Source organism: Rhodoglobus sp. GW821-FHT12B09 (genome assembly GCF_058809925.1).
This window is the reverse complement of record NZ_JBXATB010000001.1, coordinates 531,208-586,784: the sequence shown is the minus strand read 5'-3', so window position 1 is coordinate 586,784 and position 55,577 is coordinate 531,208. Positions and strand designations below refer to the sequence as shown.

53 protein-coding genes, 1 tRNA gene and 1 other RNA gene (2 of these 55 only partly in view) are annotated in these 55,577 nt (G+C 69.5%); 26 read left to right on the top strand and 29 right to left on the bottom strand.

What is annotated here, in order from left to right:
* The 8 genes from map to AC1RTC_RS02895 all read left to right on the top strand — a co-directional run.
* On the top strand, window positions 1-311 hold the final stretch of the coding sequence (gene map / locus AC1RTC_RS02930; protein WP_493153956.1) for a type I methionyl aminopeptidase. The gene continues 574 nt to the left of window position 1, outside the view; 311 of the gene's 885 nt are visible here — the last part of the coding sequence; the start codon falls outside the window, past its left edge; the stop codon is at window positions 309-311.
* Window positions 312-332: 21 nt separating this feature from the next.
* A complete protein-coding gene (gene ppgK, locus AC1RTC_RS02925; protein WP_493153955.1) occupies window positions 333-1,121 on the top strand; it encodes a polyphosphate--glucose phosphotransferase in 789 nt (262 codons plus the stop codon).
* 344 nt (window positions 1,122-1,465) lie between these two features.
* The gene (locus tag AC1RTC_RS02920; protein WP_493153954.1) at window positions 1,466-1,555 is read left to right on the top strand and encodes a potassium-transporting ATPase subunit F; all 90 of its coding nucleotides are present in this window, start codon (window positions 1,466-1,468) and stop codon (window positions 1,553-1,555) included.
* Entirely contained in the window at window positions 1,555-3,198 is a 1,644-nt protein-coding gene (gene kdpA, locus AC1RTC_RS02915) for a potassium-transporting ATPase subunit KdpA (protein WP_493153953.1), read from the top strand. The genes AC1RTC_RS02920 and kdpA overlap by 1 nt, the downstream gene beginning before the upstream one ends.
* Window positions 3,199-3,200: 2 nt before the next feature.
* Entirely contained in the window at window positions 3,201-5,303 is a 2,103-nt protein-coding gene (gene kdpB, locus AC1RTC_RS02910; RefSeq protein WP_493153952.1) for a potassium-transporting ATPase subunit KdpB, read from the top strand.
* A gap of 42 nt (window positions 5,304-5,345) precedes the next feature.
* Window positions 5,346-5,933 carry a potassium-transporting ATPase subunit KdpC gene (kdpC, locus tag AC1RTC_RS02905; protein ID WP_493153951.1) on the top strand — a complete coding sequence of 196 codons (588 nt, stop codon included), beginning with the start codon at window positions 5,346-5,348 and terminating at the stop codon, window positions 5,931-5,933.
* A 3-nt stretch (window positions 5,934-5,936) separates the two neighbouring features.
* Window positions 5,937-8,411 carry a DUF4118 domain-containing protein gene (locus AC1RTC_RS02900; protein ID WP_493153950.1) on the top strand — a complete coding sequence of 825 codons (2,475 nt, stop codon included), beginning with the start codon at window positions 5,937-5,939 and terminating at the stop codon, window positions 8,409-8,411.
* Window positions 8,408-9,082, top strand: a complete 675-nt coding sequence (locus tag AC1RTC_RS02895) for a response regulator (RefSeq protein WP_493153949.1) — start codon at window positions 8,408-8,410, stop codon at window positions 9,080-9,082. The genes AC1RTC_RS02900 and AC1RTC_RS02895 overlap by 4 nt, the downstream gene beginning before the upstream one ends.
* On the opposite strand, the gene AC1RTC_RS02890 is transcribed toward AC1RTC_RS02895, so the two are convergent.
* The gene (locus tag AC1RTC_RS02890; RefSeq protein WP_493153948.1) at window positions 9,042-9,785 is read right to left on the bottom strand and encodes a putative protein N(5)-glutamine methyltransferase; all 744 of its coding nucleotides are present in this window, start codon (window positions 9,783-9,785) and stop codon (window positions 9,042-9,044) included. The two genes, AC1RTC_RS02895 and AC1RTC_RS02890, sit on opposite strands and share 41 nt — an antisense overlap.
* The gene (locus AC1RTC_RS02885) at window positions 9,778-10,125 is read right to left on the bottom strand and encodes a nuclear transport factor 2 family protein (RefSeq protein WP_493153947.1); all 348 of its coding nucleotides are present in this window, start codon (window positions 10,123-10,125) and stop codon (window positions 9,778-9,780) included. Before AC1RTC_RS02885 ends, AC1RTC_RS02890 begins: the two co-directional genes overlap by 8 nt.
* 72 nt (window positions 10,126-10,197) lie before the next feature.
* Here AC1RTC_RS02885 and AC1RTC_RS02880 point away from each other — a divergent pair, with 72 nt between their 5' ends.
* Window positions 10,198-10,590: an SRPBCC family protein gene (locus tag AC1RTC_RS02880; RefSeq protein ID WP_493153946.1), complete on the top strand. Its 393-nt coding sequence runs from the start codon at window positions 10,198-10,200 to the stop codon at window positions 10,588-10,590.
* Here the strand turns inward: AC1RTC_RS02880 and AC1RTC_RS02875 are convergent.
* The 6 genes from AC1RTC_RS02875 to AC1RTC_RS02850 all read right to left on the bottom strand — a co-directional run bounded on the left by AC1RTC_RS02875 (window position 10,587) and on the right by AC1RTC_RS02850 (window position 17,439).
* Window positions 10,587-11,063, bottom strand: coding sequence for a DUF2510 domain-containing protein (locus AC1RTC_RS02875; RefSeq protein ID WP_493153945.1), 477 nt, complete (start codon window positions 11,061-11,063; stop codon window positions 10,587-10,589). The genes AC1RTC_RS02880 and AC1RTC_RS02875 overlap by 4 nt on opposite strands.
* Window positions 11,064-11,081: 18 nt before the next feature.
* Window positions 11,082-11,449: RNase P RNA component class A (gene rnpB, locus AC1RTC_RS02870), an RNA gene on the bottom strand.
* 132 nt (window positions 11,450-11,581) lie between these two features.
* Window positions 11,582-12,322, bottom strand: a complete 741-nt coding sequence (locus AC1RTC_RS02865) for a zinc ribbon domain-containing protein (protein WP_493153944.1) — start codon at window positions 12,320-12,322, stop codon at window positions 11,582-11,584.
* A 13-nt stretch (window positions 12,323-12,335) separates the two neighbouring features.
* A complete protein-coding gene (locus AC1RTC_RS02860) occupies window positions 12,336-13,154 on the bottom strand; it encodes a Nif3-like dinuclear metal center hexameric protein (RefSeq protein WP_493153943.1) in 819 nt (272 codons plus the stop codon).
* Window positions 13,155-13,182: 28 nt separating this feature from the next.
* Complete coding sequence (locus tag AC1RTC_RS02855) at window positions 13,183-16,521, bottom strand: purine-cytosine permease family protein (protein ID WP_493153942.1); 3,339 nt, start codon at window positions 16,519-16,521, stop codon at window positions 13,183-13,185.
* A gap of 9 nt (window positions 16,522-16,530) precedes the next feature.
* Entirely contained in the window at window positions 16,531-17,439 is a 909-nt protein-coding gene (locus AC1RTC_RS02850; protein ID WP_493153941.1) for a DMT family transporter, read from the bottom strand.
* A 32-nt stretch (window positions 17,440-17,471) separates the two neighbouring features.
* Between AC1RTC_RS02850 and AC1RTC_RS02845 the strand changes: the two genes are divergently transcribed.
* The 3 genes from AC1RTC_RS02845 (at window position 17,472) to AC1RTC_RS02835 (ending at window position 20,574) form a co-directional block, all read left to right on the top strand.
* On the top strand, window positions 17,472-19,358 hold the full coding sequence (locus AC1RTC_RS02845; RefSeq protein ID WP_493153940.1) for a clostripain-related cysteine peptidase: 1,887 nt from the start codon (window positions 17,472-17,474) through the stop codon (window positions 19,356-19,358).
* A gap of 32 nt (window positions 19,359-19,390) precedes the next feature.
* The gene (locus AC1RTC_RS02840; RefSeq protein ID WP_493153939.1) at window positions 19,391-20,350 is read left to right on the top strand and encodes a hypothetical protein; all 960 of its coding nucleotides are present in this window, start codon (window positions 19,391-19,393) and stop codon (window positions 20,348-20,350) included.
* A gap of 68 nt (window positions 20,351-20,418) precedes the next feature.
* A complete protein-coding gene (locus AC1RTC_RS02835) occupies window positions 20,419-20,574 on the top strand; it encodes a hypothetical protein (protein WP_493153938.1) in 156 nt (51 codons plus the stop codon).
* Window positions 20,575-20,593: 19 nt separating this feature from the next.
* Here the strand turns inward: AC1RTC_RS02835 and AC1RTC_RS02830 are convergent, their stop codons facing one another.
* The 3 genes from AC1RTC_RS02830 to AC1RTC_RS02820 all read right to left on the bottom strand — a co-directional run bounded on the left by AC1RTC_RS02830 (window position 20,594) and on the right by AC1RTC_RS02820 (window position 22,655).
* Window positions 20,594-21,190 (bottom strand): hypothetical protein, encoded by a 597-nt coding sequence (locus AC1RTC_RS02830; protein ID WP_493153937.1) that lies wholly within the window; start codon window positions 21,188-21,190, stop codon window positions 20,594-20,596.
* Between the two features lie 364 nt (window positions 21,191-21,554).
* Window positions 21,555-22,223 (bottom strand): nucleotidyl transferase AbiEii/AbiGii toxin family protein, encoded by a 669-nt coding sequence (locus tag AC1RTC_RS02825; protein ID WP_493153936.1) that lies wholly within the window; start codon window positions 22,221-22,223, stop codon window positions 21,555-21,557.
* A gap of 359 nt (window positions 22,224-22,582) precedes the next feature.
* A tRNA-Val gene (locus AC1RTC_RS02820) sits at window positions 22,583-22,655 on the bottom strand.
* Window positions 22,656-22,717: 62 nt separating this feature from the next.
* On the opposite strand from AC1RTC_RS02820, the gene AC1RTC_RS02815 reads away from it, so the two are divergent.
* Both AC1RTC_RS02815 and AC1RTC_RS02810 read left to right on the top strand, forming a co-directional pair.
* A complete protein-coding gene (locus tag AC1RTC_RS02815; RefSeq protein WP_493153935.1) occupies window positions 22,718-23,368 on the top strand; it encodes a DUF1345 domain-containing protein in 651 nt (216 codons plus the stop codon).
* A gap of 26 nt (window positions 23,369-23,394) precedes the next feature.
* The gene (locus tag AC1RTC_RS02810) at window positions 23,395-24,084 is read left to right on the top strand and encodes a hypothetical protein (RefSeq protein ID WP_493153934.1); all 690 of its coding nucleotides are present in this window, start codon (window positions 23,395-23,397) and stop codon (window positions 24,082-24,084) included.
* Window positions 24,085-24,354: 270 nt separating this feature from the next.
* Here AC1RTC_RS02810 and AC1RTC_RS02805 read toward each other — a convergent pair whose 3' ends face one another.
* On the bottom strand, window positions 24,355-24,828 hold the full coding sequence (locus tag AC1RTC_RS02805; protein WP_493153933.1) for a peroxiredoxin: 474 nt from the start codon (window positions 24,826-24,828) through the stop codon (window positions 24,355-24,357).
* A 111-nt stretch (window positions 24,829-24,939) separates the two neighbouring features.
* On the opposite strand from AC1RTC_RS02805, the gene AC1RTC_RS02800 reads away from it, so the two are divergent.
* The 3 genes from AC1RTC_RS02800 (at window position 24,940) to AC1RTC_RS02790 (ending at window position 29,653) form a co-directional block, all read left to right on the top strand.
* The gene (locus AC1RTC_RS02800) at window positions 24,940-25,638 is read left to right on the top strand and encodes an alpha/beta fold hydrolase (RefSeq protein ID WP_493153932.1); all 699 of its coding nucleotides are present in this window, start codon (window positions 24,940-24,942) and stop codon (window positions 25,636-25,638) included.
* An 88-nt stretch (window positions 25,639-25,726) separates the two neighbouring features.
* Window positions 25,727-28,453 carry a pyruvate dehydrogenase (acetyl-transferring), homodimeric type gene (aceE, locus tag AC1RTC_RS02795; RefSeq protein ID WP_493153931.1) on the top strand — a complete coding sequence of 909 codons (2,727 nt, stop codon included), beginning with the start codon at window positions 25,727-25,729 and terminating at the stop codon, window positions 28,451-28,453.
* Between the two features lie 18 nt (window positions 28,454-28,471).
* The gene (locus tag AC1RTC_RS02790; protein ID WP_493153930.1) at window positions 28,472-29,653 is read left to right on the top strand and encodes a PucR family transcriptional regulator; all 1,182 of its coding nucleotides are present in this window, start codon (window positions 28,472-28,474) and stop codon (window positions 29,651-29,653) included.
* Here the strand turns inward: AC1RTC_RS02790 and AC1RTC_RS02785 are convergent.
* The 3 genes from AC1RTC_RS02785 to AC1RTC_RS02775 are packed head-to-tail and all read right to left on the bottom strand — an operon-like array spanning window position 29,650 to window position 32,680.
* A complete protein-coding gene (locus tag AC1RTC_RS02785) occupies window positions 29,650-30,819 on the bottom strand; it encodes a hypothetical protein (RefSeq protein ID WP_493153929.1) in 1,170 nt (389 codons plus the stop codon). The two genes, AC1RTC_RS02790 and AC1RTC_RS02785, sit on opposite strands and share 4 nt — an antisense overlap.
* Entirely contained in the window at window positions 30,816-31,223 is a 408-nt protein-coding gene (locus AC1RTC_RS02780; protein WP_493153928.1) for a GtrA family protein, read from the bottom strand. The genes AC1RTC_RS02785 and AC1RTC_RS02780 overlap by 4 nt, the downstream gene beginning before the upstream one ends.
* Window positions 31,223-32,680 carry a UbiA family prenyltransferase gene (locus AC1RTC_RS02775; protein WP_493153927.1) on the bottom strand — a complete coding sequence of 486 codons (1,458 nt, stop codon included), beginning with the start codon at window positions 32,678-32,680 and terminating at the stop codon, window positions 31,223-31,225. The genes AC1RTC_RS02780 and AC1RTC_RS02775 overlap by 1 nt, the downstream gene beginning before the upstream one ends.
* Window positions 32,681-32,856: 176 nt before the next feature.
* Here AC1RTC_RS02775 and AC1RTC_RS02770 point away from each other — a divergent pair, with 176 nt between their 5' ends.
* The 4 genes from AC1RTC_RS02770 (at window position 32,857) to AC1RTC_RS02755 (ending at window position 36,389) form a co-directional block, all read left to right on the top strand.
* Window positions 32,857-33,783, top strand: coding sequence for an ACP S-malonyltransferase (locus AC1RTC_RS02770; protein WP_493153926.1), 927 nt, complete (start codon window positions 32,857-32,859; stop codon window positions 33,781-33,783).
* 3 nt (window positions 33,784-33,786) lie between these two features.
* Window positions 33,787-34,785 (top strand): beta-ketoacyl-ACP synthase III, encoded by a 999-nt coding sequence (locus tag AC1RTC_RS02765; RefSeq protein WP_493153925.1) that lies wholly within the window; start codon window positions 33,787-33,789, stop codon window positions 34,783-34,785.
* Window positions 34,786-34,828: 43 nt separating this feature from the next.
* Complete coding sequence (locus AC1RTC_RS02760; RefSeq protein ID WP_309617721.1) at window positions 34,829-35,077, top strand: acyl carrier protein; 249 nt, start codon at window positions 34,829-34,831, stop codon at window positions 35,075-35,077.
* Between the two features lie 73 nt (window positions 35,078-35,150).
* Complete coding sequence (locus AC1RTC_RS02755) at window positions 35,151-36,389, top strand: beta-ketoacyl-[acyl-carrier-protein] synthase family protein (RefSeq protein WP_493153924.1); 1,239 nt, start codon at window positions 35,151-35,153, stop codon at window positions 36,387-36,389.
* Window positions 36,390-36,509: 120 nt separating this feature from the next.
* Here the strand turns inward: AC1RTC_RS02755 and AC1RTC_RS02750 are convergent, their stop codons facing one another.
* A complete protein-coding gene (locus AC1RTC_RS02750) occupies window positions 36,510-36,662 on the bottom strand; it encodes a hypothetical protein (protein WP_493153923.1) in 153 nt (50 codons plus the stop codon).
* Window positions 36,662-37,141: a DUF3145 domain-containing protein gene (locus AC1RTC_RS02745; RefSeq protein WP_493154274.1), complete on the bottom strand. Its 480-nt coding sequence runs from the start codon at window positions 37,139-37,141 to the stop codon at window positions 36,662-36,664. The genes AC1RTC_RS02750 and AC1RTC_RS02745 overlap by 1 nt, the downstream gene beginning before the upstream one ends.
* Window positions 37,142-37,375: 234 nt before the next feature.
* Between AC1RTC_RS02745 and AC1RTC_RS02740 the strand changes: the two genes are divergently transcribed.
* Window positions 37,376-38,584, top strand: coding sequence for a glycosyltransferase family 4 protein (locus tag AC1RTC_RS02740; protein WP_493153922.1), 1,209 nt, complete (start codon window positions 37,376-37,378; stop codon window positions 38,582-38,584).
* Here AC1RTC_RS02740 and AC1RTC_RS02735 read toward each other — a convergent pair.
* The 9 genes from AC1RTC_RS02735 to aceA form a co-directional block, all read right to left on the bottom strand.
* Window positions 38,524-39,078 (bottom strand): PadR family transcriptional regulator, encoded by a 555-nt coding sequence (locus AC1RTC_RS02735; protein ID WP_493153921.1) that lies wholly within the window; start codon window positions 39,076-39,078, stop codon window positions 38,524-38,526. The genes AC1RTC_RS02740 and AC1RTC_RS02735 overlap by 61 nt on opposite strands.
* Window positions 39,079-39,094: 16 nt before the next feature.
* The gene (locus AC1RTC_RS02730) at window positions 39,095-40,738 is read right to left on the bottom strand and encodes a bifunctional 3'-5' exonuclease/DNA polymerase (RefSeq protein WP_493153920.1); all 1,644 of its coding nucleotides are present in this window, start codon (window positions 40,736-40,738) and stop codon (window positions 39,095-39,097) included.
* A gap of 25 nt (window positions 40,739-40,763) precedes the next feature.
* Window positions 40,764-41,171 carry a DUF779 domain-containing protein gene (locus tag AC1RTC_RS02725; protein WP_493153919.1) on the bottom strand — a complete coding sequence of 136 codons (408 nt, stop codon included), beginning with the start codon at window positions 41,169-41,171 and terminating at the stop codon, window positions 40,764-40,766.
* Between the two features lie 176 nt (window positions 41,172-41,347).
* Window positions 41,348-42,871, bottom strand: coding sequence for an acetaldehyde dehydrogenase ExaC (exaC, locus tag AC1RTC_RS02720; RefSeq protein ID WP_493153918.1), 1,524 nt, complete (start codon window positions 42,869-42,871; stop codon window positions 41,348-41,350).
* Window positions 42,872-42,966: 95 nt separating this feature from the next.
* Window positions 42,967-44,244 carry an HNH endonuclease signature motif containing protein gene (locus tag AC1RTC_RS02715; RefSeq protein ID WP_493153917.1) on the bottom strand — a complete coding sequence of 426 codons (1,278 nt, stop codon included), beginning with the start codon at window positions 44,242-44,244 and terminating at the stop codon, window positions 42,967-42,969.
* A 54-nt stretch (window positions 44,245-44,298) separates the two neighbouring features.
* Window positions 44,299-45,579 carry a GAF domain-containing protein gene (locus AC1RTC_RS02710; RefSeq protein WP_493153916.1) on the bottom strand — a complete coding sequence of 427 codons (1,281 nt, stop codon included), beginning with the start codon at window positions 45,577-45,579 and terminating at the stop codon, window positions 44,299-44,301.
* A 37-nt stretch (window positions 45,580-45,616) separates the two neighbouring features.
* Window positions 45,617-47,557: an acyltransferase family protein gene (locus AC1RTC_RS02705; RefSeq protein WP_493153915.1), complete on the bottom strand. Its 1,941-nt coding sequence runs from the start codon at window positions 47,555-47,557 to the stop codon at window positions 45,617-45,619.
* 95 nt (window positions 47,558-47,652) lie between these two features.
* Window positions 47,653-49,254, bottom strand: coding sequence for a malate synthase A (gene aceB / locus AC1RTC_RS02700; protein WP_493153914.1), 1,602 nt, complete (start codon window positions 49,252-49,254; stop codon window positions 47,653-47,655).
* A 98-nt stretch (window positions 49,255-49,352) separates the two neighbouring features.
* Window positions 49,353-50,666, bottom strand: coding sequence for an isocitrate lyase (gene aceA / locus AC1RTC_RS02695; RefSeq protein ID WP_493153913.1), 1,314 nt, complete (start codon window positions 50,664-50,666; stop codon window positions 49,353-49,355).
* 158 nt (window positions 50,667-50,824) lie between these two features.
* On the opposite strand from aceA, the gene AC1RTC_RS02690 reads away from it, so the two are divergent.
* A complete protein-coding gene (locus tag AC1RTC_RS02690; RefSeq protein ID WP_493153912.1) occupies window positions 50,825-52,255 on the top strand; it encodes a helix-turn-helix domain-containing protein in 1,431 nt (476 codons plus the stop codon).
* A gap of 188 nt (window positions 52,256-52,443) precedes the next feature.
* Here the strand turns inward: AC1RTC_RS02690 and AC1RTC_RS02685 are convergent, their stop codons facing one another.
* Complete coding sequence (locus tag AC1RTC_RS02685) at window positions 52,444-53,271, bottom strand: DUF1684 domain-containing protein (protein ID WP_493153911.1); 828 nt, start codon at window positions 53,269-53,271, stop codon at window positions 52,444-52,446.
* 75 nt (window positions 53,272-53,346) lie between these two features.
* On the opposite strand from AC1RTC_RS02685, the gene AC1RTC_RS02680 reads away from it, so the two are divergent.
* Complete coding sequence (locus tag AC1RTC_RS02680; RefSeq protein ID WP_493153910.1) at window positions 53,347-53,547, top strand: PLDc N-terminal domain-containing protein; 201 nt, start codon at window positions 53,347-53,349, stop codon at window positions 53,545-53,547.
* Between the two features lie 27 nt (window positions 53,548-53,574).
* Here AC1RTC_RS02680 and AC1RTC_RS02675 read toward each other — a convergent pair whose 3' ends face one another.
* Window positions 53,575-54,357: a pentapeptide repeat-containing protein gene (locus tag AC1RTC_RS02675; RefSeq protein WP_493153909.1), complete on the bottom strand. Its 783-nt coding sequence runs from the start codon at window positions 54,355-54,357 to the stop codon at window positions 53,575-53,577.
* Between the two features lie 43 nt (window positions 54,358-54,400).
* On the opposite strand from AC1RTC_RS02675, the gene AC1RTC_RS02670 reads away from it, so the two are divergent.
* Both AC1RTC_RS02670 and AC1RTC_RS02665 read left to right on the top strand, forming a co-directional pair.
* Window positions 54,401-54,709 carry a DUF7882 family protein gene (locus AC1RTC_RS02670; protein WP_493153908.1) on the top strand — a complete coding sequence of 103 codons (309 nt, stop codon included), beginning with the start codon at window positions 54,401-54,403 and terminating at the stop codon, window positions 54,707-54,709.
* A gap of 217 nt (window positions 54,710-54,926) precedes the next feature.
* Window positions 54,927-55,349 (top strand): iron chaperone, encoded by a 423-nt coding sequence (locus AC1RTC_RS02665; RefSeq protein WP_493153907.1) that lies wholly within the window; start codon window positions 54,927-54,929, stop codon window positions 55,347-55,349.
* 43 nt (window positions 55,350-55,392) lie between these two features.
* Here AC1RTC_RS02665 and AC1RTC_RS02660 read toward each other — a convergent pair whose 3' ends face one another.
* On the bottom strand, window positions 55,393-55,577 hold the 3' portion of the coding sequence (locus AC1RTC_RS02660) for a hypothetical protein (protein WP_493153906.1). The gene runs 79 nt beyond the window's last position; the window shows 185 of its 264 coding nt (coding positions 80-264); its start codon lies off the right edge, out of view — the gene reads right to left on this strand; it ends in the stop codon at window positions 55,393-55,395.

The window sequence follows — 55,577 nt, the reverse complement described above, 5'->3', positions numbered from 1 at the left end:
ACGCCCGCCGCTTCGGCTACGGAGTCGTACGCGACTTCACGGGCCACGGCGTCGGTACCGCGTTCCACTCCGGCCTGGTCGTGCCGCACTACGACGCGGCCCCCGCCTTCGACACCGTCATGGAGGTCGGCATGGTCTTCACGATCGAGCCGATGCTCACCCTCGGCACGCCCGAAGAACCCGGCACAGTCGCGTGGGACCAGTGGGACGACGACTGGACCGTCACGACCCGTGACAAGTCGCTCACCGCCCAGTTCGAGCACACCCTCGTGGTGACCGAGCGCGGCGCCGACATCCTCACCCTCCCCTAGCTCTCTCGAGAAGGAACACACATGGCAAAGGCGCTCGGCATCGACATCGGCGGCACGGGCATCAAGGGCGCCCTCGTCGACACGGACACGGGCGAGCTGCTCACCGACCGCATCAAGCTCCCGACGCCCGAGGGCGGCGCGCCCGACGACATCGTGGCGACCGTGGTCAAGCTCATCGCCGAGCTCGGCGGCGTCGAGGACGACGTGCCGCTCGGGGTGTGCTTCCCCGCGATCGTGCGCAACGGCCGCACGATGTCAGCGGCGAACGTGTCGAAGAAGTGGATCGGCCTCGAGGCGGAGGCGCTCTTCGAGAAGGCGCTGGGCCGCGACATCCACTTCGTCAACGACGCGGATGCCGCCGGCTACGCCGAGGTGCGCTACGGGGCGGCGAAGGGCGTCAAGGGGCTCGTGATCCTGACCACGCTCGGTACCGGAATCGGCAGCGCGCTCATCTACGACGGAGTGCTCATCCCCAACTCGGAGTTCGGGCACCTCGAACTCGACGGCAAGGACGCGGAGAAGCGCGCCGCGTACTCCGCGAAGGAGCGCGAGAACCTCGACTGGGAGCACTGGGCCAAGCGGCTGCAGAAGTTCTACACGTACCTCGAGTCCCTGTTCTCGCCGGACCTCTTCATCGTCGGCGGCGGCGTGTCGAAGACCGCGGACGACTTCCTCCCGCTGCTGTCGCTGCAGACGCCCATCGTGGCAGCCGTGCACCGCAACAACGCGGGCATCCTGGGGGCCGCTGCTCTCGCCGCGCCCATCCCGGACGCGGAGCCCGCGCCCAAGTTCAGCACCGACGCAAAGTAGCCCGACTTCTCCCGCTCCGCTCCCGAGAGTGCAGTTTGACGGGGTGGGGGTGGACCTCGACCCCGTCAAACTGCACTCTCGGGGGGCGGACCGGGAGCGCGGGCGCGCGCGGCGCGCGGCGCGGCGCGGGCACGGCCGCGCACGTTGCGTGAGGAATCGCCGCGGCGGCGTTAGGGAACCGTGAGGACCCGTATCGGGCGCGCCTGACCGGAGTTGACTCATCCGTGCCCGGCAGAGTGCTGGGTTCTTTCGGATGGAGTTCTCGTGCTCGACGTCGTGTTCATCGCCGGCATCCTCGCCCTCGTGGCGGTTGTCGCCCTCGTCGCCAAGGGGGTCGAGCGGCTGTGATCGTGCTCGAACTCGTGGCGGCAGTGCTCGCCCTCGCAGCGATCGCCTATCTGGTGGTCGCCCTCGTGAAGCCCGAGAAGTTCTGATGGGCTGGCTCTTCCTCGCCCAGCTCGCGACGGTCGCCGTCGTGCTGGTGCTGCTCTACCGCCCGCTCGGCGACTACATGGCGGCGGTCTACACCTCTACGAAGGACCTCCGCGTCGAGCGCGGCTTCTACCGCCTCATCGGGGTGAACCCCGCGGCGGAGCAGAGCTGGCCGGCGTACCTGCGGTCGATCCTCGCGTTCTCGACCGTCGGCATCCTGCTCGTCTACACCCTCCAGCGCGTGCAGCAGATCCTGCCGTACTCGCTGGGGCTGCCCCCGACCAGTGAGCACCTCGCGTTCAACACCGCGATCTCGTTCGTGACGAACACGAACTGGCAGTCCTACTCCCCCGATGTCACGCTCGGCTACACCGTGCAGCTCGTGGGCCTCGCCGTGCAGAACTTCGTCTCCGCCGCGGTGGGTATCGCTGTCGCCGTCGCGCTGATCCGCGGCCTGTCGTACCGGCTCTCGGGCACGATCGGCAACTTCTGGGTCGACCTCACGCGCGGCACGCTGCGAATCCTGCTTCCGCTCTCCGTGCTCGCGGCCGTCGTGCTGCTGGCCGGCGGCGTGATCCAGAACGTCAACGGGTTCCAGGATGTCACGACCATCACGGGCGGCTCGGCAGTCGTGCCCGGGGGGCCGGTGGCATCCCAGGAGGCCATCAAGCTGCTCGGAACCAACGGCGGCGGGTTCTTCAACGCGAACTCCGCGCACCCGTTCGAGAACCCCACCCCGTGGACGTCGATGGTGGAGGTGCTGCTCATGCTGCTCATCCCGTTCGCGCTGCCCCGCACCTTCGGGCGCATCGTGGGCGACAACCGCCAGGGCTACGCCGTCGCGGCGACTATGGGCGTGCTGTTCACGGCCTCCGTGTCGCTCATGACCTGGGCCGAGCTCAGCGCCGGGACGATGGAGGGCAAGGAGCAGCGGTTCGGCATCATCGGCTCAACGCTGTTCGGCACCACCTCGACGATCACGTCGACCGGTGCGGTCAACTCCATGCACGACAGCTTCTCGCCGCTCGCCGGCGGGATGGCACTCGTCAACATGATGCTCGGGGAGGTCGCGCCCGGCGGTGTCGGGGCGGGGCTGTACGGCATCCTCGTCGTCGCTATCATCGCGGTGTTCCTCGCTGGACTCATGGTCGGACGCACCCCCGAGTACCTCGGCAAGAAGATCGGGTCGCGGGAGATCAAGCTCGCGAGCCTGTACATCCTCACCACGCCGACCCTGGTTCTCGTGGGCACGGCCCTGAGCTTCGCGATCCCCGCGGTTCGCGAGGATGTCACCGGCACGTCGATCTGGAACCCCGGGCTGCACGGCTTCACCGAGGTGCTCTACGCGTTCACGTCGGCCGCGAACAACAACGGCTCCGCCTTCGCCGGGATCACCGCCAACACCCCGTGGCTCAACACCGCGCTCGGTGTCGCGATGCTGCTCGGCCGGTTCCTGCCGATCGTGTTCGTGCTCGCCCTCGCCGGCTCCTTCGCCGCTCAGGACAGGATCCCGGCCACCGCCGGCACCCTGCCCACCCATCGCCCGCAGTTCGTCGGTCTGCTCCTCGGAACGATCGTCATCGTGTCGGCACTCACGTACTTCCCCGTACTCGCGCTAGGTCCGCTAGCAGAAGGACTCCAGTAATCATGGCCATCATCCACACCGGAGCGCCCCGCAAGGCCGCTCCCGCCCCGAGCGCCCCGCGCTCGAGCGCGTTCTCCTTCGCCCAGCTCGTGCAGGCGCTCCCCGGGGCGTTCCGCAAGCTCGACCCGCGGCTCATGTGGCGCAACCCCGTGATGCTCGTCGTCGAGGTGGGCGCAGCGCTCACCACCGCGATCGCGATCGTCGAGCCCCTGACGGGCTCGCGTCAGACCGCGCCGTCGTTCACCATCGGAATCGCCGTGTGGCTCTGGCTCACCGTGCTCTTCGCGAACCTCGCGGAGTCGGTGGCGGAGGGCCGAGGCAAGGCCCAGGCCGCCAGCCTGCGCAGCACGCGGACGTCGACGATCGCCCACCGGGTCGGGTCTCCGGATGGCGCGGACTCCTCCCTCGCGGACGATATCTCCTCCGCCGACCTCCGGCTGGGCGACTACGTCGCGGTGTCGGCGGGCGAGGTGATCCCGGGCGACGGCGACATCGTGTGGGGAATCGCCTCCGTCGACGAGTCGGCCATCACCGGCGAGTCGGCCCCGGTCATCCGGGAGCACGGCGGCGACCGCAGCGCGGTCACGGGCGGCACGCGAGTGCTCTCCGACCGCATCGTGGTGAAGATCACGTCGAAGCCCGGCGAGACCTTCGTCGACCGGATGATCCGGCTCGTCGAGGGCGCCTCCCGCCAGAAGACCCCCAACGAGATCGCACTCAACATCCTGCTCGCGAGCCTCTCGATCGTGTTCCTCGTGGTCGTGCTCACGCTCAACCCGATGGCCTCGTACTCGGGCGGCGCCGTGAGCATCACGGTGCTCGTCGCCCTCCTCGTCTGCCTCATCCCGACCACGATCGGCGCCCTGCTCAGCGCAATCGGCATCGCCGGGATGGACCGGCTCGTGCAGCACAACGTGCTGGCGATGTCCGGCCGCGCGGTCGAGGCCGCCGGCGACGTCACGACCCTCCTGCTCGACAAGACCGGGACGATCACGTACGGCAACCGCCGTGCGTCGGAGTTCCTGCCGGTGGCGGGGGTGTCGCGAGACGAGCTGGTCGAGGCGGCCTGGCAGTCCTCGCTCAGCGACCCGACGCCGGAGGGCAGCTCGGTGGTCTTCCTCGCGCACGAGCTGCTGCCGGCCAAGACCTCGGGCACCGTGGCCGGCACGGTAGTGCCGTTCACGGCGCAGACCCGCATGAGCGGTGTCGACCTGCCCGACGGCTCGTTCGTCCGCAAGGGCGCCGGCTCGATGGTCGCGGCGTGGGCGGGTTCGACCCCGAAGGACCTGGACGCGCTGGTGACCCGGGTCTCCGAGTCGGGCGGCACGCCGCTCGTCGTCGCCACCAAGACCGCGGCCGGGGTATCCCGAGTGCTCGGCGTGATCCACCTCAAGGACGTCGTGAAGGACGGGCTGCGCGAGCGCTTCGCCGAACTGCGGGCCATGGGCATCCGGACCGTCATGATCACGGGCGACAACCCGCTCACCGCCGCGGCGATCGCCAAGGAGGCCGGGGTCGACGACTTCCTGGCGGAGGCCACGCCCGAGGACAAGATGGAGCTCATCAAGAAGGAGCAGGCCGGCGGCAACCTCGTCGCGATGACCGGCGACGGCACCAACGACGCCCCCGCGCTCGCGCAGGCCGACGTCGGCGTCGCGATGAACACGGGCACGTCGGCCGCGAAGGAGGCCGGCAACATGGTCGACCTCGACTCCGACCCGACCAAGCTCATCGACATCGTGCGCATCGGCAAGCAGCTGCTCATCACGCGCGGCTCGCTCACCACGTTCTCGATCGCCAACGACGTCGCGAAGTACTTCGCGATCATCCCGGCGATGTTCGCGGGCGTGTTCCCGGGCCTCGCGGTGCTGAACATCATGGGCCTGCACTCCTCGGCGTCGGCCATTCTGAGCGCGATCATCTTCAACGCGCTCGTGATCGTCGCGCTCATCCCGCTCGCCCTGCGCGGCGTGAAGTACCGCCCGGTCTCCGCCTCACGACTGCTGAACCGCAACCTGCTGGTCTACGGACTCGGCGGCATCATCGCCCCGTTCATCGGCATCAAGCTCATCGACCTCGTCGTGAGCCTCATCCCCGGCTTCTGAGCCGGCCCCCGTCACGACCTCTCGAAAACGAAGGACAATCTCATGAAATTCCGCCAAACCTGGACCGCCATACGCGCGATGGTCATACTCTCCTGCGTTTTGGGCATCGGGTACCCGGCAGTCGTGCTCGGCATCGGCCAGGCCGCGCTGCCGGCGCAGGCCAACGGCTCGCTGCTCGAGGTCGACGGCCGGGTCGTCGGCTCGTCGCTCATCGGGCAGGCCTTCACGGATGCCGACGGCGCAGCGCTCCCGGAGTGGTTCCAGTCACGCCCGAGCGCCGCGGGCGACGGGTACGACGGCGGCGCCTCAAGCGGCTCGAACTACGGCCCCAACAACGAGGACCTCGCCACCGCTGTCGCCGACCGCCGCGCGGCGATCGAGGCGCTCGACGGAGCCACCGACATCCCGGATGACGCACTGCACGCGTCCGGCTCCGGACTCGACCCGCACATCAGCCCCGAGTACGCCCTGCTGCAGGTGCCCCGCGTTGCCGAGGCCCGCGGACTGGGCGAGCAGGAGGTGCGCGACCTCGTGGAGTCTATGATTCAGGGGCGTGACCTCGGCTACCTCGGTGAGCCCACGGTCAACGTGCTGAGGCTCAATATGGCTCTCGCGGAAATGGACAAGTAGCGCATGACCAGGGGACGGCTCCGGGTAATGCTCGGGGCCGCTCCCGGCGTCGGCAAGACGTTCGCGATGCTCGAGGAGGGCCGCCGGATCGCCGGCACGGGCCGAGACGTCGTGATCGCCATCGTCGAGACGCACGGGCGCGCCGCGACCTCCGCGCTCGTCGAGGGCCTGGAGCTCGTGCCGCGCCTGACCGTGGAGCACAAGGGGGTCGCGCTCGAGGAGCTCGACCTCGCCGCCGTGCTCGAGAGAAAGCCCGATCTCGCGCTCGTCGACGAGCTCGCCCACACCAACGCGCCGGGCAGCGCGCACGCCAAGCGCTGGCAGGACGTCGAGGCCATCCTCGACGCGGGCATCGACGTCATCTCCACGGTCAACATCCAGCACATCGAGTCGCTGAACGACGTCGTGCGGCAGATCACGGGCGTCACCCAGCGGGAGACCATCCCCGACGCCGTGCTGCGGGCCGCGGACCAGGTCGAGCTGGTCGACCTCGCCCCGCAGGCGCTGCGCGACCGGCTCACGGAGGGCGTCGTCTACCCCGCCGCGCGCGTGGACGCCGCGCTCAGCAACTACTTCCGCCTCGGCAACCTGACGGCCCTGCGCGAGCTCGCGCTCCTCTGGCTCGCGGACGAGGTCGACTCGGCACTGCAGAAGTACCGCGCCGAGAAGGGCATCGCCGCCTCGTGGAACGCGCGCGAGCGGGTGGTCGTGGCGCTGACCGGCGGGCGCGAGGGCGAGACGCTCCTGCGCCGCGGGGCCCGCATCGCGTCTCGGTCGAGCGGCGGCGAGCTGTTCGCCGTGCACGTGACCCGCTCCGACGGGCTCGCCGAGAGCAACCCCGGCATCCTGGCGGCGCAGCGCGAGCTCGTTGAGACGCTCGGCGGCAGCTACCACCAGGTGGTGGGCGAGCAGGTGCCGCGCGCACTTGTCGAGTTCGCGCGCTCAGTGGACGCCACCCAGCTCGTCATCGGCGTGAGCCGGCGAAGCCGCCTGACCGCGCTGCTGACCGGGGCGGGGACGTCGGCCACCGTCATCCGGGAGGCCGGCGATATCGACGTGCACATCGTGTCGCACGCTCAGGCCGGGTCACGGACGCTCCCCACGGTCGGCGGCGCCCTCTCGCTGCGGCGCAGGCTGCTCGGGTTCGCCCTCGCCGTCGCGGGGCTGCCGCTGCTCACCTGGCTGCTGAGTGCGATCCGCAGCGAGGAGTCGATCACGAGCGACGTGCTCGCCTTCCAGCTGTTCGTGGTCGTCGTCGCTCTGGTGGGCGGGATCTGGCCCGCCGTCGTGAGCGCTCTGGCCGCCGGCATCCTGCTCGACTTCTTCTTCGTCGACCCGCTCTACACGATCACCATCACCGAGCCCCTGCACCTGCTGGCCCTCGTGATCTTCGTCGTGGTCGCCGTCCTGGTGAGCATCGTGGTCGATCAGGCGGCGCGGCGCTCGCGGGTCGCGTCCCGGGCGGCGGCGGAGTCCGAGACGCTGGCTACGATCGCCGGCGGCGTGCTCAGCGGGCAGGACGCCCTCGACGCCCTGGTCGCGCGGCTGCGCGAGTCCTTCGGCATGGCGAGCGTCATCCTGCGGTCCCGCGGCGCCGTGCTCTACGCCGCGACGGATGCCGCACTCGCGAGCGACGACGACCGCGAGTCGAGCTTCCCGATCGGCGACCACGCCAGCCTCTCGCTGCGCGGGCCCGAGCTGCCGGCGTCCGACCGGCGGATCCTGGGGGCGTTCCTCTCTCAGATCGCCGCCGCCCTCGCCCAGCGCGAGCTGGCCACCGAGGCCGAGAGCATGCGCCCGGTTGCGGAGGCCGACCGGCTGCGCACCGCGCTGCTCGCCGCCGTCGGCCACGACCTTCGCCGCCCGCTCGCCGCAGCGACCGCCGCGATCACCTCGCTGCGCTCGTCCGAGGTGACCCTTTCCACCGCCGACGAGGCCGAGCTGCTCGCGGCCGCAGAGGAGTCGCTCGATGCCCTGGCCGAGCTCGTCACGAAGCTGCTTGACGCGAGCCGGCTGCAGGCCGGGGTGCTCGGTGTGACCCTCGCGGACACCGCGCTCGACGACGTGGTCATGGGCGCCCTCGACGAGCTCGCCCTCGCGCCGGGCGAGGTGCAGCTCGAGCTCGGGGACGTGCCCGCCGTGACCGCCGACCCCGTGCTGCTCCAGCGCGCCGTCGTGAACCTGCTCGCCAACGCACTGCGGTTCTCCCCGGCGGGCACCTCGCCCGTCGTCGCGACGAGCGCCTTCGAGGGGCGCGTGCAATTGCGGGTGATCGACTCGGGGCCGGGCATCCCGCCCGAAAGAAGGCAGGATGTCTTCGTGGCCTTCCAGCGACTCGGTGACACCGACAACACCACCGGAGTGGGCCTCGGCCTGGCTCTCTCGAAGGGGTTCGTCGAGGCGATGGGCGGCACCCTCGAGGCCGAGGACTCCCCCGGCGGCGGCCTCACCATGGTGATAGAGCTGGCCGCGGCATGAAGATCCTGATCGCCGACGACGACCCGCAGATGCTGCGCGCCCTGCGCATCACCCTCACGGCGCGCGGCTACGACGTCACCACCGCCGCCGACGGCACCGCCGCCCTCGACGCCGCGATCAAGACGCACCCCGACATCGTCGTGATCGACCTCGGGATGCCCGGCCTCACCGGCATCGAGGTGATCGAGGCCCTGCGGGGCTGGACGCAGGTGCCGGTGCTCGTGGTCTCCGGCCGCAGTGAGAGCTGGGACAAGGTGGAGGCGCTCGACGCGGGCGCCGACGACTACGTGACGAAGCCGTTCTCGGCGGACGAGCTGCTCGCCCGCATCCGCGCCCTCTCGCGGCGGACTCCGGCTGCCAGCAACGAGCCCGTCGTCACCTTCGGGGATGTGACAGTGGACCTCGCCGCCCGCGTGGTCACCCGGGCCGGGGCATCCGTGCGCCTGACGCCCACGGAGTGGCGGCTGCTCGAGGTGCTCCTGCGCAACCACGACCGCCTGGTGACGCGCGAGACGCTGCTCACCGAGGTCTGGGGACCGCAGTACACGACCGACACCGGGTACCTCAGGCTCTACCTCTCGCAATTGCGCAAGAAGCTCGAGCCGGAGCCGTCGGCCCCACGGTACCTGCTCACGGAAGCGGGGATGGGCTACCGCTTCGTGTCACAGTGACGACCGTCTCGTCGACGGCCGCGGCGAAGCCGTAGGCTGCGGCGAGCTCGACCACCGCGGGCGCCTGCTCCTCGCTCACCTCGGTCAGGAGCGCGCCGTCGAGCGCGAGCCAGTCCCCGGCCTCGGCCAGGATGCGGCGGACCAGGGCGAGCCCGTCCGTGCCGCCGTCCAGCGCGAGCAGCGGCTCGAAGTCGCGCGCCTCGTGCGGCAGGAGCGCGATCTCCTCCGTCGGCACGTAGGGGGCGATGACGACGATGAGGTCGAACGCGAGCCCGCGCGGGAGCGGCTCGTACAGGTCGCCCTCGAAGACGCGCGGCACGTTCTGGCGCGCGACGGCCACGGCCACCGGGTCGAGCTCCGCGGAGTAGAGCTCCGCCTGCAGCTCGTGGGCGACCGCCGCCCCCACCGCCCCGCTGCCGCAGCACAGGTCGAGCACGGTCGAGCCGCCGCGGGCGACCGCGAGGTCGACGAGGTGCTCGGTGCGCGGGCGCGGGACGAAGACGCCGGGCGCCACGACGTAGCGACGGCCGTAGAACTCCGCCCAGCCGAGCACGTGCTCCAGAGGGAGCCCGTCGACGCGGAGCTGCGTCATGCGCTCCAGCTCGGCGGCATCGTCGGTCTCGGCGAGCAGGAGGGCGGCCTCCTCCTCCGCGAAGACGCAGCCGGCGGCGCGGAGGCGGAGGACGAGGTCGGCCTCAGTCAATGCGGGTGCCCTGGTGGAACATCACGCGCCACCCGTCGAGCGAGTCGCGCCAGATGGACGAGCGGCGCACGCTCCGACCCTCGATCGTCGAGACGTAGGTGACGAGCACGAGGTGGTCGGCGATCGGACGGGCATCCATCTCGGAGATCATGACGTGCGGCATGCTCGACGCGGTGCCGAACTCGGTGAGGATCTCGGCCTGGTGCCACAGGCGGCCGCCCTGTCCGACCTCGAGGAACTCCGGGTCGATGAGCTTGGCAGCCGCGCTGCGGTCCGCCCGGACGGCAGGGTCGAGCAGCGCGAGTTCCCCCGCGATCGCTGCCGCCGTGGCATCCGTCACAGCACAAGAATATGGGGCCTTCGCGCCAAGCGGCGCATCGACACCGCGCGGGTCGCGCGCGAGAATCGAACCATGGAGTCCCAGCACCTGAGCGTGTTCATCCGCCGCAGCGTCGACGCGGTGTACGACTACGCCTCCAACCCCGAGAACCTGCCCGAGTGGGCGGAGGGGCTCTCCGTCGGCATCGAGCTCGTGGACGGCGAGTGGGTCTCGATCTCGCCCCTGGGCGCGGTGACCGTGGAGATGTCCCCGCGCAATGCGCTCGGGGTGCTCGACCACTGGGTGACCACGGCGGAGGGCGACACGTTCTACAACCCCGTTCGGGTGATCGAGGCCGACGGCGGCGCCGAGGTGGTCTTCACCCTGCGACGCCAGCCGGGCATGTCGGACGACGCCTTCGAGGCGGACGCGATCGCCGTCGTGACCGATCTCGCGACGCTCAAAGGGGTGCTCGAGCGCGGCTAGGGCGTGTAGTCGATCGAGAACGCCGCGATGAAGCTGATGATGACGGTGATCAGGATGACCGTGGCGATCACACCCGTGACGATGCCGATGCCGGACAGAGCCAGCGCGGAGCCGGTGGGCGACCCCTGAGCCCTGAGCTGGCGGACCTTGGCGAGGCTGTCGAGGCCGAGGACAATGGCGACCGGGCCCAGCACGGTGAAGCCGAAGAGGCCGATCACGCCGGTCACGAGAGCGGCCAGCGCCAGCCGGTTCTGCGGCTCTGAGACCACGAAGGCCGCTGGGGACGCGGCGGACGGGGCGTACGGGTTGGGCCGCGGCGGCGGGTTGCTCCCGCCGTAGACCGGCGGGACGGCAACCTGCGGTACGGCGCCTCCGCGGCGGGAGTCGCTCCAGCCGGAGCCGTTCCACCACCGCTCACCCGCTTCGCCATCGGGAGCCGGATACCAGCCAGGGCGCTTGTACTCGTCGGCCATGCCACCGAGTCTAGGGAGTGAATGGGCCGGCTGATACGCCGGGTTCTGTTGGGGTGCCGAAGCACCTTGGACGGCCATCTATCTACGACGTACGTTGCCGCACGCCTCTAGCGGCCTACCCGGGAACTGGACGAGCAGCCCGTAGCGTTCCCTGTCTGACCTTGCTCCGGACGAGGTTTACCTAGCCGGCCGTGTCGCCACGGCCGCTGGTGGTCTCTTACACCACCGTTTCACCCTTACCCCCGGCCGAGGCCGAAGGCGGTCTACTTTCTGTTGCACTGTTCTCGCGGGTTGCCCCGGGTGGGTGTTACCCACCGCCCTGCTCTGCGGAGCCCGGACGTTCCTCGAGAGCTGTTGCCAGCCCGCGCGGCCGTCTTGCCGACCCATTCGACTGGCCATCCTACTCGGCGGCAGCCCAAGTGGTCCCTCGCGGGTGGTTTGTGCCAGGGGGGTGTCGAAGGCGCCGAGGCGCGCAGGCAGGATTCGGGGCGCGGGATGCGGCGCGCGCCGGCAGCGCGCTAGAGCCCCGACTCGGCAGTACGCACGAGGATCGCCTCGCTGCTCGCGCACATGATCACGTCATCGGGCGCTGCGGCGCGGATCTCCTGCATCTCGTTCTCGAGGAGCTTCACACCCGAGGCGAGGGAGACACCGCCGCGCAGCAGCGAGGCGCCGGTGCCGTAGCGGCTGCGCTGGCGCTCGTAGAGCGCGAGCAGGTCCGCGGGCACCTTCGCCTCGACCTCGGCGCGGCCGGCGGCGGCCGTGGTGCGCTCGGCCGCGATGGAGGCGAGCGCGGCATCCCGGTCGACCTCGACCTCGGCGGCGCGCGCACGGAGGGCGTCGAAGGCGGCCGTGGTGTTGTCCACGAGGGTCTGCTGCTCCTCGAGCCTCTCCATGACGGTGAGCTCGATCTCCTCGAGGTCGCCGAGGCGCTTGCGCAAAGCCGTGAGCTCCTGCTCGAGCGCCGAGACGTCCTTCACCGACGAGCTGCCCTGGAGCCGCTCGGTGTCGCGGGCTATGCGCGTCTCGACGACCTCGACATCCGACTCGACGCGCTTCAGCTCGATCTTGATGTCTTCGAGCCCGCCGTTCTGCTCGCCGAGGGTCAGCCGGAGCGCGTCGGCATCCTTAGCGAAGCCCGCGAGGGTCGCCAGCTCCGGGAGGCTCTTCGCGCGGTGGTCGAGCTGCGCGAGCTTGGTGTCGAATGCCTGCAGGTCGAGCAGCAGTGCCTGGGCTTCGGGGGCGGCTTTCAGGGCCATTGGTCAACTTCTCTCATTGGATGATCGTGAAATCCCACGGGTCGGTGCGCAGTTCGCTCACCGTGATCTCGACGCCGGGAAGGGCGTCGCGCAGTTCGGACGCCGCGGCGTCCAGCCACAGCCACTCGCTCGCCCAGTGCGACACATCGATGAGCGCGGGCCCGCCCGAGATGCGCGCGTTCTCCCGCGCCTCGGAGGCCGGGTGGTGCCGCAAGTCGCTCGTGATGTACACATCGGCGGCGAGTACTTCGGGCGCGGACAGGTACGCGTTGCCCGCCCCGCCGCACAGGGCGACGGTGCTGACGGGCCGGTCGAAGTCGCCGGACACGCGGATCCCGCTCGCCGTCGCGGGCAGGATGTCGCCGAGCGCGCGGGCCAGCGTTCCGAGGGTGGTCGGGGCCGGCAGCGTGCCGATGCGCCCGATGCCGCGGTGGGGGTTCGCCGCAGGGACGAGCGGGCGCACATCGAGCAGCCCGAGCTTCGCGGCGAACGTGGCCGAGGTCCCGGTCTCGACGACGTCGGCATTGGTGTGCGCGGCGAGGAGGGCGCAATTGCCCCGGATGAGCCGGGTCAGCGCCGCGCCCTTGTACCTGTCGCTCGCGACCGTCGTGACGCCCCGAAGTAGAAGGGGGTGGTGGACGAGCAGCATGCCCGCACCGGTCTCGAGCGCCTCGTCGACGGTGTCGAGCACGGCGTCGACCGCGAGCAGGATCGAGGTTACGGGGGCGTCGAGGTCGCCGGCCACGAGCCCTACCGCGTCCCACGGCTCGGCGCCCGACGCTGGCCACAGCCGCTCGACGGCGGCTGTCACATCGGCAACGGTGGTGGGCACGTGCCCCAGTCTATTCAGGCGGGGCGGGCTATTCAGGGGCGCGCATCGCCTCTTGCTTGCGCACGGCCGGGATGCCCGCGACGATCGGCAGCAGCAGGCCGAGCACGAGCGCGGCGAGCACACCGAGGTCGGTGCCCGCGAGATCGCTGTCGAGGGGGATACCGAGGAGCGTGAATCCGTAGCCCTGCCAGGTCAGCCAGGAGATCGTCGCCGTGGTCAGGCCGTAGCCGACGGCGCTGAAGAGCACGAGGCCGATGACGTTGACCCAGCGGACGTCCGCGTACACTCCCCCGCGCCGCACGAGGGACTGCCCCTCGAACCTGCGGTTGCGGATCATCGTCTCCGCCGCGAAGATCCCCGCCCAGGCGGCGGTCGGCACGGCGAGGGTGGTCGCGGCATCCCGGAACAGCTCGTTGATGCCGCCGGTGACGCCGAAGCCGAGGAGCAGCGCGAGGCCGCCCAGCAGCACGCCGACGATCACGATCGACCACTGGCGCTTCACCCGCACACCGATGGCCTGCAGGGCGAAGCCGCCGGAGTACAGCGAGAGGATGATCCCCGAGAGCAGGCTCAGGGCGGTCGCGGCGATGAGCGGCACGGGGTACCAGCTCGGCAGCATCAGGGCGAGGGTGTCGAGCGGGGAGAGCAGGAAGCCACTCGCTATGCCCTTGTCGGAGGCCGCGAGGAGCGCGCCGTACCCGATGAGCAGGAAGCTCGGAAGCGCCGTGCCGAAGGTCGCCCAGAGCATCGAGGTGGCGCCGCTGGTCTCGGGCCGCTGGTAGCGGGCAAGGTCCGCACCGCTGTTCGCCCAGACGAGGCCGACGAAGCTGAAGACCAGGACCGCGCCGGTGATGGTGAGCAGCCAGGGGCCGTCCGCCACGGTGAGCGCCTGCGGGATGTCGATGTACTTGTAGGTCATCGCGATGAGGCCGACGATCAGGATGCCCGAGATGAGGCTCAGGATGAGCTGGATGCGCGCGATCATCGGGTAGCCGGCGAAAGCCACCAGCACGGCGATGAGGAACGCGCCCGCGAGCGAGACCAGGAGCACCCCGCGCTCCCCCAGCGAGCCGTCCAGTTGGGCGCCGACGAGGACGACAGCCACCGAGGAGGCGAGCACCCAGAGCAGCACCGCACCCCAGAACAGCCTCGTGATGAGGGCGACGATCGACGGGATGACGTTGCCGATGAGCCCGAACGTGGCGCGTGAGACGACCATGGTCGGCTGGCCGGAGCGCTTGCCCGCAAGTGTGGAGAGCCCGAGCGGGATGAACGAGATCGCGACTCCGGCGAGGATGGCGACTATCGACTGCCGCAGGCTCATGCCCACGGCGAAGACCGCTGCACCGAGCCCGAGGCTGAGGATAGAGGAGTTGGCGGCGAACCACAGCCAGAACAGGCGGGCGGCGCGACCGACCCGGTGGTCGACCGGCGTCGGCTCGGTGTCGCTGTCCTCGATGCTGAACACCGGTTGGCGGATCGGCTCGTCGTCGAAGAGCACCTGCTCGTCCGCGGGGATGCGCACGGTGGAGATGGGTCCGGACGGCGGGTGGATCTGCTGCTGCATGGCGGCGTTGCCAGCGGTGTCCACTGCAACCGGGCCGAGGATGCCCTCGAATGCGCGGTCGGTCTCGTCGACATCGTCGTCGAGGTCCTCGTCGTAGGCCTGGTCGATGACGCTGATCGAGCCGGTGTCGGTCGGCACGGGCTCGCCGGCGGCGAGCGGCATGGGCTCGATGAAGAGCGCCTCGGGCGCCGCGTCGGCCGGCTGAGGGTCAGCGCGCTGGGGCGGCTCTTCGCTCAGCAGGTCGTCAAAACTGAACGCGGGCGCTGGTTCGCGCAGCGGCGGCGGGCCGGGGGTCGTCCAGTCGAAGGCGGGAGTTCCGGGCTCGGGGTCATCGTCGTCGTCGGACGGCGCGGGCTGCACCTTCTTCGTCTGCGACGGCAGGATCGGCGGGCCGCCGAAGGCCCCGGGCTCGATCAGCGGCGGAGGGGTGAAGGGCTCCGGGGTGGTGTCGGGGAGCGGCTCGACAGTGAGCTCGGGCTCGTCGTCGGTCTCGGGTTCAGCCTCCGGCTCGATCTCCGGGACAACGACCGCGTCGTCATCGCTGTCGATCGGGTCGGCAACGGGAAGAGGCGGGATGACCGGCGAGGGCGCGGTGGGCGACCAGTCGAACGGCGCGCGCATCGCGGGCTCAGGAGCGGGGGCCTGCGCGAGGGCGTCAGCGGCCTGATCAGCCGGTGCGGCGGCGGGTTCGGGCTGCGGGAACGGCTCGGGCTCAGGGTCCGACGCGGGCTCTGGCTCGACGAGGGGCTCCGGTGCCGGCTCGGCCGCGGGCTCCGGGTCGCTGGGGCTCCACTCGGGCGGCGGCGCCCACGAGGGGCTCGGCGCCGGGACATCCCAGGCAGGAAGGGGCGGCGGTTCGGGGGCGGGCGCGGACTCCGGGACGGGCACGGACTCAGGCAGGGGTGCAGGCTCGGGCAGGGGTGCAGGCTCCGGCAGCGGCGCCGGCTCCGGCAGCGGCGCCGGCTCCGGCAGCGGCGCCGGCTCCGGCAGGGGTGCCGGCTCCGGCAGCGGCGCCGGCGTGGCGGGTTGCGCTCCCTCGGACGGCGCCGCGAAATCCGGCACGGGCCAGTCGGCGACCGGGTTCTCGGGGAGCATGAACGACCCGGTGGCGGGGGCGGACGGAACCTCGGGCAGGACGCCGCTGAACTGGGGCCGCGCCTCGGCAATCGCTCCGAGCGCGTCGGGCGTGCCGAGAGACCGCATGCGGTCCTCCCACGCACGGAACTCCCGGGCCTCCTCCTCGCGGAGCTTCATCTGGTTCTGCAGCTGCTCGATGACGTCGAGTGTTCCGCCGGGCTTCTCGCCGGCCTCCGCGACCCAGCGGCTGAGCTCGTCGTCGGGCAGGGACTTGCGCACGGGCGGGCCGTCGGGCAGCGGTACGGCGTGCGTCGGGTCGGGTGCGGGGAACCCGCTCCAGGCCGGCGCCGAGTAGGCGGACGGGGTGTAGCCGGGACTCTCGGCCGCGGGAGCGGACTCGGGGGCCGGGGCCGGGGCGGGCTCCTGAGGCAGCTCGATGGTGGGCTGCCACGAGACGGGCGGGGACACGGGAGGAGGCGGGGGCACCACGGAGGCGGCCGCAGGACCGGGAGGGATGACCGAGTCCGGAGTGATGATGGAGATGGGCCCGGAAGCTATGCGCTCGAGGTCGGCCGCCAGCGCATCGGCGAGCGCGTCGTCATCCGTTCCACCCGGTTTCGGGCGGGGTGCGGGGGGCGGCGTGAAGGTCGAACGACGGGGCCCGGGTGCGGCCTCGGTGGGGTCGATCGAGTTTTCCTCGCCAACCTCGTCGTCGTGTTCCATGCCGAAATACTACGGCTGAGTGCCAGCAGAACCCGGTCGCCGAGCCGTGGCGAGGACAGTTACGGCGACAAGGATGAGGCCGAGGCCGAGCCATCCCACAAGGTCGAGGCGCTCCCCCACCACCAGCACGGCCAGGATCGTCGCGATGAACGGCTCGAGGAGGGTGATGGTGGTGGCCGTGCTGCTGCGCAGCGTGCGCATGCCGACGCCGAAGAGCAGGTACGCCACGAACATCGGCCCGACCGCCAGGTAGCCCGCGATCCCGACCGTCTGCCACGACTGCAGCAGCGGCGCGCCGAAGACGATGAGCACGGGCGCGAGCGCGATCGCGCCGATACCGAACATCCCGCCCATCACGCCCCGCGAGGACTGCCCGGCCCGGATGCCGCGGCTCGAGCTGTACGTGTACAGCGCGTACGCCAGCCCCGCCGCGAGCCCGAGGAGCACTCCAGGCACGACATCCCGCGCGCCCGAGGCATCCCCGCCCGCGGAGAGCAGCACGATCCCCCCGATCGCCGCCGCCGTGCACGCCAGCCACAGCACCGACGGCCGGTGCCGCTCGAACAGCCACTCGAGCAGGGCGGCGAAGACCGGTCCCGTGCCGAGGGAGACGACGTTGCCGATGGCGACCCCGGCCAGGTGCATGGAGCTGTAGAACGCGAGGGGGTACACGAACACCCCGAGGGCGCCGAGAAGCAGCCAACGGCGGCTCGCGGCATCCCGAACCGCCCTTGTCGCTGGCGACCACGAGACCAGGAACAGCAGCACTCCGCCGAGCGTCATGGTCGAGGCGCCGATCGCGATCGGGCTCACCGAGTCGGGGAAGAAACTGGCGGCGGTGCCCGTGGTCCCCCACAGCACGGAGGCGAGGACGAGCGCCCAGGCGCCGTTGCCGCGCGTCGAGTTCGCCGTGTTCATGAGCCGAGGCTACCGGCCCCTACTCTTGTGCCATGCGTACCCGACCGCTTGCCCTTGCGACCGCCCTTGCCCTCGTCGCGGCTCTCGCCGCCTGCAGCTCAGCGCCCGGGGAGACCGCCGTCTCCTCCGCCGAGGACTCGGGCTCGTGGACGGTGCTCACCTACTCCATCGCGGACACCAACCTCGAGGAGTTCATGATGACCGACCTCGAGGAGCTCGGCGACGTCGGCACCCAGGAGGGGCTGAACCTCGTCGCGCTGGTCGACCGGGCGAGCGACTACACCGACACGAGCGTGCTGGGCCTCGATGACTGGGTGGGCGGCAAGCTCATCGAGATCGGGCAGAACCAGGCCACGGAGCTCAAGGACGAAGGAGACATCAACACGGGCGACCCGGCCGTGCTCTCGGACTTCCTGAGCTACGGCATCGAGAACTATCCGGCCGACCACTACGCCCTCATCATCTCCGACCACGGCGCATCGTGGCCGGGGGTCGGCGACGACGAGTCGTCGGACGGCGACGGGCTCTCGCTCGCCGAGCTGAATCAGGGGATCTCCGACGGCCTCGCGGGCGCCGGTCTCGAGAAGCTCGACCTCCTCGGGTTCGACGCGTGCCTCATGGCAACCTACGAGGTGGCGAGCAGCCTGGCCCCGCTCGCGAACCGCATGGTCGCGTCGCAGGAGCTCGAGCCGGGCCACGGCTGGAACTACACGGCGCTGGACACGGTCGCCGACGACGGCCAGGCGACCGTCGACGAGCTCGCCGGCGCGATCATCGACGGCTTCCAGGCGCAGGCGGAGGACGAGGGCGATGAGTCGGAGATCACCCTCTCCGAGATCGACCTGACTCAGATGGACAAGGTGGATGCCGCGCTCAAGGCCTTCACGGACGTACTGGTGCAGAGCGCCGACGGCATCGGGCCGACGGTGGGCCGAACGCTCGCCCAGACTCTCGGATTCGGACAGAGCCCCGACCCCGACCAGGACAGCTTCATGACGGACCTCTCGATCTTCACGTCGCAGATCGGAGTCGACCTGCTCTTCGCCTCGGACGCCGCCGACAACCTGACGCGCGCGATCAACGACGCCGTGCTCGACCGCGTCGACGGGCAGGCCACGAAGGGCGCCACCGGCCTCTCGATCTACTTCCCACCGTCGGAGCCCTACTTCGACGCGGACTACGAGGCGCTGCCCAACCTCGGCGGCTGGATGGACTTCCTCAGCACCTACTACGGCAAGGGCAAGGAGATCAGCCAGGACCCCGTCATCGACCCGAACGCGCAGGTCGCGTTCGGCCCCGACGGCCTGACGATCACGGGCACCTTCGACTCCGCCACTGCCGAGAACCTGGCGTCCGCCTACATCCGGTACGGCACCGTCGCCGATGACGGCTCGATCACCTACCTCGGCGAGGAGGACGCGTTCCTCGGCGACGACGGGACCGCCGAGGGGACCTACGACCTCACGCACCTGACCCTCGCCGACGGCTACGACACGATGGACGCGTACCTGTCGCTCTACGGCGACTACGACACGGGCATCTTCACCGCCGACGTGCCGCTCTCCTACTACTCCCCCGACGACGAGTACGGCGGCGACCTGCTGCTCTCCGCGGTGATCGACAGCAACACGGGCGAGACCGTGAGCTCGACCTTCTACGTCTACAACGAGGAGACGGGCAACTACGGCGAGTTCGCGCCCAAGCCGGACTGGATCATCGTTCCGCAGGTGCTCAGCGTGCAGCCGGACGGCACCGAGGAGTGGGTGCTCACGAGCGATGTCGGCCTCTACGCCGATCTCGACGCCCTCGTGTACGACCTGCCGCCGCTGGCCTCGGGCACGAAGCTGTACATCGAGCTCGTCGTCGTCGACTTCGGCGGCAACACCGCGAGCGTGAGCGCGACGGTCGCGGTGCCCTAGCGATTGTCGGTACGGCGGTTTACCGTCGTCCCATGAGCGACGCGGTGCAGTACCTCCTGGCTGGCGACCCTTCGGTCCGCTGGCAGACCATGCGAGATCTGACGGATGCCCCGGCTTCGGCCATCGCAGAGGCTCGAGCCGCCGTCGCCACCGAGGGCTGGGGCGCCCGACTTCTCGCGCTGCAGTCTGACGACGGCCAGTGGGACGGCGGCACCTACCGCCCGGGGTGGGCGAACGAGGAGCAGGCGTTCTTCGATGCGTGGACGGCCACCCACTTCTCGCTGCAGTCGCTGATGGAGTACGGGCTCGATCCGGCCAGCGACGCCGCCCGCATTGCGATCGGCCGCGTCTCCGAGAACGTCAGGTGGGGGTACGACGGCTCCCGCTACTTCGACGGCGAGGTCGAGCCGTGCATCAACGGCGTCGCGCTCGCGATCGGCGCCTACTTCCAGCAGGACTCCTCGCGCATCGCCGCAACCCTGCTCGCCGACCAGCACACCGACGGCGGGTGGAACTGCTGGACCGACGAGGAGCCGGCAGCGCCGTCATCCTTCCACTCCACGATCTGCGCCCTCGAGGGCCTGCGAGCCTGGGGCGGGGATGACGACGCCATCGCGTCAGCGCTGCACCGCGGTGAGGAGTACCTGCTCGACCGGGCGCTCCTGCGCGGCAAGAGCACCGGCGAGTACGTCGACCTCCGGTTCACCATGCCGTCCGCGCCCGTCCGCTGGTACTACGACGTGCTGCGCGCCCTCGACTACATGCGCATCGCCCGCCCCGAGCGCGACCCGCGGTGCGCCGAGGCGATCGAGCTGCTGCGCGGCAAGCAGCTGCAGTCGGGACTGTTCCTCCTCGAGAACACGCACCAGGGCGCGACCTGGTTCGAGCCGGAGATGGAGGGCGAGGGATTCCCGAGCCGCTGGGTCTCGCTCTACGCTCTGCGCGTGCTGCGGTGGTGGGATGACGCTCCGGCTGTTCGGTACGAGGGCTAGACGCGTGGCCATCGTGCGACGGTGGGCGGAAGTTGCGGCAGGAGATTCACCCGAATTAGCATTTTTCCATGAACGAAACGCCAACCCGCTATGGTGCTCCGCTGCCAGACGGCGTTGACGCGGCAGAGCACCAGGCCCAGCTGGTCAAGAACCTCGACGATGCGCTCGACGCGAAGAACGAGAAGAACAGCCAAGAGCTCGAGGACATGGCCGACGGCCGCTGAGTACCTCGTCACCTTCGCGTTACTTCGATGAGAGAGTCACGATGTTGACGATTACGCTCAGGATCAGCCCGCCGATGACCGTGACAAGGATGGGGAGCACGAGCTTTTCGATGAAGAACGCTCCACCGACCTCAACGGCCCGCTTGCTGTCGTCGGACATCACACTCACGTCTTTGACCTCAATCTCCGCTTCCGGAGCTGCGTCCTTGAATGGACGCGAGCTTGTCAGAGCTCTCTCTAGTTCGCGCGCGAAAGTCTCCACCTTGATGCGGTCGGAGCCCATCGCTGAGAATCGCACTTCCGGGTCACCCGGTGCGAACCAAGCCATGACCGACACCAATGACACGGGTGCCCGCCCAAGGGTCGGACGCATGCTGAAATCAACCGATTGCGGAGTTGCGTAAGCGTCCTCGAATGCAAGCCGCAAATCCGGAACGTTTGCGCGGCGGAACGTCTTGGAGTCGGACGTGCGCCCCGAGCCTTCTACGATCCAGGCACCCTTTGTCTGTGCGACAAAAAGCTTGCGAGCGTCCTCGACTGTCAAACGGAGAACATCCCACTGTGTGCTCGCGGATACGCCCTTGATCGTCGCCGAGATGTAGAAGGAGTCGCCCATGCGAAAAGCTTAGGGGAGTTCAACTCTCCGCCAGGGCGACCGCCATCATCCCGCGGCCACGCGTGAGATGCTGGTGCGTGGACCCCTGACGATCATGACACGTGTAGGTCCGCGACTTGAAGCGTTCTAGGATGCCCGTGAGCAACGCCGCGCCCCCTGAAACGGGAAGGACTCGCCGGGGCACGTCACGTAGTTGGTGCGCTACGCGCCTAGTTCTGCCCGACGAAATCGGGCGAGCAACAGGTCCATGCCCGGATCAAGAGGGCCCAAATGCCGCGACGAGAAGTCGGTATTGGAGAGGCCGAATCCAACGCTGCAGCACGCCCGTCTTTGCAGTGGGCTCGCTCGGGCCAATGACGCTCGGCTACCGCGTCTCCGTGAGCCCATCGATGGCATCGGCTTCCTCGTCCAGCCGCTCAAACATCGCTACCTGGGCCGCGGTGTCCAGGCCCAGCGCGGCATACTCTTCCGGGTCGACATCGCGGGCTTCGCGAAGGAGTCTGCCAAAGTCCTGAGGTTCGGGCACCTCTAGGGCGCGGATCGGGTGAATGGATTCGTACAACGCGCCGACCGTCCATCGTCCGTCTCGAAGAATGGCGTCAATATCGACGAAGTCTCGCGCATACGAACGATCCACGAATGCTCTGACTTTTCCAAACACCACGTCTTCGATGTCGAGCACTTTTCCCAGCCCCGGGATGGAGTTCGCAGGACGTGAGCGGCTGTCGTAGCCGAGATCAACCACGACTGTGTCCTCGGTCTGCGGATCCGTGATTTCAAAGACTCTCAACCACGAATTCGACTGGATTGTGGTTGCAACAAGGCCAGCCGCTGAGGCCGCCGCGAGCACCGCTGCCTCAGCTCGCACGTACTGCGCCGGGTCTAATGTGTCCGAATATCCATCGATGTCGGCGGACATTCGCTTGACGATACCGTGCACTCCGAGGGCTTGCCCTCCTCCGAGCGCGAATCCGAATGGCTGGGCCGCGGCCAGAATGATTTGCGCTACGCGGGCTTGAAAACTAGTAAGCACGAGCCAGCTCGGCGTGCTTTGTTTCCCATGCCGCCCTTACGCGTCTGGGCAGTCGCAGTTGACGCCAGACGCGAATCAAACAATTCGGGTCTAAGTGAGTGCGCAGATCTTGCTCGCTGTGTGCCTCTTGAAGCACCGTGGCGTAGTACGTGCGCAACCTACGTTCATCGTCGAGATCGTAGACGTTCGCTGGAGTCCAATCGAGGGCAACTGGAAGCGCAACCACACCCGTCTTCGGCCCCGCCAAAGACGCGAGATGCTGGACGACAAATATAGGTCGGCCTTGCTCATATGACCGCGAGGAATCTACCTCACGCACCCTCACTGACTTCAGCACCGCAGTCACCCCGTTTCGTCAGTGGGCCCTACCGGGCTCGAACCGATGACATCCACGGTGTAAACGTGGCGCTCTACCAACTGAGCTAAAGGCCCGTCTCCCGGCAGACCCGGGATGACGCGTCACCCATGGTACAGGCAGGCATACACTTCCGGTCATGGCAGAACCCAAGCGGCCCACCGTGCACTACGAGCACAAGTTGCCGGTGACGTTCACGATCCTCGCGGCGTTCGCGCTGTACCTGCTGCTGCCGGAGGAGATCTCGCTCTTCCCCCGCTGGGTGGTGCCCGCGGTCGGCGCGCTCGTGCTGATACCGCTCCTCATCATGAACCCGCGGCGCGTCAGCCGCGAAACAACGTGGTCGCGGTGGGTCGGCATCGGATTCGCGCTCGCCCTGGCCCTCGTGAACCAGGTCTACGTCGTCATCATCGTGGTGCAGCTGGTCAACGGGCAGATCGACGGCCCGAGCATCCTGCTCACCGCTTTCGCCGTCTGGATCACGAACGTCATCGCGTTCTCGCTGGTCTACTGGGAGCTGGACCAGGGCGGCCCCTACGCCCGTCGCATCGAGGGCGTGCGGGACGACGCTCCGCAGGACTTCCAGTTCCCCCAGCAGCAGGACGGCGCATCGTGGGATCCCGTGTTCTTCGACTACGCCTACTTCTCACTGTCGAACATGATGGCCTTCTCACCCACTGACACGATGCCGCTCACGCTGCGCGCCAAGGGGCTCATGGCCTACCAGGCCCTCACCGGGTTCGTGCTGCTAGCGCTGGTGATTTCGCGCGCTGTCAATATCCTGACGTGACGGATGCGCCGCCCTAGGCTCGGCGCATGAACACCGCCGACACGGCCGAGCGCGCAGAGCACCGCTGGCCCGCGGCGATCGCACTGATCGTCGCCCTGACCCTCTACGCCACCCTCCCCAGCACGTTCTTCCCCGTGCTGAGGTACGTCGTCGTCGGCATCGGCCTCGTGCTGCTCATCCCCCTCTTCGCCGTCAACCCGGTCCGCCTTCATAGGCAGACGGGGTGGAGCCGTTGGCTCTCCGTCGGGCAGACCCTGCTGCTGCTCGTAGCGAATCAGGTCGCACTAGTGCAGCTGGTGTACGAACTGGTCCACGCCGCGAAGGACGACGGCCCCACCCTGCTGCTCGCGGCTGTGCAGGTGTGGGTGACCAACGTGATCGTCTTCGCGCTTCTCTACTGGGAGATCGATCGTGGCGGGCCCGTCTCGCGCACCCACGTCGCGCGCAAAGACCTGCCGCGCGCCGACTTCCGATTCCCGCAGGACGAGGACCACGACGCCATCACGGAGGTCGCCGCGCGGTCGTCAGCGAAGACGAACTGGACCGCGAGCTTCGTCGACTACCTCTACTTCTCGGCGTCGAACTCGATGGCGTTCTCCCCCACCGACACGATGCCGCTCGCCCCGCGCGCGAAGATCCTGATGCTCCTGGAGTCGTTCGCGGGGTTCGTCATCCTCGCGCTCGTGATCGCGCGGGCGGTCTCGCTCCTGGGCTAGCCCCGGCCGTTCTGAAAACGCAGGAGAGTCGGGCCGAAACGCCCTCGGGATGCTCCGCGCGCCTCTTCGACGGAGGATCCCCTGCGTTTTCGCCACCGGGTCGCGGGTGCGGGGTGTGGGCGTGCCACCGCCGTCCGTGCGGCCGCACCAAAAACGCAGGAGACACCAGCGCCGAGCGCGTTCGAACACGCCTATTGCGCCCGCCGGGGCGAATCTCCTGCGTTTTCGTTCGAGGTCTGCGGGACGCGGGGTGACGCGGCGGCCCGAGCCCTAGACGCGCGAGGCGTGCAGCTCGCGCAGGGCCTCGGTGTACTCCTCGATGGAGCGCGCCTGGCCGGGAGCCGTGATGAAGCTGGCGCGGATGACGCCGTCGATGTCGATCAGGAACGTCGCGCGGTTGGCAAAGCCCTTGTTGTCGAGGAACACGCCGTACTCGCGAGCGACCTCCCCGTGCGGCCAGAAGTCGGCGAGCAGCGTGAAGTCGTAGCCCTCCTCGTCGGCGAACGCGCGCAGCGTCGCCTTCGAGTCGACGGAGATGCCGATCAGCTCGACGCCCTCGGCCTTGAACATCGCGATGTTGTCGCGCAGGTCGCAGAGCTCGGTGGTGCAGGTGCTGGAGAAGGCGAGGGGGAAGAAGACGAGGGCCACGGGCTTCTTGCCCCGGAAGTCGTACAGCCGAACGTGCTCGCCGAACTGGTTCGGGAGGTCGAAGTCGGGTGCGGTCGTGTCCTTTTCGAGAGCCATGATCTGGCGAATCCTTTCGTGCCCTTTTCGGTGAGATGCAGCGATCTCAGGCACACACGAGTGGCAACTATACGCCGAGAGGCCCGAAATCTCAGGAATAGCATCGTGGTCATGTACTCGGTATCGCGGGGCGAGGGCTCTCCCCTGCTCCTCCTGCACGGTTTCGCCATGGACCACACGATGCTGCTCGGGCTCGATCCGGTGTTCGCGGACGGCTGGCGGCGCGTGTACGTCGACCTGCCCGGCATGGGGCTGTCGCCCGCGGGCCCCGAGATCGACAGCACCGACGCCGTAGCCGATGCGGTTGCCGACTACATCCGCAACGAGTTCGGCGACGAGCGGTTCGCGATCCTCGGCGATTCATTCGGCGGGATGCTCGCCCGCAGGCTCGCGCGCGACTTCGGCGACCGGGTTATGGGCATCGCGCTGCTGTGCCCCGTCGTCGTCGCGGACCACTCCCGCCGCGAGCTCCCGGAGCTCGCCCCGGGCGACGGGCCGTTCGCCGCGGCGACCAGCGGCGTCGCACCCGACCCCGCCGCGATCGCACGGATCGAGGCGCGCTACGAGCTGCGCACCCCGCCGGAGTCCGTTCCCTTCAGCGGTCTGACGACCATCATCACAGGCAGGCAGGACACCGTGGTGGGCTACCGCGACGCGCTCCGGATGCTCGACAGCTACCCCCGCGCCACGATCACAGTGCTCGACGGAGCGGGGCACGACGCGCATCTCGACCGTCCGGCATCGGTTGCCGCCCTGCTGTCAGACTGGGCTTCCGCGCTCGTCGAGGCGCGTGTGCGAAACAGTGTCTGACCCACAACTAAGATCGATAGGCGTAGTAGATCACGGCACGTCGTAACCCGATCCCCGTGAGCACCAACTCTCAAGAAAGAGGTCAAGGGTGACGGTAAACGACCAGGATCCGTATTCGGTGAACCACATCGACCGGGATCCGGAAGAAACCGCCGAATGGCAGGAATCTCTCGACAGTCTCGTCGCCGCTCACGGCCACGAGCGCGGCCGCGAGATCATGCTCAGCCTCTTGAAGCGCTCGAAGGACCTGCATCTGGGCGTGCCGATGGTTCCGACCACGGACTACATCAACACGATCGCGCCGGAGAACGAGCCGGAGTTCCCCGGCAATGAGGAGCTCGAGCGCCGCTACCGCGCCTGGATCCGCTGGAATGCCGCGATCACGGTGCACCGCGCGCAGCGCCCCGGCATCGGGGTCGGCGGCCACATCTCCACCTACGCCTCCTCCGCCGCCCTCTACGAGGTCGGCCACAACCACTTCTTCCGCGGCGCCGACCACGCCGGCGGCGGCGACCAGATCTTCTACCAGGGCCACGCCTCCCCCGGCATGTACGCCCGCGCCTTCCTCGAGGGCCGCCTCAGCGAGAAGCAGCTCGAGGGCTTCCGCCAGGAGAAGTCGCAGGCGCCCAACGGCCTGTCGAGCTACCCCCACCCGCGCCTCATGCCGGAGTTCTGGCAGTTCCCAACGGTGTCGATGGGCCTCGGTCCGATCAACGCGATCTACCAGGCGCAGTCGAACCGCTACCTGACGAACCGCGGTATCAAGGATGCATCCGACCAGCAGGTCTGGGCCTTCCTCGGTGACGGCGAGATGGACGAGGTCGAGAGCCGCGGCGCCCTGCAGTGGGCCGCGAATGACGGCCTCGACAACCTCAACTTCGTCATCAACTGCAACCTCCAGCGCCTCGACGGGCCGGTGCGCGGCAACGGCAAGATCATCCAGGAGCTCGAGAGCTTCTTCCGCGGCGCGGGCTGGAACGTCATCAAGGTCGTGTGGGGCCGCGAGTGGGACGAGCTCCTGCGAAACGACACCGAGGGCGCACTGCGCGACCTCATGAACCGCACGCCCGACGGCGACTACCAGACCTACAAGGCCGAGAGCGGCGCCTACGTGCGCGAGAACTTCTTCGGCCGCGACCCGCGCACGCTGGCGATGGTCGAGGGCTACACCGACGACCAGCTCTGGAACCTCAAGCGCGGCGGCCACGACTACCGCAAGGTGTACGCGGCGTTCAAGGCTGCGTCGGAGCACAAGGGCCAGCCCACGGTCATCCTCGCGAAGACGGTCAAGGGCTACGGCCTCGGCCCGAGCTTCGAGGGCCGCAACGCGACCCACCAGATGAAGAAGCTGACGCTCGACAACCTCAAGCAGTTCCGCGACGTCATGCGCATCCCGATCACGGACGCGGTGCTCGAGGAGAACCCCTACCAGCCGCCGTTCTACCACCCCGGTGAGAACGACGAGGCGATCCAGTACCTCCAGGAGCGCCGCCGCGAGCTCGGCGGCTACGTGCCCGAGCGCCGCTCGAAGTACACGCAGATCTCGCTCCCCGACGACACCGCGTTCGAGGTCGTCAAGAAGGGCTCCGGCAAGCAGGAGATCGCGAGCACCATGGCGTTCGCCCGCCTGCTCAAGGACCTGCTGCGGGCGAAGGACTTCGGCCACCGCATCGTCCCGATCATCCCCGACGAGGCGCGCACCTTCGGCATGGACGCGTACTTCCCGACCGCGAAGATCTACAACCCGCAGGGGCAGCACTACACCTCCGTCGACCGCGAACTGCTGCTCGCGTACAAGGAGTCCCCGCAGGGCCAGATCGTCCACGTGGGCATCAACGAGGCCGGCGCCTTCGCCGCGTTCACGGCTGCGGGCACCCAGTACGCGACGAACGGCGAGCCGCTCATCCCGGTGTACGTCTTCTACTCGATGTTCGGCTTCCAGCGCACCGGCGATGCCATGTGGGCCGCCGGCGACCAGATGGCCCGCGGGTTCATCATGGGCGCCACGGCGGGACGCACGACGCTGACCGGCGAGGGCCTCCAGCACGCGGACGGGCACTCGCTGCTCCTCGCGTCGACCAACCCCGCGGTCATCGCCTACGACGCGGCCTACGGATACGAGCTCGGCGTGATCGTGAAGGCTGGACTGGAGCGCATGTACGGCGGGACCCACCCGGACCCCAACGTCATGTACTACCTGACGCTGTACAACGAGCCGATCCAGCAGCCGGCCCAGCCCGAGAACTTCGACGAGGACGGCGCCGTGCGCGGCATCTACCACCTCAAGTCGGCGACGGTGGAGGGGCCCCGCGCCCAGCTGCTCGCGTCGGGTGTCGCGGTGCCGTGGGCCCTCGAGGCTCAGGAGCTGCTCGCGAACGACTGGGGCGTCTCGGCCGACGTGTGGTCGGTGACGAGCTGGACCGAGCTGCGCCGCGACGGCCTTGCCGCCGAGGAGCACAACTTCCTCAACCCGAACGACGAGGAGCGCGTGCCGTACGTCACGCAGAAGCTCTCCGGCTCCGACGGGCCCTTCGTCGCGGTCACCGACTTCATGCACGCGGTGCCCGACCAGATCCGCCAGTTCGTGCCGGGCGACTACGCGACCCTGGGAGCCGACGACTTCGGCTTCTCGGACACCCGCGCCGCAGCCCGCCGCTACTTCAAGATCGACGGACCCTCCGTGGTGGTGCGCACCCTCGAGTCGCTCGCCAAGCGCGGCCTCGTCGACCGTTCGCTGCCCGCGCAGGCCATCGAGAAGTACCGCCTGCACGACGTCAACGCGGGAACCACGGGTTCCGCCGGCGGCGAGAGCTAGGGCAGGCGCATCGCGACGGTGCAGAAGACCAAGGAGCAGACACTCGCGTGGCTGCGGACGATCTCCGGTGAGCTGGCAACGGCGACACTGAAGCGTCTCGAGGAGACGCTGCCCTGGTACGGCGACATGCCGCCGGGGCGGCGCTCCGCGGTCGGCCTGGTCGCCCAGGCGGGCATCACGAGCTTCATCTCCTGGTTCGAAGACCCGAAGTCGACCCCGTGGATCGCCGCCGACGTGTTCGGCGCCGCCCCGCGCGAGCTGCTCCGCTCGGTGTCGCTCACGCAGACGCTCCAGCTCATCCGCCTCACGGTGGAGGTCGTGGAGCACCGCATCAAGAACGACGACGACGTTCTTCGCGAGGGCATCCTGCTCTACTCTCGCGAGATCGCCTTCGCGGCGGCCGACGTCTACGCGCGCGCGGCAGAAGCGCGAGGCCTGTGGGATGCCCGGCTCGAGGCCCTCGTCGTCGACTCGATCCTCAGCGGCGAGTACGACAACGAGCTGCCCTCGCGCATCGCCGCTCTCGGATGGAACGGGCACGGCGAGGTGTGCGTCCTCGTGGGCACCGCCCCGAAGATGCTCGATGTCGACCAACTGCGCCGCACCGCGCGGCACCTCGACGCCGACGTGCTGATCGGCGTGCAGGGCAGTCGGCTCGTGCTCGTCATCGGGCGGGCATCCCCCCGCTCCGACGATGCCGATGTCGTGGAGCCCATGCCGTTCCTCGAGATCGCGAAGCAGCTGGAACCGGGATTCGGGCCGGGCCACCTCGTGCTCGGCCACGAGGTGCCGACGCTGGTGGACGCGTCGAAGAGCGCCAAGGCCGCCCTTGCCGGGTTCGCGGTGGCGCGCTCGTGGCGCAACGCCCCGCGCCCGACCCTCGCCGACGACCTGCTGCCGGAGCGCGCGTTCGCCGGCGACCCCCTCGCCCGCGCCACCCTCATCAACAAGATCTACCGACCCCTGCAGGCGCACTCCACCGACCTGCTCGCGACGCTCTGGTGCTACCTGGACAACGGCCGCTCACTTGAGGCGACCGCGCGGGAGCTGTTCGTGCATCCCAACACCGTCCGTTACCGCCTCAAGCGGGTGAGCGACGTGATCGGCTGGGATGCCACGGGTGCGCGTGAGGCACTGATCCTGCAGTCCGCGCTCATCGTGGGCTCGATCGCCGACCCCGACTCCGCGAAGCGGCGCTAGCCCAGGAACCGCCCGACGAGGTCGATGGCGTTCGAGTTGATGATCTTCACGAGCCCGAGCCACGGCCACTGGGCGGTGTCCGCCGCCAGCCAGTGCGGCAGTCCCCACAGGGTCGTGTAGAGGACCGCGGCGAGCCACGTCCAGGCCCGCGACACCGCCGACTCGATCGGGCTGACCGCGATGCAGAACATCAGGGCCATGACGATCATGTTGGTCCAGCGGCCGTAGTCGGTGACGATCACGAACAGCGGGATGAACGCGACGGCGATGAAGACGGCCCAGCCCCAGTTGGCCCGGAACCACGGCGTCAGCAGCACCGGGACGAGGGCCAGCAGGATGAGCGGGGCGTAGCCGGCGTAGAGCGGGAAGCTCTCGGCCACCGAATCGAGGGTGAACTGCGAGGTCCAGCCGATGGCGTCGATCGCGCCCGAGCACAGGTCCGCCGCCGTGTAGCCGTGGTCGCGCACGACGTCGCAGATCGCCGATGCCGTCGCGACGCTGCCGTGGAACAGGGTGCCGAGGGCGAGGCCCGCGCCGCCGATCAGGACGAACACGCCCGCCAGCACGCGGCGGAAGAGCACGTCAGTCCGCTCGCGCAGGAGGAGGTACAGGTACGCGGGGAGGAAGAGCGCGCTCGTCTCCCACGAGAACACCGCGAGGACGAACACCAGGAGCGAGCCGGCGGAGAGGGCCAGGACCGCCCAGCGGCGCCGAGCGACCACAAGCGCCCAGACCAGGAGCGCGAGGGAGACGTAGGCGAGCACCTCCTTGCGGAAGCCGGCGCCCGGGTCCCAGCCGAAGAATCCGATGGCGGCGGGGCCGCACACGAGGGCGATGACCGACCACGAGAACCTGCCGCGCCACAGGGCCCACACCGCGAACGCGAGCACGACCGCGTAGAGCGCCGCCTGGATCGCGAAGAGCGTCCACAGGCCGGCTGCGCCGCCGGGCGCCACCGCGAGGAAGATCTCGCCGAAGAGCCCGCGGCGCACGAACCCGTCGGCGTAGTTGATGAGCCAGTCCGCGGTCTGGTACGCGGCTCCCCCGGCCCGGGTGTCCAGGGCGCGGTAGTAGAGCATCGAGACGGCGGCCGCCGCGAGCACGGCAAGGGCGAAGGCCGCCCGGTAGCGGAGCGTGCGGTCGGGGGTCACGGTGACGGCGGTCATGGCAGCTCCGAGCTCGAGGGCCGCAGGATCAGGTAGTTGACCACGGCGAAGTTGACGAAGAACGAGACGGGGAGGCTGACGACCTTCCACAGTGTGGGCGTGCCTCCGAAGTGCACCCAGGCGGCGTCGATCGCGAGCGAGAACCCCGTGATGGAGAGCGCGTACCAGCCCGCGTACGCCGCCAGCCGCAGCGGCGAGTACTTCACCCGGAACACGCTGCGGCTCGAGACCATGTAGGTGGCGCCCACCGCGATGGCCGAGCTGATGATCGACGCGACGGAGGGGCGAAGGCCGAGCGCGACGAGCCCCGTGAAGACCGCGACATCCAGCAGCACGCCCGCGAGGGCGACGAAGAAGAATCGCACGAGCTTCGAGCTGAAGAGCCTGCCGATCAGAGCGCGCATCAGCCCACCGTAACGAACGTCGCGAGCGCGAACGCGCCCACCACGAACGCGCCGACGAGATAGCTCGTCCGGTCCCGTATCGCGAACACCACCGGGTCGTCGTGCATCTCGCCGCGGTGGGCGATGAGCCACACGCGCGAGACCCAGAACAGCAGGAGCGGAACCGTGACCCAGAGGAACTCCGGGCTCGCATAGAGGCTCGCGGTGCGCTCGTCGTACACGTAGAGCGCGACGATCAGGGCCGAGACGTAGCCGGCGGCGGGGCCGAGGCTCACCACGAGCGGCAGATCGGTCGCGAAGTAGCCGCGGCCGCGGATCTTCGCCGTCGGGCCCGATGGCAGCGTCCGATCGTCCCGGAGCTCGTTGTACCGCTTCACGAGCGCGAGGCTCAGGAAGAAGAACATCGCGAAGCACAGCAGCCAGAACGAGGGCTCGACGCCGATCGCGACCGCTCCCGCGATGAGTCGCGCGAGGTACAGCAGGGCGAGGGCGAGCACGTCCCACATCGCCCTCCTCTTGAGGACCAGGGAGTACCCGAGGGTGAGGGCGAAGTACCCGGCGAGGGCGAGCAGGAACAGCGGCGGCAGCAGCAGCCACGCCCCGACCGCGGCCACGACGAGGAGCAGGGGCCAGAGCATCCAGCCGACCCAGAGCCCCAGGTCGCCCGAGGCGAAGGGCCTGCGCCTCTTCGTCGGGTGATGGCGGTCCTGCGCCACGTCGAGCAGGTCGTTGAGCACGTACACGCTCGACGCCACCAGGCAGAACAGCACGAACGCGACGGCGGCGCGGGCCAGGTCGGCGGGCACGTCGAACCGGTGCGACGCGACGAGCGGGATGAGGATGAGCAGGTTCTTCGTCCACTGGTGCGGGCGCAGTGCCGCCACTAGAGAGCGAAGAGCACCCCGGCGCTGGGGCGGGAACACGCGGGAGACGTCCCGCACGCGGCCCACGCGCGCGAGGAACCCGGCGCTGCCCGAGACCACGAGGGCACTCGATGCGGATGCCCACACCGCGAGGTCGGCGGGGTCGTTGCCGACGTAGTCGAACCCGCGGTCGCCGAAGCGCTCAACGAGCGCCGCGGCCTTGCGAGCGGACTTGAGGTTGGTGGTGCCGTCGGACGCGAGCACCTCGTCGAACACGCCGAGGTGCGCGGCGATCCGTTCCGCGAGGATGCCGCTCGATGCCGTGGCCAGGACGATGCGGCGGCCCGTCGCCCGCTCGTCCCGCAGAAATTGCAGGAGTTCTTCGTTGTACGGCAGCACCGCGACATCCGGGGCGGTGCGCTCGGCGAGGAAGTCCTTCATTCTCGATCGGCCGGCGAGGAGCTGGCGCAGGAGCGCGACGGCGCGCCACGGGCGCCCCGCGAGGTACTCGTTCGCCGTCTCGAAGAGCAGGTCGCCGGTCAGTAGGGTGCCGTCGAGGTCCACCACGAGCGGGATGGCGCGGTCGATGGTCATGGGATCCTGTCGGGCTGGCGCACCGGGTCATGCGCTGTACCAGTCTCGGGGTTTGCTCAGGATCGGGGTATAACCAGTCCGGGGGCGGTGCCCGTTGAAGACTTGGCACAACGATTCGCACCGTTCTTCGGATGTTCGGCCCTGCAGACCGGGCCAATCGTTGGCACACTAGAGAAGTGATCGTCATCGTCGCGCCCGGACAGGGCTCCCAGACTCCCGGTTTTCTCGCACCCTGGCTCGAGCTCCCCGGTGTGGCCGAGCAACTCGGCGCCATCTCCGACGGCGTCGGCATCGACCTCGTCGCGCACGGCACGACCAGCGACGCCGACTCGATCCGCGACACGAAGGTCGCCCAGCCCCTCATCGTCGCGGCGGGCCTGGTGACCCTCGCGGCCCTCGGCGACCGCCGCGCGCAGGTCGGCGGCATCGCGGGCCACTCCGTCGGCGAGGTCACCGCGGCGGCGGGCGCCGGCATCCTGAGCGAGACGGACGCCGTCAGCTTCGTGCGCGAGCGCGGACGGGCGATGGCGGATGCCGCGGCCCTCGAGCCCACGGGAATGTCCGCCGTGATCGGCGGCGACGAGGCCGCCCTGCTGGAGCGCCTCGCCGAGCTGGGCCTCTCGCCCGCCAACTTCAACGGCGGCGGACAGATCGTCGTGGCCGGCGCGCTCCCCGCCCTCGCCGAGCTCGCCGAGAACCCGGTCGCCGGCACGCGGGTAATCCCGCTGCAGGTGGCCGGTGCGTTCCACACCCGGTACATGCAGCCCGCCGTCGACGGCCTCGAGCTGTTCGCCGCGGGCCTCGAGAAGCACGACCCGACGCTGCCGATCTGGACCAACCGCGACGGCTCGCGCATCGAGAGCGGCACGCACTTCGTCGACCTCATGGTCGGCCAGGTCTCCTCCCCCGTACGCTGGGACCTCGTCATGGAGTCCTTCGCCGCCGCCGGCGTCACCGGCATCATCGAGCTCGCCCCCGCGGGCGCTCTCGTGGGCCTCGCCAAGCGCGGGCTCAAGGGCGTGCCCACCGTGGCGGTCAAGACCCCGGACGACCTGTCCGCGGCCTTCGAACTCATCGATTCTGATTCATCGGACGGGAAGTAGCTCGTGCCTACCCTCAAGCAGTCCCACGGCGTGGAGTTCACGCGCATCTACAGCTACGGCGCCGCCCGCGGCGACCTCGTGGTGCCCAACGACGACCTCGTCGGCCCGATCAACTCGAGCGACGAGTGGATCCGCCAGCGCACCGGCATCATCACGCGCACCCGCGCCTCCGAGGGCATCCTCGCCCTCGACCTTGCGACCGAGGCCGCGCAGGAGGCCATCGCGAAGTCGGGGGTCGCCCCCGAGCTGATCGACCTCGTGATCGTCGCGACCATCGGCAACGTGCAGCAGACGCCCTCCATGTCGGCGGTGCTCGCCGACCGCGTGGGCGCCAACCCCGCGGCGGCGTACGACTCGAACGCGGCCTGCGCCGGCTTCAGCTACGGAGTGACCCAGGCGGATGCCCTCATCCGCAGCGGCGCGGCGCACTACGCGCTCGTGGTGGGCGCCGAGAAGCTCAGCGACATCGTCGACCCCACGGACCGGACGATCTCGTTCCTCCTGGGCGACGGCGCCGGTGCCGTCGTGATCGGGCCGAGCGACTTCCCCGGCATCGCCGCTCCCGTGTGGGGCTCCGACGGCTCGAAGGCCGACGCGGTGGGCATGGACTACAACCTCGTGGACTTCCGCGAGGGCCGGGCGAAGTGGCCGACCCTCCGCCAGGACGGCCAGACGGTGTTCCGCTGGGCCGTCTGGGAAATGGCAAAGGTGGCCAAGCGCGCCCTCGAGGTCGCCGGCATCACCGCCGACGATCTCGCCGCCTTCGTCCCGCACCAGGCGAACATGCGCATCATCGACGAGCTCGCCAAGCAGCTCAAGCTGCCGGAGAGCGTCATCATCGGCCGCGACATCGAGACGACGGGCAACACCAGCGCCGCCTCGATCCCGCTCGCGACGCACCGGCTCCTGCAGGAGCATCCCGAGCTCAGCGGCGGCCTGTGCCTGCAGATCGGTTTCGGCGCGGGCCTCGTGTTCGGCGCCCAGGTAGTAGTGCTGCCCTAAACTGGGCAGCGGTCAAAATACACATCCCCAAGGAGATAACACAATGGCATTGTCCACCGAAGAAGTCCTGGCCGGCCTGGCCGAACTCATCAACGACGAGACCGGCATCGCGACGGACACCGTCGAGCTGGACAAGTCGTTCACCGACGACCTGGACATCGACTCGATCTCGATGATGACCATCGTCGTCAACGCCGAGGAGAAGTTCGACGTGAAGATCCCCGACGAAGAGGTCAAGAACCTCAAGACCGTCGGCGACGCCGTGAGCTTCATCACCGGCGCCCAGGGCTAGCAGTACCCCCTCGAGTGGCCGGGCACGCAGCCTGGCCACTCGATAGGACAGTGTTCTCGACACAGGATGTGACATGACCAAGAAGATCGTTGTAACAGGCATCGGCGCCACCTCGCCCCTCGGCGGAACCGCCCCCGAATCATGGGCCGCGCTACTCGCCGGCGAGTCGGGCGCGCACACCCTGCAGCACGACTGGGTGGCCGAGCTCGAGCTCCCCGTGACCTTCGCCGCGGAGGCGAAGGTGCGCCCCGAGGAGGTGCTCGAGCGCGTCGAGTCGAAGCGGCTCGACCCCTCGAGCCAGTTCGCCCTCATCTCGGCACGCGAGGCCTGGGCCGACGCGGGCTCGCCCGATGTCGACCCGATCCGCGTGGGCGTGGACTACTCCACCGGCATCGGCGGCCTCTGGACGCTGCTGGACGCCTGGGACACCCTCAAGGCCAAGGGCCCGCGCCGCGTGCTCCCCATGACGATCCCGATGCTCATGCCCAATGCCGCGGCTGCCGCGATCAGCATGTCGATCCCGTCGCGCGCCTACGCCCGCACGGACGTCTCCGCCTGCGCGTCGAGCACCGAGGCCATCGCCAACGCCTACATGCACCTGCAGGAGGGCCTCGCCGACGTCGTGCTCGCCGGCGGCACCGAGGCGGTCGTCCACCCGCTCCCGATCGCCGCATTCGCCTCGATGCAGGCGCTCTCCAAGCGCAACGACTCCCCCGCCACGGCCTCCCGTCCCTACGACGTCTCCCGTGACGGCTTCGTGCTCGGCGAGGGCGCCGGCACGATCGTGCTGGAGACCGAGGAGCACGCGCTCGCGCGCGGCGCCCGCATCTATGCGGAGCTGGCGGGCGGCTCGGTGACGAGCGACTCGTACCACATCACCGCCCCCGATCCCGAGGGCTCGGCCGCGGCCCGCGCCATGCTCGCCGCCCTCAAGCAGGCCGGGGCCTCTCGCGAGGACGTCGTGCACATCAACGCGCACGCCACCAGCACCCCGGTGGGCGACATCGCCGAGTACAACGCCATGCTGCGCGTCTTCGGCGACCACCTGCCGAACATCGCGGTCTCCGCGACCAAGGGCGCCACGGGCCACCTGCTCGGCGGTACGGGTGCTCTCGAGGCGATCTTCACGATCCTCGCCCTGCACAACCGCACGGCACCCCCGACGATCAACCTCACCGAGCAGGATCCCGAGATCCCGCTCGACGTCGTGACGTCGCCGCGCCCGCTCGGTGACGGCCCGCTGCTCGCCCTGAGCAACTCGTTCGGGTTCGGCGGGCACAACTCCGTCGTAGCCTTCCGCAGCTACAACTAGGTTTCGATGCGAGCGCCGGAGCGCTCCACTCAACCCGCTCGGCCATCAAGGACTCGATGAGGCTGGGGCGGCCATCCGTGGCCACTCCCCAGCCTCATCGACTCCCGAATGACAGCCCGACTAGATCGGGCGGCACCCGTCGTGGATGAAACACTCGCCCCCGAAGCTGAGCAGGTCGTCCTCTGTGACCAAGCGCTCAAGCTGTTCCATGTCGATGAGTGACGGAGCCACTTCCTCGACGAGCTCCACGAGCTCCCTGTTCAACGTGTCCATCAGCCCACCTGGTGCAGCCACACGACTGCGCTGTCCTGGCTCGCGTGGCGGAATGCCTCGAGCTCGTCGTCCCACGCCTGGCCGAGCGCCAGCCGCAGCTCACGGTGGAGTTCGATCGCGTTCGCGCCGGCGACGTCCATCGCGTAGCGGATGCGGTCCTCCGGGATCACCGTGTTGCCCACGGTGTCGGTCTGGGCGAAGAAGATGCCGAGGTCCGGCGTGTGCATCCACCGACCCCCGTCAGTGCCGAGCCCGGCATCCTCTGTCACCTCGTACCGCAGGTGCTCCCACCCGCGAAGCGCAGAGGCGAGCTTCGCCCCGGTGCCTCGTGGGCCCTCCCAGTAGAACTCCGTGCGCTGAGAGCCGGGCAGCACAGGCTGCGGGTCCCAGTCGAAATTGACGGCACGCTCGAGGGCGCGACCAGCTGCCCACTCGATGTGTGGGCAGAGCGCACGAGGAGCGGAGTGCACGAATAGCACTCCGCGAGCGTTAGGCAATGCAGTCACGATTTCTCCGTTCCGTTGGATGCGACTTCCCCATCGACCCGTGGAACAGAGTGTGTGACGTGTTAAGTTGTGCGGCTAACCGCTGGGGCCATTATCGCGGATAGCGTGCACGAATTACAAGCGTGTGATTGATGAAGATTCGCTCAGGGCCGTTGCATAGACTCGGGTCTGGCCACAGGCGTCTGGCCACGATCGGGGAGGAGCCGGATGCGCATCGCCATCGTGAGCGACTTCTACCTCGACTACGTCGGCGGGCTCCAGACGTCCATGCGCGAGCAGGTGACCGCACTCGAGTCGGCCGGGCACGAGGTTGTCCTCATCTCCATGGCCCGCACCGAGGGGACCCAGAACGGGCTGCAGCTGCGTCCCGCCTGGACCGTGCCCGGCGTCCTGCTGCCGGTCAAGGGTGCCACGCGGAAGCTCGTGGCCCGGCTCGTCGCCTACCTCCGTTCCGAGCGCATCGACGTCGTGCACGTGCAGACGGAGTTCGGGCTGGCTCACGCCGCGATCTCCGCGGCGCACGAGCTGGGCATCCCGGCAGTCCACACCGTGCACACCTTCTACTGGCAGACCACGGGCATCGGCCCGGTGATCGCGACCCCGCTCATGCGGTACGGCCTGCAGTACGTGATGCGGCAGCGGATCCCCCGGCGCAGGTTCGTGCCCCGCGCACCCGACAACCTCCTCCGCAACGTGACCCTCGCTCTCGCGCTGCGCGCCGACACGGTGGTGTCGCCCTCGGCACACCAGGCTGACGATCTGCGCGCCGCCGGCGTCCAGCACGTCGTGGCGGTGCCCAACCCGATCGCCCGCTCCCCCCGGCCGCCGCAGCTGCTGGCAACTCCGGCGCGCCCGCGGTTCCTCTGGGTGGGCCGCTGCGAGGCGGAGAAGCGGCCGCTCGTCTTCGCGGAGGCGGTGCTCGAGGCGCTGCGCCGCACCGGTGACGGCTTCGACGTGGACTTCGTGGGCGACGGCGCCGAGCTCTCCGCGCTGCGCCGGCTCGTGGCCGGGCACCCCCAGGTCACCGTGCACGGCGGACTCGACCACGACACGGTGATCGACCTCATGGACGCGTCGTCGGCGGTCGCCCTCACCTCGGACGGCTTCGACAACCAGCCCATGACGATCGCCGAGGCATCCAGCCGCTATCGCGGTGTTCTGTACTGCGACCCGAAGTTGCGCGAAGGCCTCAGCCACTCGGGCTATCTTGCGAGCGGGCCGGATGCCGCGGCTCTCGCCGACGCGCTGGTGCACCTGGTCACGAGCCCGACGGCCCTGCTCGAGCTCTCGGCCGGCGCCCGCACAGACAGTGCGACGTTCTCGGGTGCGGCGTACGTGGAGCGGATCCTCGACGCCTACGGCAGCGCGACCGTCGCGGGGCGGCCGCGGCGGGGCGGCTCGGCCTCCAGACCGTAGGGCACCGCCTCGGCGAGGAGGGCCTCACAGCGGTCGAGCCACTGCAGTTCGGCCTCTGCCGCCAGGGCCAGGGCGTCGCCCACGAGCCGCTCGGCGAGGGTGGCGTGCTCGCGGGCGAGGTGCTCCGCGAGCGACTCGGTCGCCCGTGACCGCTGCGCGGCGATGAGCGCCGCCGGGTCCGCGCCCGGGAGCGTGAGCGCGAGTGCGAGCTTCGCGGCGAGCTCGTCGCGGGCCGGCGGCGGCACGGGATCGGCCAGCCATGCCCGGGCGGCGCTGCGGCCGGCATCCGTGATGTCGTAGAAGACGTGCCCCGCCGCGTCTGTCTCGCCCTTCGTCACCAGCCCGTCGCGCTCGAGGCGCTCGAGCGTCGCGTAGACCTGCCCGACGTTGAGCGGGGAGGGCGCGGCGGTGCGGCGCTCGAACTCCAGGCGCAGCTGGTAGCCGTAGCACGGGCCCAGCTCGAGGATCGCGAGCAGGCTCTGGCGGATCGACATGCATACACGGTATGCCCTACTTGGCCTGCCCGTAGTTGTCGACACTCGCGATCGTGAGCGGGAACGTGACGGGGAGGTCGCCGAAAAGCAGCTTTCCGGCTTCCGCCGCGGCCTCCGCCAGGATCACGCGGACCGGCTCGGCGAGAGCTGCCGGCGTGTGCACGACGACCTCGTCGTGGAGGAAGAACACCAGGTGCGGGGCATCGGTGAACCAGCCGTCGTCGAGCTCGCGCAGACGGCGGCGGATGCTCGCCATCCAGCACAGCGCCCACTCCGCCGCGGTGCCCTGCACGATGAAGTTGCGGGTGAACCTGCCCCACGACCGCGACCGCTCCCGCGCCCGCGAGGTGTCGGCCTCGCTGCGGGCCTCGCTCCAGCCCTCGAACCGCTGGCCCGGCGGGGAGCTTCGGCCGAGCATCGTCGTGACGATCTCGCCGCGCTCCCCCGCGCGGGCCGCCTCCTCCACCATCGCGATCGCGCGCGGGTAGGCCTTGGCGAGCCGGGGCATGAGCCTGCCGCTCTCGCCCGTGGTCGCGCCGTACATCGCGCCGAGCATCGCGATCTTCGCCTGGTCGCGCGTCTCGACGGCACCGCTCGCGACGATGCCCGCGTACAGGTCGCCGGCGGCACCCGCCTCCACCATGCCGCGGTCGGCGGCCATGGCGGCGAGGATGCGCGGCTCGAGCTGGGAGGCGTCCGCCACCACGAGCTTCCAGCCGTCGTCGGCCACCACGGCGCCGCGCACCTGCTTAGGGAGCTGCAGCGCTCCCCCGCCGCTGGTCGCCCAGCGGCCCGTGACCACGCCGCCGGGAACGTAGTCGGGCCGGAACCGTCCGTCCACCACCCACGTGTCGAGCCAGTGCCAGCCGTTCGCCGAGAGCAGCCGCGCGAGCTTCTTGTACTCGAGCAGGGGCGGGATCGCGGGGTGCTTCAGCTGCTTCAGCTCCCACGACCGCGTGCTCGTGGCCTGGAGCCCCGCCACCCCGAGCGCCTTCAACAAATCTGCAGGAGAATCCGGGTTCAGCTCGGGTGATTCGAGCTTTTCGCGCACCACATGGAGAATCTCCTGCAATTTCTGCGGGCGGGCACCCTCACGCGGGCGGGGGCCGAGGATCTCCTCGAGGATGCGGTCGTGGGCATCGGCACGCCACGGGAGGCCCGCGAACCGCATCTCCGCGGCGATGAGCGCGCCCGCGGACTCGGCGGCGAGCAGGCGCTGGATGCGGCCGGGCTCCGCCGCGGTGGCCACGGCGGCGCGCTGCAGGGTGAACTCGGCGAGGGGGTCCGCTACCACCGGCAACTCGGGGGCCTCGAGGTCGAACAGGGCCTCGCCCGAGTCGGGCCGGGGCGCGGCGGCGGCCGGGGCATCCCACACCCCCTGCGGGGCGGTCGCGAGTGCGGACCCCGCGGTGAGCGTCGAGGAGCGCAGGATCGCGTGGCACAGCCGCAGGTCGAAGCAGCGCTCGACGCGGATGCCCGCCGCGAGCAGCTCGGGATACCAGGTAGCGGTGTCGTCCCACACCCAGCGCGGACGCTGCTTCTCCTCTGTGGCGACGAACGCCGCGAGGTCGGCGACGTACTCAACACCCAAGGCGCCGCCCGCGTCACTCAGCCGCGCCGCCATCGTCCTCGAGTCGACGCGGGCGAGGACGATGAACACGCCCCCAGTCTGCCGTGTCCGGGTGTCACACGAAGGGCGTAGCGGTCTCCATGAGCCGGGAGCGGATGAGGAACCGCACCCCCTCCGGCCCCTCCAGCGAGAAGCCGCTGCCCCTGCCCTTCACAACGTCGACGGTGAGAAAGGTGTGGCTCCAGTACTCGAACTGCTCCCTCGACATCCAGAAGTCGATCGGCTGCGGCTCACCGCCGGGGACGGCGATGTCGAAGACCCCGAGCAGGATGTCGCTCTCCCCCGTCCAGAAGTCGCCAGCGGCGAAGCACATGGGCGAACTGCCGTCGCAGCACCCGCCGGACTGGTGGAACATCAGCGGGCCGTGCTGCGCCCACAGCGCTCGGAGCAGGTCCACACTCTCCGCGGTGAGGGCGACGCGCGGCAGCGTCTCGCCAGGAATGACTACTGATGCTTCGATCACCGTGGCTCCTGCACTGTCGGCTCCTGCACTGTCGGCTCCTGCACTGTCGGCTCCTGCACTGTCGGCTCCTGCGCGCTGGTTCACCTCCTGCACTCTGGCTCACCTGCTGCGGCTCCGCAGGGAGTATCCGGCGGCCGATCGCCCCTGGCAGGGACCGGCCGCCGGACGGCGATGGGCTAGAAGAAGCCGAGCTTGTTCTCCGAGTAGCTCACCAGCAGGTTCTTCGTCTGCTGGTAGTGGTCGAGCGCGAGCGAGTTGTTCTCGCGGCCGATGCCTGAGCTCTTGTACCCGCCGAACGCGGCGCCCGCGGGGTACGCGTGGTAGTTGTTCACCCACACGCGGCCTGCCTGGATGTCGCGGCCCGCACGGTACGCCACGTTGCCGTTGCGCGACCAGACTCCGGCGCCGAGCCCGTACAGGGTGTCGTTGGCGATCGCGATCCCGTCGTCGTAGTCGTCGAAGCTCGTGACCGCGACCACCGGACCGAAGATCTCCTCCTGGAACAGGCGCATCTTGTTGTGCCCCTCGAAGATGGTCGGCTCGACGTAGTAGCCGTCGGTAAGGTCCCCGCCGAGGTCCACGCGCGAGCCGCCGAGCGCCAGCTTCGCACCCTCCTGCTTGCCGATGTCGATGTAGCTCAGAATCTTCTCGAGCTGGTCGTTCGACGCCTGGGCACCGACCTGGGTGTCGGTGTCGAGCGGGTTGCCCTGCACGACCGTCTTGGTCCGCTCGATCGCATCGCCGAGGAACGAGTCGTAGATGGGCTTCTGGATGAGGGCGCGCGACGGGCAGGTGCACACCTCGCCCTGGTTGAACGCGAAGAGCACGAAGCCCTCCTGCGCCTTGTCGTAGAACGCGTCGTTCTTCTCGGCGACGTCGGAGAAGAACAGGTTCGGGCTCTTGCCGCCCAGTTCGAGCGTGGCCGGGATGATGTTCGCCGAAGCGTACTGCAGGATGAGCCGGCCCGTGGTGGTCTCGCCCGTGAACGCGATCTTGCGGATGCGCGGGCTCGAGGCCAGCGGCTTGCCCGCCTCGGCACCGAAGCCGTTGACGATGTTGAGCACCCCGTGCGGAAGGATGTCGCCGATGAGCTCGATGAGCACGAGGATCGAGACCGGGGTCTGCTCCGCGGGCTTGAGCACGATGGCGTTGCCTGCGGCGAGGGCGGGCGCGAGCTTCCATACCGCCATGAGGATCGGGAAGTTCCACGGGATGATCTGGCCGACGACGCCCAGCGGCTCTTTGTAGTGGTACGCCGTCATGTCGCCGTCCATCTCGGCGAAGTGCCCCTCCTGGGCCCGGATGACCGCGGCGAAGTAGCGGAAGTGGTCGGCCGCGAGTGGCAGGTCCGCGTTGAGCGGTTCACGGATGGGCTTGCCGTTGTCCCACGTCTCGGCGACCGCGAGCAGCTCGAGGTTCGCGTCGATCACGTCGGCGATCTTGTTGAGCACCGCCGCGCGCTCGGTGGTGGAGGTCTTTCCCCAAGCGGGGGCCGCCTTGTGCGCGGCGTCGAGGGCTGCCTCAATGTCTTCGGCAGTTCCGCGAGCGACTTCGGCGAACGGCTTGCCATTGACGGGCGAGATGTCCTCGAAGTACTGGCCCTTGACGGGCTTCACCCAGCCACCCCCGATCCAGTGCTCGTAGCGAGGCTTGAAGGTGACCTTGGCGCCCGCGGTACCTGGTGCGGCGTAGATCGTCATGGGTGACTCCTGTCGACATCGTTGTCAGCCAGGTTCCTGGCATGGTGCGACGCTACGAGCGCGCAGGTTGCACCAAGGTTGCAGAAGGTTGCGAGCTAGAGCCGCTCGGCAGGTATCGGGGCGCGGCGCGGATCGACCGACGCGGGAGGGATGAAGGTGTACTCCCCCGCGTTCTCCTCGATCTCCCACCCGTTGTTGTGCATCAGCATGTGGTGATGTCGGCAGAGCAGCACTCCGCGCGCGATGTCTGTCGTACCCTCATCCCTCGCCCAGAAGTCGATGTGGTGGGCCTCGCACCAGCCAGGAGGCCGATCACAACCGGGGAAGATGCAACCACCATCACGTGCCGCAAGTGCAATGCGCTGCCGCCAGGTGAACAGCCTCTCCGCCCGGCCGACATCGAGCGGCTGGGTCTCGTCGAAGAGCACGGGAACGTAGCCACCGCCGCAGGCCAGACGGGTCGCCGTCGCCAGCGAGACCGTGGCGGTCTGCCCTTCGATGCGCGCGGACCCGGCGCCCGCCTGCAGCTCGGCGAGAGCGACGTGCACCCGCAGGGTCGGAGCAGTCGTGCCGAACAGCGAGCCCTTGTCTGCCCTGGTCGCCAGCGTGATCATGTCGACGAGGGCGTCGGCGGTGAGCTGGTCGGTGGTGCGCGGGTCGTTGACGATGCGCTCGGACCGGGCCACCGCCTCGGCGTCGACGAACCGCGGCCCGCCCCGGCGAGGTGCGGTGATCGAGTCCACTGCAGCGACGACGACCGCCGCGGACTCCGGATCGAGCAGGCCGATGATCTTCGTCATCCCGTCGAGCTGGGGAATGAGCCGCAGGAACCGCTTCTCCCGCAGCAGCGCCTCGCGGTCGGCCACGCCGTCGACGTCGAGGTCGTCGCGGATCGAGCGCGCGGCGGCGGCCACCCGCTCGGGAGTGGTCTGGCCCGCCACCGCCACGAGGCGAGCAGCAGCATCCGTAAGGTCATCGCTGCTCACCGACTCGCCGGGCGCACCGAGGCCGGCGACGATGCCGTCCGCCGCAGCGATCGAGAGCTCGCCAGACGCCACGGCCGACGCGACGGGAGACAGCCAAGGCGCTGAGCCATCGAGAGCGGTGCCCACCCGGATGAGCGCCCTCGCCTCGGAGCGGGTGACGCCCGCGACGCGCTGCACGAGCGCCTCCGGCGTGCGGCTACCCGCGCGCTGCGCGAGACCGGAGTACCCGAGCTCCGGCGCCGAGCGCCTACCGACCTCGGCCGAGACCCGCGCGCTCAGCGCATCGAGCTCGCGGCGCGACGCCGCGATAGACGACTGCAGCGACAAGAGCGCAGCGTCATCAAGCTTTTCGAGGTGATCCGGCACGATCACTGAGGTGACCGTCATACGAAGAGGTTATCAGATATTCGAACATATATTCGAGACTGTGGACAACCCGGATCAGCGCAACTCCTGCTCGATCCGCTCGATCCGCGCGACGACGGCGGCCCGCTTGGGCGACTTGGGCGGCAGAAGCGCGAGGCACGCGCGCCACACCTCGACGTCATAGGCCGCGTCATCCGTGCGCGCGTACTCGAGGAGGGTGTCGACAGACGCGTCGGAGAGGAGCGACTCGCGGAGGCGGGACGACACCTCCGCCCGGATCGCACGGATGCCCGTCGCCGACGACGCCGGAAGCAGCGCGCCCGAGTACCCCGCTAGGGCGACCCGGTGTGCTCCTCGGTCGAGGAAGGCCAGCACCCGCTGCGCGTCGAGGTCGAGCCGGCGCGGCAGGCGGTACGGCCGGGAGGTCGGCTCGAGCGCGGGATCGACCGCCGCGACCGCGCGGCGCAGCCGCACCATCTCGGGCCGCAGTGTCTCGACCGTGCAGTCGAGAAGCCCGGCGAGCGCTTCGGCAGACAGCCCGCCCGGATGCCACGCCAGCAGCGTGAGTATCTCGGCGTGCCGTGTGCTGAGCTCCGCCGAGCGTGCGCCCGAGCGCAGGCGGCCGCCCTCGGTGCCCAGCACGTCGAGTGAGGGCTCGGGAACGGCGCGCTGCACAGTCCGGCGCGGCCGCGACGCGAGCTCGTCGAGCCGGCGGATGCGCAACTCGGCCTCCACGGCGGCGACCGCGGCCTCCATGAGCGGCAGCGTGGCCGGCGCGACCGCGGCATCCGTGCCGGTGATGTCGATGACGCCGAGCATCGCGCCGGTGCCGGGGTCGTGCACGGGCACTGCCGTGCAGCTCCAGGGGTGCACTATGCGGTTGAAGTGCTCTGCACCCTGGATCTGGATTCCGTGGTCGAGCGCGAGCGCGGTGCCCGGAGCGCTCGTACCGACCGCGCGCTCCGACCAGTCCGCGCCCTCCACGAAGAGCATGTCCTCGGCCTTGCGGCGCAGAGTGCGATCGCCGTCGATCCAGAGCAGGCGGCCGTCCTGGTCGCCGACGGCGACGATGAGGCCCGCGTCGAACGTGTGGCGGATGAGCAGCCGGTGGATCGTGGGCAGCGCGAGGGAGAGTGGGTGGGCATCGCGGTAGGCACGCAGCTCGTCGTCGTCGAGGTCGATGCCCGCGAGCAGGCGGTCGGGGTCGAGGGCGAGTTGCAGCGAGCGCTCCCACGACTCGGCGACGAGCCGCCGCACGCCGGGAGCCGCTACGCCGGAGTCGACAGCGAGTTCGTGGGCCTGGGCCGTGCGGGCGCGCGCCGCGGCATCCGGTGTGATGATCCACGGGCTGGACACGGGCACTCCGATCGGCGGTGGTCGAGGTGCAGGAAGTCTAACCCCGCAGGCTCGCCTCGACCGCGGCGCCGAGGTACGGCGCCAACGACCGCGAGAACGTCGCGGTGAGGTGGTGGTCGTCGAAGTACACGACGACTCCCCCGATCACCGAGTGACATGTCTCCGAACCGCAGAGGTAGGGCATCAGCGAGAGGCTCCGGATGCCCGGGGTCGCCGATCCCGCCCGGCTCTCCACATTGGCGTCCTCTAGCGCGTCCGCCGACCGCGGCAGAGCGCACGGGTCGTACTCGGCGGCGTGCCGGTACACGCACTCCGGTGCCGGCACCGGCTTCGTCCCTGGCACATCCCCCACCACCATGACGGCCTTGCCCGACGCCTCCACGGCGGCGAGGTTGGCCGAGATGTTCGACTGCAGTGCGGCCTCGGTCTCGGCGGAGGGGTGCGGCGCCGTCAGGTAGTGCAGCGCGTTCTTGTGCGAGACGAACAGCACGGCGTCGAGGGTGGGGTCGCTCGTCAGCTCCTGCAGGACGTTCGCCGTCCACGCGGCGCACGCCGGCCCGCCCGACCCGCTCGCGTCGACAGTGGAGACCCCGAGACAGTCAGTCTTGCGGAACAGCACCACCCGCCAGTCGTGCTCGATCGCATAGGCCTCCAGGCCCGGGATGAGGGCGCCGGCGTGCGAGTTGCCGACCACCGCGATCGTCCGCACCGGATGGTCGACGCCGAACTCGCACCGCACTACCGCCGTGCCGTTCGAGTTGCACGGGGTGGTGCCGAGGATTCCGTGGTCCTGCGCCGCGAAGGCCGTGTCCACTCCCGCCGCGGAGAACGGGGACGGGCAGTCAGCGACCATGGCGGCCGCCCCGAAGCACTTGTCGGAGGCCAGGCGCTGCTCGGCTGAGGCGGCGGACGCCGAGACGCCCGCCTGCACGGTCGCCCACGTCGCCGAGCCGGCGAGCACCACGACCAGCGCGGCGGCGAGCGCGAGCCGGTAGGGGCGGCGGACTCTCCGGCGCAGCGGAGCCTCGACGAACCGCGTGGTCGCCCACGCGAGCACGAGGGTGGCGGGCAGCGCGAGGAGCGGCCACCACCAGCCGAGCACCGGCAGCACCACCAGGAGCGGCCAGTGCCAGAGGTAGACCGAGTAGGAGATGTCGCCGACGAACTGCAGGGGGCGCAGTTCGGCGACGCGGTTGGCCCCGCCCGCGATGACGAGCAGGGCGCCCGCGACCGGCAGCAGCGCCGTCGCCCCCGGGAACGGCGTGCCGCCCGAGTAGAGCAGCGCAGCGGCGGCGATGAGGGCGACGCCGGCCAGCGACATCCACCTCGACTTCAGGGCCGGGGCGAACGACAGCAGCCCGCCGAGGGCGAACTCCCACGCGCGGCCGCCGGTGTTGAAGTAGCCGGACGGGTTGCCGGTGAGCACCACCGAGTAGACGAACGACCCGGCCGCCAGCACGGCGAACGCAGCGATCACGACACCCCGGCGACGGCGGCCGAGCAGCACCGCGGCCAGGAGCACGAACGGCCAGACGAGGTAGAACTGCTCCTCGACGGAGAGCGACCAGTAGTGCTGCACGAGCGTCGGCGTGCCCTCCGCCGCGAGGTAGTCGACCGAGCCCGCCGCGAGCACCCAGTTCTGCACGTACAGCGCGCTGGCGCCGATCTGCACGACGGTCTCCTGCCACAGGGAGCGGGGCACGAGGGCGAGCATGAGCACGAGAGAGGCAACGAGCACGAGGGATGCCGCGGGCAGCAGTCGCCGGATCCGCCGGGCCCAGAAGCCCCGCAGCGAGATCCGACCGGTGCGCGACGCCTCCGACCACAGGCTCCCGGTGATCAGGTACCCGGAGATGACGAAGAACACGTCGACGCCGACGTAGCCGCCCGGGAGGGAATCCGGCCAGAAGTGGAAGACGACCACCAGCCCCACGGCCACCGCCCGCAGCGCCTGGATCTCGGGGCGGAAGGCGGACATCGAAGTCAACCGTACGCGGGTTGAGCGGGCCGCTCGCGGCCGTATCGAAACCGGCAGTCGAACATCCGGTTTCGATACGGCGCTGGAGCGTCTGCTCACGCCACGAGAGCGGGCTCCCGGTTCTCCACGAGGTACCGCGTGTACGCCGTGATCGTGAGGAAGGTCGGGAAGTCCTCCTCGAGGGTCACGGCACGGAACACCTCTCCCGCCGCGTCGAACTCGGGGCGCCCGGCGAGCACCTCCGCGAGCTCGCGCTCGACCAGCTCGCGGGTGATCAGGGTGCCCTCGGCGGTTGTCACGCGCTGGTGCATCCACTGCCACAGCTGGCCGCGGCTGATCTCGGCGGTGGCCGCGTCCTCCATGAGGTTGTCGATCGCCGCCGCGCCCACGCCCCGCAGCCAGCTCTCGATGTACCGCACCGCGATCGACACGTTCGCGCGAACGCCGGCGTCGGTTACGCGCCCGTCGATCCGGAGGTCGAGCAGGTCGTCGGCGGTCACGTGCACGTCGTCGCGCTGTCGGTCGAGCTGGTTCGGGCGGTCGCCCAGCACCGCGTCGAACTCGGCGCGCGCCGTGGCCACCAGGTCGGGGTGGGCCACCCAGGTTCCGTCGAAGCCGTCGGTGGCCTCGCGCAGCTTGTCGCTCGACACGGCATCTAGCGCTCGGGCGGTCACCTCGGGGTCGCGGCGGTTCGGGATGAACGCGCTCATGCCCCCGATGGCGTGCGCGCCGCGCTTGTGGCACGTCTTGACGAGGAGCTCGGTGTACGCGCGCATGAACGGTACCGTCATCGTGATCGCCGAGCGGTCCGGCAGGGTGAAGCTCGCGCCACGCCCCCGGAAGTTCTTGATGATCGAGAAGATGTAGTCCCAGCGGCCCGCGTTGAGGCCGGCGCAGTGCTCGCGCAGCTCGTAGAGGATCTCCTCCATCTCGAACGCCGCCGAGATCGTCTCGATCAGCACCGTCGCGCGGACCGTGCCGTGCTCGATGCCGAGCGCGTTCTCCGAGAACGTGAAGATGTCGTCCCAGAGCCGCGCCTCGAGGTGGTTCTCGAGCTTCGGCAGGTAGAAGTACGGGCCCGATCCGGTGGCGATGAGCTCCGCGGCGTTGTGGAAGAAGTACAGGCCGAAGTCGGTGAGGCTCGCACTCGCCGGAGCGCTCTGCCCCGCCCGGTCGGTGTAGCGCAGGTGCTTCTCCACGAGGTGCCACCCGCGCGGGCGGAACACGATGGTCGGGGTGGTCTCCCCCAGCGCGTACTCCTTGCCCTCGTCCGAGGTGAAGTCGATCTGCCGGCGGATTGCGTCCTGCAGGTTCAGCTGGCCGTCGATGACGTTCGCCCAGGTCGGGCTCATGGCGTCCTCGTGGTCGGCGAGCCAGACCTTCGCGCCCGAGTTCATGGCGTTGACCGTCATCTTGCGGTCGGTGGGGCCGGTGATCTCCACCCGGCGGTCCTCCAGCCCGGGGCCGGCGCCCGCGACCCGCCACGTCGGCTCGTCGCGCACGGCGGCGGTCTCCGGAAGGAACCGCAGTCCGCGGCCGTTGTCGATGTGCCGCCGGGTGTGCATGCGCGCGGCCAGTCGCTCCTGCCGGCGGCCAGCGAACTGGTCGTGCAGGCGAGTGAGGAAGCGGAGGGCATCCGGGGTCAGTATCTCGTCGTAGCGCTCGGGGAGGTCTCCGAGGATCTCGATGTGGGTCATTGCCAAGCCTTTCGTTGTAGTGGTGGGTTGAGTAGCGCCCTCTGGGGCGCGTATCGAAACCGTCGGTGAGGTTTCGATACGCGCCGCGGGCGGCCTACTCAACCCGCGTGGAACTGCGCGGTCTCGGTGCTGCCGACGAGGGCGAGCGTCTCGCTGTCGGGGTTGAGCGCCGTGGCGATCCGGTCGAAGTAGCCGGTGCCGACCTCGCGCTGGTGGCGCGTGGCTGTGTAGCCGTCCTGTTCGGACGCGAACTCTGCCTCCTGCAGCTCCACGTACGCGCTCATGTGGCGCTGCGAGTAGTCCCTCGCGAGCGTGTACATCGAGTGGTTGAGCGCGTGGAACCCCGCGAGGGTGATGAACTGGAACGCGTACCCCATCGCCGCCAGCTCGCGCTGGAACGCGGCGATCTGGGCGTCGTCGAGGTGGCGCTTCCAGTTGAAGGACGGCGAGCAGTTGTAGGCGAGCTTCTTGCCAGGGAACTCCTTGTGGATGCTCTCCGCAAAGGTGCGCGCCAGCTCGATGTCGGGCTCCGCCGACTCCACCCACAGCAGGTCGGCGTAGGGCGCGTAGGCGTGGCCGCGGGCCAGCACGGTCTGGATGCCGGGCGTGGTGCGGTAGAAGCCCTCGCTGGTGCGGTCGCCGGTGAGGAACTGCTTGTCGCGGTCGTCAACGTCGCTCGTGATGAGGTCGGCGGCGAGCGAGTCGGTGCGGGCAACGATCACGGTGGGAACTCCCGCGACGTCGGCGGCGAGCCGCGCGGCGTTCAGCGTACGGATGTGCTGGCTCGTGGGGACGAGCACCTTGCCGCCCATGTGGCCGCACTTCTTCTCCGAGGCGAGCTGGTCCTCCCAGTGCACGCCCGCCGCACCGGCCTCGATCATGGAGCTCATAAGCTCGTAGGCGTTGAGCGGGCCGCCGAAACCGGCCTCCGCATCGGCGACGATCGGGGCGAGCCAGTCGGTGCCCGACCTGCCCTCGCTGTGCTCGATCTGGTCGGCCCGCAGCAGCGCGTTGTTGATCCGGCGAACTACCGCCGGCACCGAGTTCGCCGGGTACAGCGACTGGTCGGGGTAGGTCTGCCCCGACAGGTTCGCGTCGGCCGCCACCTGCCACCCGCTCAGGTAGATCGCCTTGAGCCCCGCGCGCACCTGCTGCACGGCCTGGTTGCCCGTGAGGGCCCCGAGGGCGGGAACCCACTCCTCGGTGCCATCCTCACCCCCGTGGATGAGCCGCCACAGGTTCTCCGCACCGCGCCTGGCGAGCGTGCGCTCCTCGCGGACGGTGCCGCGCAGGGCGATGACGTCCTCCGCGCTGTAGTCGCGCTGGATGCCGTTCCACCGCGCGTCGGTCTTCCACTCGCCCTCGAGCTGGGCTGCGGTCTGGGCCTGGTCGCCCGGTCGTGTGTTTGTCATGAGAACTCCTTCGTCTCTTCGACTCTGCGGCCAGCGCCATGGTTCTTCTCCGAGATTTGCGGCAGAATTACTTGAATTCTTCTGTTTCCCGGAAGAAGACCGTCGAGGAGGACGCTGTGACCGAACCAGGCTCCGCGACAGCGGCGCAGGATGATGACATGCTCGATTCCCTGACCGTCGGCCGTCGCATCCGGCAGCTCCGCACTGATCGCGGGCTCACGCTCGACGACCTCGGTGCTGCGCTCGGCCGCGCCGCCTCGCAGGTCTCCGTGATCGAGAACGGCAAGCGCGAGCTGAAGCTGGGTGAGCTGCAGAAGCTCGCGCGCATCCTCCAGGTGGGCATGGACGACCTGCTGAGCCCGGATGCCCCGAGCAAACGCGCGGCCCTCGAGATCGCCCTCGAGCGCGCGCAGCGCGGGCCGCTCTACGCCTCACTCCCCCTGCCGGCGCTGCCGGTGCGCAAGACGCTCAGCGATGAGGCGATCGAGACCATCCTCGGGCTGCACGACGAGCTGCAGCGCCTGCACCGCGAGCGCGCGGCGACGCCGGAGGAGGCGCGCCGCGCCAACACCGAGCTGCGGCGCTCGATGCGCAAGCGCAACAACTACTTCCCCGACCTGGAGCGCACGGCCAAGGAGCTCCTCGACGCCGTGGGCCACGCCGGCGGCCCCCTGTCGCAGCGCGTGGCCTCCGACCTCGCCACCCACCTCGGGTTCTCGCTGCACTACGTGCCCGACCTGCCGGGCTCGACCCGCAGCGTCACCGACCTGCGCAACGGCCGCATCTACCTGCCGGTGGGCGAGGCGGCGGGCAGCGACCCCCGCTCGACCCTGCTGCAGGCGCTCGCAAGCCACGTGCTCGGCGTCACCGAGCCGAAGGACTACGCGGACTTCCTCCGCCAGCGCGTCGAGACCAACTACCTCGCGGGCGCCCTCATGGTGCCCGAGCACACCGCGGTGTCGTTCCTGCAAGCGGCGAAGGAGAAGCGCGAGCTCTCCGTGGAGGACCTGCGCGACGCGTTCGCCGTGAGCTACGAGACCGCCGCCCACCGGTTCACGAATCTCGCGACGCAGCACCTCGGGGTGCCCGTGCACTTCCTCAAGGTGCACGAGAGCGGCACCATCTCGAAGGCCTACGAGAACGACAATGCGGCATTCCCCACGGATGCCCTCGGCGCCGTCGAGGGCCAGCTCGTGTGCAGGTACTGGAGTGCGCGCCAGGTGTTCGACGTCGCCGACCGCTTCAGCCCGTACCACCAGTACACGGACAAGCCGGGCGGCACCTACTGGTGCACCTCGCGCATCCAGTCGACCGCCCGCGGCGACTTCTCGGTGAGCGTGGGCACGCCGTTCGCGCACGCCAAGTGGTTCCGCGGGCGCGACACCGCCAACCGCCAGACCTCGACGTGCCCGGATGAGTCGTGCTGCCGTCGCCCGCCCGCCGGGCTCGCGGGCCGCTGGGCGCAGCACGCGCTGCCGAGCGCGCGGCTCAACAGCTCGTTGCTCGCGGCGATGCCGACCGGGATGTACCCGGGCGTCGACTCGACGGAGGTCTACGAGTTCCTAGACGCGCACTCGCCGGTTGAGTAGGCCGCCCGCGGCCGTATCGAAACCCGGTTTTCGATACGCGCGCCAGAGCGCGCTACTCAACCCGCTCACTCGCCGGTTGAGTAGGCCGCCCGCGGCCGTATCGAAACCCGGTTTCGATACGCGCGCCAGAGCGCGCTACTCAACCCGCCGGTTTCGATACGCGCGCCAGAGCGCGCTACTCAACCCGCCTAGACCTCGTGAAGCAGTGAGCCGTCCTTCTTGAGGACATTCTTCTCGCCGGCCTCGATGGCGACGGCGAAGCGGTTCTGCTTCGGCGGCATCGGGCAGTTGAAGTTGTAGCTGAACGCGCAGGGCGGCAGCACAGCGAGGTTGAAGTCGAGGGTGATGGTGCCGTCGGGGTTCGGCGCGAGGAACAGGAAGCGGCCCACGCTGTAGGTGTCGACGCCATTGGTCGCGTCCGCGTAGACGAGCTGGAGCGCCCGGCCCGACTTGAACGCGACGAGGTTGTAGTCGACGCCGTCCTTCGTGAACGTGATCTCGCCGGGGATGACCTGCTCCTTGGTCTTCCCGTTGTCCTTGAGGTGCTCGAAGCCCATCGTCGTGCCCTCGGGGTTCTCCGTGAACGCGGCGGTGATCACCCAGTCGGGGTTGTAGGGGTAGGCGTCGATGCTGCCGAACTCCCGGATGCCCTCAGAGTTCGCATCCCACACGCGCAGTGCGTAGGTGCCCTCGTCCCCCGCGATGACGAAGCCGCTCACCGTGTCGCTGAACGTGACCTCGCTGGGGTTCGGGTCGTCCTTGCCGCGCACCAGCGCCGAGCCGTCCACGAGCGCGCCGTCCACGAGGATGTTGTCGGAGGCGGCGGCCGTGACGGTCAGCCCGCCCTCGGCGGGGGCCCAGGAGCCGGGGACGCCCCAGATGGTCTGCTCGGAGTCGATCCACTGCGTGTTGACGAGCGCGAGGCTGCCCTTGGGCTGCACCACGGATTCCTCGCGGCGCGAGTGGAAGGTGGCCAAACGGGCTTCGGGGGTGGGGGCTGTGGCGGTCTCGGTCATTCGTCCATCCTTGTCGAGTCTGACTGTGCCAACCACCGCCGACACGGTGTTATTTCCGCCCTCTATGCTTGGCGCATGGATCCCATCAGCCTCGGCGTCGGCGGCGGCGGCATCATCGCCCTCATCATCTTCATCGTCACCGTCGTCTCCATCGCGAACAACCCCAACCACGGCGCGGGCGGCAAGATCATCTGGATCATCGTCGCGTTCGTCTTCTCGATCCTCGGATCGATCCTGTGGCTGATCTTCGGCCGCGGGCGCGTGCCCAAGCGCTAGCGAGCTCAGTGGGCAGGGATGCCGCGGCTACCCCCAGTGCGCCGGACGCGCCAGGCGTGCCGGTAGCAGAGTCGTGCCGTCGCCGCGCGCCGCGTTCACCTGCGACTGCGTGACGAACAGCGCACCGGAGAGGTCGGCGCCCGACAGGTCCGCGTCCCGCAGGTCCGCGCCGATGAGGTCGGCCCGCCGCAGGCTCGCACCGCGCAGGTCTGCCGCGATCAGGTAGGCGCCGCGGAGGCTCGCGCGGTCGAGCGCCGCGCCGCGGAGGGAGGCGCCCATGAGGTCGGCGCCGCGGTGATCCGGGCCCGCCGGGACTCTGGCGGCGGAGCTCACCCGGAGGAGCAGGCCTCGCGCGCGAGCGTGGTGGGCGGGGGCATCCAGCGCCAGGATCTCTGCGGCGGGGAGCAGGGTCAGCGCCTCGGTCTCGGCAAGGAGGTCGTGCACCTCCGCGGACGGCGCGAGCTCGACCGCCTCGGTGAGGTACCAGAGCAGTTCGTGCAGCTCGCGCATGACGGGGAACACGGCGAACATCTCGCCGCGCGTCTCCGGCCGGTCACGCCAGCTGGTGCCGCCGTAGGTGTGCTGGGAGACCTTCTGGCCGGCTCCGCCGCAGTCGAAGACTGTGCAGCCCCTCATCCCCGAGTCGCGCAAAGCGGGGTGGATGCCGCAGCGGAAGTCCTCCGCCAGGTTGCGGCACGGGTCGGCCGCGGCCTTGTCGAAGGCGAAGTCTGCCGAGCGCGTGAACGCGAGTGCGACGCAGCACAGCGCGAAGCAGTTCGCACAGTCCGCGGTGAGCTCTGTCGTTGCCATCGGCCCGACTCTAGCGGCCCTGCGGCGCTGTTACTCTGAGTGAATGGGCACCCTGTACTACGCGGACGCCACGCGCGTCGCCATCCCGATCCCGGACCGGGAGCTCGCCCACATCAAGTTCGTCATGGTCAACAAGCTCCGCCGCAACGAGTCCTTCACCTTCTCCTGGGACAAGACAGAGGACGAGGGCGGCGGCCGTTCGAGCATCTGGATCTCCGCGCAGATCCCCCTCGAGTTCGAGTTCGACGACCCGACCCCGCCCGAGATGAACCGCGAATGGCTCGAGCAGCTCTCCCAGGCGGCCTCGACGGTCAGCGGGCTCACGCCCATCCCGGAGCCGGTCAAGGCTTAAGTCAATCCCTGGATGGGATTCCGTTTGACGCCGACCAGTGGCAGGGTTGATGCAGGTGCCCTAGCCCTCGTACCGAATTTCGGCTGGTCGTCGAGATACACGGATCCTCTCGGCGACCAGTCTTCGGGCCCCCGACCGCTATCGAGCAGATCTGGATAAGCGTCGGCGGGCCGCTCGCCCTAGCGTTGACCTGTCAGTCGAGAGCGAGGGGAACACCATGGCCAAGAACGAGGGCTTCACCGCCGAAGAGCGCGCCGCGATGAAGGAGCACGCCAAAGAGCTCAAAGCCGCCGCGGAGAACGCAGACCAGGCGAAGCTGATGGCGGAGAAGATCGCCGAGCTGGATGAACCCGACCGCGCGATCGCCGAGCGCCTGCACGAGCTCATCATGGCCGCCGTTCCCACCCTCGCGCCGAAGACCTACTACGGCATGCCCGGCTGGACGAAGGACGGCAAGATGCTCGTCTTCTACCAGCCCGCCACCAAGTTCAAGACCCGGTACGGCACCCTCGGCTTCCAGGACGTCGCCAAACTCGACGACGGTACCTTCTGGCCGAACGCCTTCGCGCTGACCGAGCTCACGCCGGCCAACGAGAAGGCGATAGTAGCCCTCGTGAAGAAGGCCGCCCAGGCGGGTTGAGTAGGCCGTCAGCGGCCGTATCGAAACACGACCGCACTGGCCGCTAGTCGTACACCCGCATCAGCCGCCACTCCTCGCCGGCCTTGCGCACGTCGAACATGTGGCTGAAGCCCGCCTCATCCGTGCCCTGGAACCGCCAGCCCGTGAGGTTGAGCCGGTAGGTCAGCTCGGGCTCGTCGTCCTCCAGTCGCGTGGGCGTGTCGGTGACCCGGTACCGGATGCCCTCAT

Bases quoted from the DNA above. Each gene is read 5' to 3' on its own strand.
- ppgK (WP_493153955.1), top strand. From the start codon at position 333: ATGGCAAAGGCGCTCGGCATCGACATCGGCGGCACGGGCATCAAGGGC.
- kdpA (WP_493153953.1), top strand. From the start codon at position 1,555: ATGGGCTGGCTCTTCCTCGCCCAGCTCGCGACGGTCGCCGTCGTGCTG.
- kdpB (WP_493153952.1), top strand. From the start codon at position 3,201: ATGGCCATCATCCACACCGGAGCGCCCCGCAAGGCCGCTCCCGCCCCG.
- kdpC (WP_493153951.1), top strand. From the start codon at position 5,346: ATGAAATTCCGCCAAACCTGGACCGCCATACGCGCGATGGTCATACTC.
- AC1RTC_RS02900 (WP_493153950.1), top strand. From the start codon at position 5,937: ATGACCAGGGGACGGCTCCGGGTAATGCTCGGGGCCGCTCCCGGCGTC.
- AC1RTC_RS02895 (WP_493153949.1), top strand. From the start codon at position 8,408: ATGAAGATCCTGATCGCCGACGACGACCCGCAGATGCTGCGCGCCCTG.
- AC1RTC_RS02880 (WP_493153946.1), top strand. From the start codon at position 10,198: ATGGAGTCCCAGCACCTGAGCGTGTTCATCCGCCGCAGCGTCGACGCG.
- AC1RTC_RS02875 (WP_493153945.1), bottom strand. From the start codon at position 11,063: ATGGCCGACGAGTACAAGCGCCCTGGCTGGTATCCGGCTCCCGATGGC.
- AC1RTC_RS02865 (WP_493153944.1), bottom strand. From the start codon at position 12,322: ATGGCCCTGAAAGCCGCCCCCGAAGCCCAGGCACTGCTGCTCGACCTG.
- AC1RTC_RS02855 (WP_493153942.1), bottom strand. From the start codon at position 16,521: ATGGAACACGACGACGAGGTTGGCGAGGAAAACTCGATCGACCCCACC.
- AC1RTC_RS02850 (WP_493153941.1), bottom strand. From the start codon at position 17,439: ATGAACACGGCGAACTCGACGCGCGGCAACGGCGCCTGGGCGCTCGTC.
- AC1RTC_RS02845 (WP_493153940.1), top strand. From the start codon at position 17,472: ATGCGTACCCGACCGCTTGCCCTTGCGACCGCCCTTGCCCTCGTCGCG.
- AC1RTC_RS02840 (WP_493153939.1), top strand. From the start codon at position 19,391: ATGAGCGACGCGGTGCAGTACCTCCTGGCTGGCGACCCTTCGGTCCGC.
- AC1RTC_RS02835 (WP_493153938.1), top strand. From the start codon at position 20,419: ATGAACGAAACGCCAACCCGCTATGGTGCTCCGCTGCCAGACGGCGTT.
- AC1RTC_RS02830 (WP_493153937.1), bottom strand. From the start codon at position 21,190: ATGGGCGACTCCTTCTACATCTCGGCGACGATCAAGGGCGTATCCGCG.
- AC1RTC_RS02815 (WP_493153935.1), top strand. From the start codon at position 22,718: ATGGCAGAACCCAAGCGGCCCACCGTGCACTACGAGCACAAGTTGCCG.
- AC1RTC_RS02810 (WP_493153934.1), top strand. From the start codon at position 23,395: ATGAACACCGCCGACACGGCCGAGCGCGCAGAGCACCGCTGGCCCGCG.
- AC1RTC_RS02805 (WP_493153933.1), bottom strand. From the start codon at position 24,828: ATGGCTCTCGAAAAGGACACGACCGCACCCGACTTCGACCTCCCGAAC.
- AC1RTC_RS02800 (WP_493153932.1), top strand. From the start codon at position 24,940: ATGTACTCGGTATCGCGGGGCGAGGGCTCTCCCCTGCTCCTCCTGCAC.
- AC1RTC_RS02785 (WP_493153929.1), bottom strand. From the start codon at position 30,819: ATGACCGCCGTCACCGTGACCCCCGACCGCACGCTCCGCTACCGGGCG.
- AC1RTC_RS02780 (WP_493153928.1), bottom strand. From the start codon at position 31,223: ATGCGCGCTCTGATCGGCAGGCTCTTCAGCTCGAAGCTCGTGCGATTC.
- AC1RTC_RS02775 (WP_493153927.1), bottom strand. From the start codon at position 32,680: ATGACCATCGACCGCGCCATCCCGCTCGTGGTGGACCTCGACGGCACC.
- AC1RTC_RS02760 (WP_309617721.1), top strand. From the start codon at position 34,829: ATGGCATTGTCCACCGAAGAAGTCCTGGCCGGCCTGGCCGAACTCATC.
- AC1RTC_RS02755 (WP_493153924.1), top strand. From the start codon at position 35,151: ATGACCAAGAAGATCGTTGTAACAGGCATCGGCGCCACCTCGCCCCTC.
- AC1RTC_RS02750 (WP_493153923.1), bottom strand. From the start codon at position 36,662: ATGGACACGTTGAACAGGGAGCTCGTGGAGCTCGTCGAGGAAGTGGCT.
- AC1RTC_RS02740 (WP_493153922.1), top strand. From the start codon at position 37,376: ATGCGCATCGCCATCGTGAGCGACTTCTACCTCGACTACGTCGGCGGG.
- AC1RTC_RS02735 (WP_493153921.1), bottom strand. From the start codon at position 39,078: ATGTCGATCCGCCAGAGCCTGCTCGCGATCCTCGAGCTGGGCCCGTGC.
- exaC (WP_493153918.1), bottom strand. From the start codon at position 42,871: ATGACGATCTACGCCGCACCAGGTACCGCGGGCGCCAAGGTCACCTTC.
- AC1RTC_RS02715 (WP_493153917.1), bottom strand. From the start codon at position 44,244: ATGACGGTCACCTCAGTGATCGTGCCGGATCACCTCGAAAAGCTTGAT.
- AC1RTC_RS02705 (WP_493153915.1), bottom strand. From the start codon at position 47,557: ATGTCCGCCTTCCGCCCCGAGATCCAGGCGCTGCGGGCGGTGGCCGTG.
- aceB (WP_493153914.1), bottom strand. From the start codon at position 49,254: ATGACCCACATCGAGATCCTCGGAGACCTCCCCGAGCGCTACGACGAG.
- aceA (WP_493153913.1), bottom strand. From the start codon at position 50,666: ATGACAAACACACGACCGGGCGACCAGGCCCAGACCGCAGCCCAGCTC.
- AC1RTC_RS02690 (WP_493153912.1), top strand. From the start codon at position 50,825: ATGCTCGATTCCCTGACCGTCGGCCGTCGCATCCGGCAGCTCCGCACT.
- AC1RTC_RS02685 (WP_493153911.1), bottom strand. From the start codon at position 53,271: ATGACCGAGACCGCCACAGCCCCCACCCCCGAAGCCCGTTTGGCCACC.
- AC1RTC_RS02680 (WP_493153910.1), top strand. From the start codon at position 53,347: ATGGATCCCATCAGCCTCGGCGTCGGCGGCGGCGGCATCATCGCCCTC.
- AC1RTC_RS02675 (WP_493153909.1), bottom strand. From the start codon at position 54,357: ATGGCAACGACAGAGCTCACCGCGGACTGTGCGAACTGCTTCGCGCTG.
- AC1RTC_RS02670 (WP_493153908.1), top strand. From the start codon at position 54,401: ATGGGCACCCTGTACTACGCGGACGCCACGCGCGTCGCCATCCCGATC.
- AC1RTC_RS02665 (WP_493153907.1), top strand. From the start codon at position 54,927: ATGGCCAAGAACGAGGGCTTCACCGCCGAAGAGCGCGCCGCGATGAAG.